The sequence below is a fragment of the Massilia sp. R2A-15 genome, from assembly GCF_030704305.1.
In the GTDB taxonomy this organism is placed as follows: Bacteria; Pseudomonadota; Gammaproteobacteria; order Burkholderiales; family Burkholderiaceae_D; genus JAFCUW01.
In genome coordinates this window covers 2,899,538-2,956,096 of sequence record NZ_CP131935.1, presented here as the reverse complement: position 1 = coordinate 2,956,096, position 56,559 = coordinate 2,899,538, and the positions used below count along the sequence as shown (strand labels likewise).

Sequence of the window (56,559 nt, the reverse complement as noted above, 5' to 3'; positions counted from 1 at the left end):
CTATACTAGACAACCTGATTCACTCAACAACGCAAGGAAACTGAACAATGAAAACTGTCGGCGATAAATTAGATGCATTCAGCGTCCCGGCTGCCAAGCCAGGCTTTAACCAGCACGAAGAAAACGGCGTGTCGGCGTTCGAACAGATCACCGAGTCCTCATTCCCGGGCAAGTGGAAAGTCATCTACTTCTACCCGAAGGACTTCACCTTCGTCTGCCCAACCGAAATCGTCGAATTCGGCAAGATCGCCAACGACCTGGCCGACCGCGACGCGGTGCTGATGGGCGGCTCGACCGATAACGAGTTCAGCAAGCTGGCATGGCGCCGCGAGCACAAGGACCTGGACAAGCTGAACCACTTCTCCTTCGGCGACTCGAAGGGCGCGCTGGTCGACATGCTCGGCGTGCGCGACAAGCAGGCCGGCGTTGCGCTGCGCGCGACTTTCATCGTCGATCCGGACAACACCATCCAGCACGTGTCGGTCAACAACCTGAACGTCGGCCGCAACCCGCAGGAAATCCTGCGCATCCTGGACGGCCTGCAGACGGACGAGCTGTGCCCATGCAACCGCGCCCTGGGCGGCAACACGCTGTAAGCAACGCACAACAAACCCGCTTCGGCGGGTTTTAAAAACCCGACTCGATAGGATTTAATTATGGAATTCCTGAATTCGATTAAAGAACTGATTCCCGACTACGCCAAGGATATCCGCCTGAACATCGACGGCACCATCGCGCGTTCGAGCCTGCAGGGCAACGACGCGGTCGGCGTGGCGCTGGCGGCGGCGTTCGCGTGCAAGAGCCGCAAGATTATCGACATCATCGTCGCCAGCGGCGCGCTGTCGGAAGAAGAGAAGAATGCGTGCCTGACGGCATCGGCCCTGATGGGCATGAACAATGTGTGGTATCCGTACGTCGAGATGACGGAGGACGCGGACCTGAAAAGCCAGCCGGCCCAGCTACGGATGAACGCCTATGCGACCAATGGCGGCATCGACAAGCGGCGCTTCGAGATGTTCGCGCTGTCGGCGTCCATCATCGGCAAGTGCCAGTTCTGCATCAAGTCGCACTTCGACTTGCTCAAACATGAAGGGATGTCCTCCCAGCAGTTGCGCGACGTCGGCCGGATTGCGGCGGTCGTGAACGCGGCTTCGCAGGTCATCGCGGCTTCGAGCTGAGCTTAGTGCAGGAAGATCGCGGCACCGCGCAGCAGGTCGGTGGTGCAGACCACGTAAGCCGAAGCGCCGGCGAGCGCCATTTGGATTCCGGTCCAGGTCATCGGGATTTTGCTCATCATGGCAGTGCTCCTCAAAAATTAGTTGCTGTGTTTGTATGACTCCATCTTATCGATGACCGTTCCGTAAAGCATCGGCAAAGGGACTGTCGTCTTGTAGGACATTGCCGTAAGACCTTGTATGACACGCAATGACAGTGCTGGGGCGCGCCTCCTACGGCGGGTGTAGGCTGCGTCCTATGGCGAGCGCCTATCGTGCGCCATACAGTTGTGCTCATGACCAAACACGACCCCCACCTGATGCATCAAGGCGCGCGCGCTGTCCGCCGCAACGCCATTGCCAAGCTGCTGCGCAGCGTCTTCGGTGTCGAGCGCCTGCGCGCCGGCCAGCAGGACGTCATCGACAGCGTTCTCGACCGTAAAGACACGCTGGCGATCATGCCCACCGGCAGCGGCAAATCGCTGTGCTACCAGATCCCCGCCAAAATCCTCAATGGCACCACCATCGTGGTCTCGCCGCTGATTTCGCTGATGAAGGACCAGCTGGAAAAGCTGCAGGAACTGGGCGTGCACGCCACCCAGGTCAACAGCAGCCTGTCGGCCGAGGAGGAGCGCGACGCGCTCGACGGCATCCGCGAGCGCCGCCACGAGATCGTGTTTTGCACGCCCGAGCGGCTGGCGCAGGCCGACTTCCTCGCGGTTCTGAAGGAGGTTGACATCGCGCTGGTGGTGATCGACGAGGCCCATTGCATCTCGCAGTGGGGCCACGACTTCCGGCCCGCCTACCTGGAAATGGCGGCGTCGATCGAGGCGCTGGGCCGCCCGCCCGTGCTGGCGCTGACCGCCACCGCCACCGACGACGTGATCGAAGACATCGGCAAGCAGCTGGGCCGGCGCATGAACATCGTCAATACCGGCATCTACCGCCCGAACCTGCATTACAGCGTGGTGCAGGTGGTGAACGCGCGCGAGAAGATCGGCGCCGCGCTGCGCATCGTGCGCGACTCGAACGGCTTCGGCATCATCTACGCCGCCACCGTCAAGGCGGCCGAGGAGATGCACGAGGCCCTGCTCGAAGTGGGCGAAAGCGCGACCATCTACCACGGCAAGCTGCCGGCGCGCGAGCGCAAGGAAAACCAGGACCTGTTCATGGAAGGCCAGCGCCGCATCATGGTCGCCACCAACGCCTTCGGCATGGGCATCGACAAGGCCGACACGCGCTTCGTGATCCACCTGCAGGTGCCGGCCAACCTCGAAGCCTACTACCAGGAGTCGGGCCGGGCAGGGCGCGACGGCCAGGACGCCTGGTGCACGCTGCTGTTCCTGCAGGACGACAAGCGCGTGCAGCAGTTCTTCCTGGTGAAGCACTATCCGACCGCGCCCGAGCTGATGGGCGTGCACCAGGCGGTGACCGAGCTGGCCGAAGCCGGGCCGGTGACCTTCGAGCGCATCGACGAAGCGATCGAGGAACTGGGCGCCGGCAAGCTGAAAATCTGCCTGAAGCTGCTCAAGGACGGCTGCCTGCTGCGCCAGAACCGCGCGTTGCAGTTCGTGCTGGGCAAGGCCGAGCCGACCCTGGCGCTGTTCGAGGAGCTGGCGCATTTCTACGCGCAGAAGCAGGAGCGCGACCGTGAGGCCCTCGAGCAGATGGTCGCGTACGCGGTCAGCGGTTTTTGCCGCTGGAAGGTGCTGCTCGATTACTTCGGCGACGAAGTGCCCGGCTTCGAAAAGTGCTGCCGCTGCGACAACTGCCTCAATCCGCCGGCGCCGATGGAAATCGACGAAATCCGCGACGACGAATTCGAACCCGTCGCCGAGGTGGATGCGCCGCTGTTCGAAGTGGGCGCCGCCGTCACTGTGGCAAAGTATGGCGAGGGCGTCGTGCAGGGCGTCGCCGGCGACCAGGTCACGATAGAATTTCCAGACAAGAGCAGCCGGACCTTCATGGCAGATTTCGTCGAGCCGGCGTAACCAGGCTGTCGTACCTGCGAAGGCAGGTACCCATACTGAGCGAGCACTCGCACTTCGCTTGATTCGGCATGGGTACCTGCCTCCGCAGGTACGACGCGTGCGTTGTATTCCAGGAGGGCATGAATGGCCGACATGGTAGTGGTGCGCAAGGAAGGCCTGTACTGCGTTCCGGGCAATTTCTACATCGATCCGTGGCGTCCCGTGGACCGGGCGGTGATCACGCACGCCCATGGCGACCATGCGCGCATGGGCCACGGCCACTACCTGTCGGCCGCCAGCGGCGTCGGCATCCTCAAGTCGCGCCTCGGCCAGGACATCCACATCGACGGCCTCGAATACGGCGCCCGCATCGAGCATAACGGCGTGACCATCTCACTGCACCCTGCCGGCCACGTGCTCGGTTCCGCGCAGGTGCGCATGGAGCACAAGGGCGAAGTGTGGGTGGCGTCGGGCGACTACAAGGTCGAGCCGGACCGCACCTGCGTGCCGTTCGAGCCGGTCAAATGCGACACCTTCATCACCGAATCGACCTTCGGCCTGCCGATCTACCGCTGGGACCCGGAGCAGTCGATTTTCGACGACATCAACGCCTGGTGGCGCAAGAACGCCGCCGAGGGCCGCTGCAGCGTGGTGTTCGCCTACTCGTTTGGCAAGGCGCAGCGCATCCTGTCGGGCCTCGATCCGTCGATCGGTCCCATCGTCTGTCACGGCGCGGCCGAACCGCTGAACCGCGTCTACCGCGAAGGCGGCGTCGCCTTGCCGCCCACCGTGATGGTCACCGACGTCGAAAAGGCCGCGCTGAAATCGGCCATCGTCATCGCGCCGCCGTCGGCCGCCGGCTCGCCGTGGATGAAGCGCTTCGGCGACTACAGCGATGCTTTCGCCAGCGGCTGGATGCAGCTGCGCGGCGCGCGCCGCCGGCGCGGCGTGGACCGCGGCTTCGTGCTGTCCGACCACGCCGACTGGCCGGGCCTGATGACCGCGATCCGCGCCACCGAGGCGCCGCGCGTGATTGTCACCCACGGTTCGATTCCCGTGATGGTGCGCTGGCTGCGCCAGGTCGGTCTCGACGCCTCCGGCTTCGACACCGAGTACGGCGACGACGAGGCGGAAGAGAAGGCGCCGGCGGAGGCCGCCAATGCGTGAATTCGCCCGCCTGTTCGCCGAGCTTGACGAAACCACCGCCACCAACCGCAAGCTCGAAGCGCTGCAAAACTACTTCGCCAGCGCCGCGCCGGAAAACGCCGCGTGGGCGGTCTACTTCCTCGCCGGCGGCAAGCCGCGCCAGGCGGTGCCGACCAAGCTGCTGCGCCAGTATGCGATCGAGTACGCCCAGCTCGACGACTGGCTGTTCGAGGAATGCTACCAGGCGGTTGGCGACCTTGCCGAGACCATCGCCCACATCCTGCCGCCGCCGGAGCGCCAGAGCGACATCGGCCTGGCCGAATGGATGCAGGAGCGCATCGGCCCCTTGCGCGGCGCCGACCCGGTCGCGATCCGCGAGGCGCTGTTCGGCTTCTGGAACGAGCTCGATACGCGCGAACGCTTCCTGCTCACCAAGCTGATTGGCGGCGGCTTTCGCGTCGGCGTCTCGAAACTGCTGGTCACGCGCGCGCTGGCGACTATCGCCGCGGTCGACAGCAAGCTCATTGCCCAGCGCCTGATGGGCTGGACCGACGGCAGCGTGCGGCCCACCGCGCAAGGCTTTCTGCAACTGATCGCCGAACAGTCGGACGACGAGCACAAGCTGCGCGGCGGCCAGCCTTACCCCTTCTTCCTGGCGCACCAGTTGCAGGGCGAGCCGGCGGCGCTGGGCGAGCTGGCCGACTGGCAGGTCGAGTGGAAGTACGACGGCATCCGCGCGCAGCTGGTGCGGCGCGGCGGCCAGAACTACCTGTGGTCGCGCGGCGAGGACCTGATCACCGAGCGCTTTCCCGAGCTGGCCGCGCTGCGCCTGCCGGAAGGCACGGTGATCGACGGCGAGGTGCTGATCTGGGATAACGGCCCGGCGCCGTTCGCCGACCTGCAAAAGCGCATCGGCCGCAAGACCCTGAGCGCCAAGCTGCTGGCCGAGCTGCCGGCCGTACTGGTCGCCTACGATTTGCTGGAAGAGGACGGCGTCGACCTGCGCACCGTGCCGCAGCACGAACGCCGCACCTTGCTCGAAGCGCTGGTGGAATCGAGCGCGCAGGAGCAGCTGAAGCTCTCGCCGCTGGTGCTGGCCGACAGCTGGGACCAGCTCGCCGAGATCCGCGCCGAGTCCCGCGCGCGCGGCGTCGAAGGCATGATGGTCAAGGCGAAGGACGCGGAATACGGCGTGGGCCGCACCAAGAACGTCGGCACCTGGTGGAAGTGGAAGATCGACCCGTACAGCATCGACGCGGTGCTGATCTACGCGCAGGCCGGCCACGGCCGCCGCGCTTCGCTCTACACCGACTACACCTTCGCGGTGTGGGACTCGGACGAGGACGGCGAGCGCAAGTTGGTGCCGTTCGCCAAAGCCTACTCGGGCCTGACCGACGCCGAGATCGCGGTGGTGGACAACGCCATCCGCAAAACCACGGTGGAGAAATTCGGCCCGGTGCGCAGCGTGCGCCCGACGATGGTGTTCGAGATCGGCTTCGAGGGCATCGCGCTGTCCACGCGCCACAAGGCCGGCATCGCGGTGCGCTTCCCGCGCATTTTGCGCAAGCGCGACGACAAGACCATCGACGACGCGGACTCGCTCGACACCCTGAAAGGCCTGCTGGCCACGGCGCAGGCATGAGCAAGAGCCAGGCGGCGCAGGCCGTGGACAGCTGGTTCGCCGCGCGCGGCTGGAAGGTATTCCCGTTCCAGCGCGCGGTGTGGCGCGCCGCCGTGGCCGGCCAATCGGGCCTGCTGCACGCGAACACCGGCTCCGGCAAGACCTACGCCGTGTGGTTCGCGGCGCTGCTGCGCGGGATGGCCGAGAAGGGCCGCAAGAAAAGCGGCCTGCGCGTGCTGTGGATCACGCCGATGCGCGCGCTGGCCGCCGACACCCAACGCGCCCTGGAGGAGTCCGCGGCGCAGCTTGCCCCCGGCTGGACCATCGGGTCGCGCACCGGCGACACCAGTTCGGCCGAGCGCGCGCGCCAGTCGCGCAAGCTGCCAACCGCCCTGATCACGACGCCCGAAAGCCTGTCGCTGCTGCTGTCCCACGCCGCGGCGAAGGAGCAGTTCGCCAACCTCGACATGATCATCATCGACGAGTGGCATGAGCTGATGGGCAGCAAGCGCGGGGTGCAGGTGCAGCTGGCGCTGGCCCGCCTGCGCCACTGGAACCAGGAGCTGGTGGTGTGGGCGCTGTCGGCAACGATGGGCAACCTGGACCAGGCGCGCGCCGTGCTGCTCGGCGAAGGGCAGGGCGTGCTGGTCGAGGGCGACCTGAAAAAGCAGATCGTCGTCGATGCGCTGGTGCCGGCCAACGTGTCTCGCTTTCCGTGGGGCGGCCACCTCGGCATCCAGATGCTGCAGCCGGTGATCGACGAGATCGAGCAGTTCAACGCGACGCTGGTGTTTACCAATACGCGTTCGCAGTCCGAGCTGTGGTACCAGAACATCCTCGAGGCGCGTCCCGACTGGGCCGGCCTGATCGCGCTGCATCACGGCTCGCTCGACCGCGAAGTGCGCGACTGGGTCGAGCTGGGCCTGAAGAAGGGCGAGCTGAAAGCGGTGATCTGCACCGCCAGCCTCGATCTGGGCGTCGATTTCCTGCCGGTCGAACGGGTGCTGCAGATCGGCAGCGCCAAGGGCATCGCGCGCCTGCTGCAGCGGGCCGGGCGCAGCGGGCACGCGCCCGGACGCGTCTCGCGCGTCACGCTGGTGCCGACCAACAGCCTGGAACTGCTGGAGGCGGCCGGCGCGAAGGAGGCGGTGGCCTCGCGCCGGATCGAGGCGCGGCTGGTGCCCAACAAGCCGTTCGACGTGCTGGTGCAGCACCTGGTGACGGTGGCGCTGGGCGGCGGCTTTCGCTCGGAGGACTTGCTGGCCGAAGTGCGCACCGCCTGGTCGTACCGCCACATCACGGACGAAGAGTGGCAGTGGGCGCTCGATTTCGTCGCGCGCGGCGGCCAGAGCCTGAGCGTGTATCCGGAATACCGGCGCGTGCTTCCGGACGAGGAGGGCATCTACCGCGTGCCCGATACGGCCATCGCGCGGCGCCACCGGATGGGCATCGGCACCATCATGTCCGATTCGAGCGTGCAGGTGAAGTACATGAGCGGCGGGCGCATCGGCAGCGTCGAGGAGTCCTTCGTCGGGCGCCTGAAGGCGGGCGACCATTTCCTGTTCGGCGGGAAGATCCTCGAATTCGTCCGTCTCCACGAGATGACCGCGTTCGTCAAGCGCGCCACCGGCAAGCGCGGCGCGGTGTCGCGCTGGATGGGCGCCAAGATGCCGCTGTCGTCCGAGCTGGCGCACGCCGCGCTCGAGCAGCTGCGCCTTGCCGCCGCGGGCCAGTTCATTGGCCCCGAGATGGAGGCGCTGCGCCCGCTGATCGAGATCCAGCAGCGCTGGTCGGCGCTGCCCACCATCGACACGCTGGTGATCGAAGCCATGAAGAGCCGCGAGGGCCATCATCTGTTCATGTATCCGTTCGCCGGGCGCTCGGTGCACATGGGACTGGCCTCGCTGCTGGCCTGGCGCGTCGGACGCATCCTGCCCATTACCTTCTCGATCGCGATCAACGACTACGGCTTCGAGCTGCTGTCGGCCGAGCCGGTCGACTGGAAAGGCCTGTTCGCCGGCGCCACCGGCGCGCAGGTCGGCCTGCTGTCGACCGAACGCCTGCTCGAAGACGTGCTGGAAAGCCTGAACGCGACCCAGCTGTCGCAGCAGCGCTTTCGCGAAGTGGCGCGCATCGCCGGGTTGGTGTTCCAGGGTTATCCGGGCCAGCCGAAAAGCGCGCGCCAGCTGCAGGCGTCGTCGTCGCTGTTCTTCGAGGTGTTTCGCAAGCACGACGCCGGCAACCTGCTGCTGACGCAGGCGCAGCGCGAGGTGATGGAGCAGGAGCTGGAGCTGACCCGCCTGCGCGACACCCTGGACGAACTGCATGCGCGCGCCATCGCCTACCGCGAGGTCAAACGCGGCACGCCGTTCGGCTTTGCGCTGATGGTCGAACGCTTTCGCGAAAAGGTCACCACCGAAAAGCTGTCGGACCGGGTCGCGCGCATGGTGCGCGAGCTGGAAAAGGCGGCGCAGCCATGAGCGCGCGCGAAGTCATCGTCGCCGGCGAGACGCTGCTCCTGCTGGCGCAGAAGGCGCTGTACTGGCCGCGCGAGAAGATGCTGGTGATCGCCGATATCCACTTCGGCAAGGCGGCTTCGTTCCGCGCGCAGGGTGTGCCGGTGCCGCGCGGGACCACGACCCAAAACCTGGCGGAACTCGACGCGCTGATGATCGAGCACGAGGTCGCCCACATCATGTTCCTCGGCGACTTCCTGCACGCGCGCGCGGCGCACGCTGTCGCCACCGTAGCCGCGATGCTGGCCTGGCGCCTGCGCCATCCCGCACTGAAGCTCACGCTCGTGCGCGGCAACCACGACCGCCACGCCGGCGACCCGGCCGCCTCGCTGGCCATCGAGATGGTCGACGAGCCGCACGTGATCGGGCCGTTCGCGTTCTGCCATCACCCGGACATCGAAACGGGCGGCTATGCGCTGGCCGGCCACATCCACCCGAGCTACCTGCTGGCCACGCGCTTCGACGCGCTGCGCCTGCCGTGCTTCGTGGTGGGGCCATCGCGCATGATCCTGCCCTCGTTCGGCGCCTTCACGGGCGGCTTCCTGATTACACCGGCGCCCGGCGACGCCATTTACGTCAGTTCGGGTGAAGCCGTGCACTTTGTACGGTAGCGCACGGACGGGCAGGCGGGCTGGAGAGTACCTTACCCTTACTCGCTGTAAATACTTAAGCGCCGCAGTCCAACATCCAAGGAGAATATTATCAAAACGTCAAAAAAACTCATCGCCGGACTGGTGTCAGTGCTGCCACTGTTTTCCATGACCCTCGCCGCAGCGCCTGCCCAGGCCCAGCAATACAACACCTCCGAGCGGGCCTACGTGCCCGTGATCCGGGGCTTTAATGTCGACGAAGTGCGCCGCATTACGCCTGGCGTAGAACTGAACTTCGACGTCTACGGCACGCCAGGCGGCCGCGTCTACCTGCAGATCGCCGGCGCCCGCCGCGGCCTGCAGTTGACCGAAACCGCGCCGGGCCAGTATGAAGGCACCTACACGGTCGGCACCCGCGACCGCATCGCCGCCAACAGCGCGGTGACGGCCAACCTGCGCGTCGGCAATCAGGTGACCACCGGCGTGCTGAGCGAATCGCTGGTGCGTGGTTATGGCCGCCATGACGTTCCGGGTCGCGGCGACCTGGCCGACATGCCGCGCGTCGAGCGTTTCGACGTGGCGCCGGAATCGGACCTGCGTCCGGGCAACGAGCTGAACTTCCATCTGCACGGCACGCCGGGCGCCAAGGTCGAGATGGCGATCTCGGGCACACGCGGCGTGTTCTTCATGCCGGAAGTGCGTCCGGGCGACTATGAAGGTTCCTACGTCATTCGCCGCGGCGACCACCTGATGCCGACCACCCCGGTCACCGCCACCATGCGCCTGAACGGCCGCGTGGCGACCGCAACGCTGAACAAGCCGCTGCTGATGGCCGGCGCGGCGCCGCTGACGTCGGACGCCCGCGTCGTGCGCTACTGCACCAACTGCGCAACGGTCGAGGCGATCAACGTGATCGAAGTGAACGGCGAAGGCAACTACATCGGCACGCTGGGCGGCGCAGTGGTCGGCGGCCTGCTGGGCAGCCAGGTGGGCGGCGGCAGCGGCCGTACGGCGGCCGAAGTGGCCGGTGCACTGGGTGGCGCCTATGCCGGCCGCAACATCGAGCGCAACAATGCGCGCCAGACCCGTCACTTCGAAGTGGTGATCCGCTTCGCCAACGGCGGCACCCAGACCGTGCAGTACGCTAACGATCCTGGCCTGCGTGTCGGCGAAAAGGTGAAAGTCAACGACGGCGTGCTCACGCGCGACAACTGATCCTCGTCAGTGATCGCCCGAAGCCGGTCCCGCAAGGGCCGGCTTTTTTCATTAGAATGAGGATCGCTCACCGTTCGAGGGATCCATGCGCAGCCTTTCATTCAAGCAGGTGGACGTTTTCACCAACGTCCGATTCATGGGCAATCCGGTTGCCGTGGTGCTCGAAGGCGAGGGCCTCTCCGGCATCCAGATGCAGCGGATCGCCAACTGGACCAACCTGTCCGAGACCACCTTCGTGCTGCCCGCCACCGAGGCCGGCGCCGACTACCGGCTGCGCATCTTCACCCCGAACGCCGAACTGCCGTTCGCCGGCCATCCGACCATCGGCACCGCGCATGCGCTGATCGAGTCCGGCGCCGTGCAGCCGAAAGACGGCGTGCTGGTGCAGCAGTGCGCGGCCGGCTTGGTCAGGCTTGAAGTGTCGGCCGAGGCGGGCGGCGAGCGCTGGATTGCCTTCGACCTGCCGGCCGCCAGGTTCACGTCCCTGTCGGCCGACCATGTCGGGGAGCTCGAGATGATCCTCGGCGCCTCGCTGGAACGGGAGCCGCCGCCGAAGATCGTCGATGTCGGTCCGCGCTGGCTGACCGTGCAGCTCGAGTCGGCCGAAGCGGTGCTGGCGCTGCAGCCCGATATGGCGCGCATGAAGGCGCACGATCTGCGGATCGGCATCACCGGCATCGTGGTGTTCGGTGAATACCCGGCCGGCCACTGCGCCCGCATCGAAGTGCGCGCCTTCGTGCCGGCGCACGGCATCGATGAAGATCCCGTGTGCGGCAGCGGCAATGGCGCGGTCGGCGCCTTCATCCGTGACAGCGGCCAGGTGCACCATTTCGGCAGCGACTTCATCGCCGCCGAGGGCGTGGTGGTGGGCCGGGCCGGCGTGGTGCGGCTGTCGGTATCGCCCGGCCGCATCCGGGTCGCCGGCAAGGCGGTCACCTGCATCGAGGGGAGCCTTCGGGTCTGACGGCAGAAACAAAAAACCCGCCATGCGGCGGGTGAAAAGGGGTTCGGGGGACGGTCAGGCCGTCGTGGCGAGGACCTGGTCGTCGCCCGGCGTGTCGGCTTCGACCTTCTGCTTGGCGGCGGTGGCCTGCTTGGTGCGCGAACGCGAAGGCGGCAGCCGGCGCAGCGTCTTGAGCGCCTCGGCGTCCTTGATGCCGATGGTGCGCTGGTCCACCGTGATCAGGCCGATTTCGTTGAACGCCGACAGCGTGCGGCTGACCGTTTCGAGCGTCAGGCCCAGGTAGCTGCCGATCTCGTGGCGCGTCATGCGCAGGTTGAACAGTTTGCTCGAGTAGCCCATCGCGGCGAAGCGGTCGGCCAGCGACACCAGGAAGCGCGCCACCCGCGCTTCGGCCGACAGGGCGCCGAGCATGCCGATCATGGCCTGCTCGCGCACCAGTTCCCGGCTCATCACGCCGTACATCACGTTTTCCAGTTCCTGGTGCACGCGCCCGAGCGCGGTCAGCTTCTTGAACGGCAGCAGGATCAGGTCGCAGTCCGACAGCGCCACCGCTTCCGAGGCGTAGTGGCGGGTGTGGATGCCGTCCACGCCCAGCATGTCGCCCTTCATCGGGAAGGAGAGCACCTGCTCGTTGCCGAATTCGTCGATCAGCACCGTCTTGAGGAAGCCGGAGTTGACGATGTACAAGGTGTCGAAGGCCTGGCCGATGGTGTGCACGCGCTGGCCGGTCTTGAACTGGACGTGCTGGAACAGCAATTCTTCGGTGTTGACCGACACCGCGGCGGTGATGTGAAGCAAGTCGCAGACTTCTTTCAGGTTTGACCACAGCCGTCCTTGTCGCTGGCGGCCAGCTTCCATCGGAGACGAGTGCATGTTCGGCGAGGAAGTGGAACGTGGTTCTGACGTTTGCGTGGACATTATTCTCATCTCCATGTGAAGGAACTTTTAGTTTCAGGCTGCAGGCGATCACAAGTGGGAACATCGATCGAGTAACCGCCGGGACCGGTGCTTCAACAGTGATGGAACAGTGCGCTGGGCCAAACTCACGTAAATGAAAATTACCGCGAGCAAGTCGGATCGCTGAATTCAGTATGCCAACACGAGTTCGGCATGGATATCAGCGAACACTGAATCTGACGGTAGGAAGGGGCGCGAGAGTGTAGGAGAACTCTTACGTCGGCAACGAATCGCCAGAGTGAAAACAGCTGGATGGGCGGAATTGCCAATCGGGGTAATAGGAAACTGCTAGGTACCAACTACGCGACACGAATGGCACGAAATCTCCAGGCCATGGTCTAAATCTTTTGGCCGTTTCAGGTTTTGAAAGGCGACAAGAGGCGGTGCGCGACTGCGTACTGCACCATTTCGGACAGCGACGTCATTCCCATCTTCTGCATGATACGCGTCTTGTGGGTACTTACGGTTTTCACCGACAGGTGCAGGCTGTTGGCAATTTCGGTGATCGACTTGCCGCCCACCAGCAGCGAAAACACTTCGAATTCCCGGTCCGACAGTTGCTTGTGCAGCAATTGCTCGTTCGGCGTCATGATATTCAACGCCAGTTGTTCGGCCACTTCGGTGCTGATGTAGGGCCGGCCCGACGCCACCTTGCGGATCGCGCCGACCAGCTGGGTGCCCGCGCTTTCCTTGGTCAGGTAGCCCTGGGCGCCGGCGCGGATCGCCCGCACCGCATACTGCTCTTCCTCGTGCATGGTCAGGATCAGCATTGCCAGCTTCGGCGATTCGCTCTTGATCTGGCGGATCAGGTCGACGCCGCTGCGCCCCGGCATCGACAGGTCGAGCAGCAGCAGGTCGAAGCCGCCCTGGCGCACGTGCGCGAGCACTTCGAAACCATTGATGGCCTCGCCGACGATATCGATGTCGGCGGCGCCGTCGAGGATGCGCTTGAGTCCTTCGCGCATGATCGTGTGGTCGTCAGCAATGACAATACGGATCATAAGGTCGCCATATAGATAAGAGGGTTGCCGCAGCTTCGGGCCTGGCGTACATCCAAGCGTACGTCCATCCTGCGTCCGGGCGCAATACCGTAAATGATAGGTTGACGAAACGGCGATCGTGCACTACGCGCCCGGTTCCTTGATAAGACGGTGCACCAGCACCGGCTTCTGGGTATGCGACAGCACCTTGTTGGTGACGCTTCCGAGCAACAGTTGACCCCAGCCGCTGCGTCCGTGCGAGCCCATGAAGATCAGGTCGCAGCCGCGTTCCTCGGCCACCTCGACGATCTTCAGCGCCGCCGAGTCGGCGAACGCGGTCATCGCGTTGTGCACCAGGCCGCACTTGGCCGCTTCGGCCTCGATCGGCGCGGTGTGCTCGGCGCCGGTGCGCTCCATGGTCTCGACGTATTCTTCCTCGATCGGGTAGGAGGGCGGGATGATTTCCACGTACACCGGATACTGGTACTCGGGCGCCACGAACAGCACCAGCACCTCGGCGCCCATCTGCTGGGCGAATTTGACCCCGGCGCAGGCGGTGTGCTTCGATACCGCCGAACCATCAGTCGTGATCAGAATTTTCCGGTACATGCTGTGCTCCTCCGACAAGAGATGTCATTTTGTATTGTAGTTGGGGTTTGGCCTATTGTAAGAACGCACACGATTGATCTTGCTCAACAGTGAACTCTCGGCGCTTCCTGCCGGCCCCGTGCGTACCGCCGGCGCGACGAAATACAACACTTCTTCGCTCAAAAGTGTTGCTATCACGCGATTTGGTTGGCATCGCGATAAGTTCCCCCATTGAAATCAATCAAGCCTTGCGCCGGGAGATTTACCAACGGCAACTACGCTGCTAAACTCGTGGCAACGCGGATCGAGCTCCGCTTCCGCTTTGCCCGGACCCCGCACAGCCCCACCCCGACACCGCAATAGATCATTGCAAATTAGCAAATTATGGAGAAGCAGGTATGACCAACGCCGCTGATGATTTCGACGCACTATTCGACGAGGTGTCCGCGCAGCGCGACGCCGCGCCGGTAGCGCCGGCTGCCGCCGCGCCAGTCCCGGCAGCGGCCGCGGAAGACGACCTGGAGGCACTGTTCGATCAGGTCGCCGCCGCGCGTCCGCCCGAGCCCGCCGCCGCCGCGCCTGTCGCTGGCGAGGCCGATGCCGCGCCGGCCGACGCCGCCGGCGCCAACAATCCGATGTTCGAGCGCCTCGGCGGCATCGTGCGCCTGCTGCACGACTCGCTGCGCGAGCTGGGCTACGACAAGGCCCTGACCGAAGCGTCGTCGCAGATCGTCGACGCCCAGGACCGCCTGGAATACGTCGCCACCCTGACCGAGCAGGCCGCCAACAAGGTGCTCAACACCCTCGACGACGGCATGCCGGCGCAGGACGTGCTGGCGAAGCAGGCCAAGGAAATGGAAACGCGCTGGGCCGAGCTGTTCGACGGCAAGCTGTCGATCGACCAGTTCAAGGCGCTGGCCGGCGACTCGCGCCAGTTCGCCCAGGCCGTGACCGCCGCGACCGACGCCGAAAAGGCCCGCCTGCTCGACATCATGATGGCCCAGGACTTCCAGGACATCACCGGCCAGCTGATCAAGAAAGTGGTCGCGATCACCAAGACCGTCGAGCACGACCTCGCCCAGCTGCTGCGCGACAACGCGCCGCCGGCGGTGCGCGAAAAGCTCGCCGCCGCCAAGCCGGCGCTGATGTCCGGCCCGTCCGTGCCGTCGATGGCGCTGGACCAGGATAATGTCGACGACCTTCTTGCCGATCTGGGGTTCTGATGGACGATATGCTCAAGGATTTCGTCGTCGAGGCGATGGATCTGGCGGTCAACGTGGAAGAGCACCTGCTGCGGCTCGAGCGCGATCCCGACAACAAGGAAACGCTCAACGCGGTGTTCCGCTCCTTTCACACGATCAAAGGCGGCGCCGGCTTCATGAACCTGACGGCGATGGTGGCCGCCTGCCACCTCACCGAAAACCTGTTCGACGCGCTGCGCAACGGCGCCGCGCCGGTCACCCCGCTGGCCATCGAGGCCGCGCTGCAGGCGTCGGGCTTTGTCGCCGACCAGCTCACCGACCTGAATAACGGCGCCGCGCCCGAGCAGCTGGCGTCGATGCCGGACTCGCTCGAACGCATCCTGGTCGACGCCATCGAAGGCAAGGAAAACGTGCCGGCCAAGGCTGCGCCTGCGCCAGTCGCGGCGCCGGCCCCAGTCGCCGCCGCTGTCGTCACCGCTCCGGGCCCGGATGGCCTGGACTGGGAGGCGATGTACATGGCGGTGGTGCCGGCAGGGACTTACACCCCGGCGGTCAGCAAGCGCGATGAGGCGGTCGCCGCCGCGCGCGCCGCCGCGGTGGAAGCGGCGCCGCTGTCGGCCGCCGCCGCCGCGGCCAAGCAGGCCTGGGACGGCACCGAGCGCCGCGAAGAAAAAGTGCAGGAGTTCCGCGCCGCCTCAGCGCCGGCCAAGGAAGACTCGATTCGCGTCGACGCCGTCAAGCTCGACGCGCTGCTCGAAGTGGCCGGCGAATCGGTGCAGGCCGCGAACCAGGCGGCAGTGCTGCTCGAGCGCCTGTCGCAATTCAAATTCGACGGTCCCGCCGCCAGCCTGATGGCGACCCTGACCGAAACGCTGGAACGCGCCTCGCGCTACTCCGCCGAACTGCAGCGCGCCACCCTGGCGACCCGCATGCAGCCGGTCGGCCGCCTGTTCCAGAAATTCCCGCGCCTGGTGCGCGAGCTGGCGAAAGACCTCGGCAAGGACGTCGAGCTGACCATCGAAGGCGCCGAGACCGAAGTGGACCGCGTCGTCGTCGACAGCCTGTACGACCCGCTGGTGCACATGCTGCGCAATGCGCTCGATCACGGCGTCGAGTCGCCCGAGCAGCGCGTCGCCACCGGCAAGCCGGCCAAGGCCTACATCTCGCTCAAGGCATGGCAGGAAGCGAACAGCGTCATGATCGTGCTGCAGGACGACGGCAAGGGCATGGACCCGGCCGCGCTGCGCAAGAAGGCCTTCGAAAAAGGCCTGATCAACGAGAACGGCGCCCCGAGCGACGAAGAAGCCTACCAGCTGGTGTTCCTGCCGGGCTTCTCGACCAAGGAGCAGGCCACCTCTGTGTCGGGCCGCGGCGTCGGCATGGACGTGGTGAAGACCGCGGTGGAAAAGAACCGCGGTGCGATCCATATCGAATCCTCGCTCGGCCACGGCACCAAGTTCGCGATCCGCCTGCCGATCGAACTGTCGATCGTGCCGACCATGCTGGTGTCGACTTCCGGCGCCGCGCTGGCCCTGCCGATGGCGGTGGTCCAGCGCGTGGTCGAACTGCCCGACACCTTCATGAACGTCGGCGGCGCCCCGGTGCTGAAGGACCAGGGCCGTCCGCTGCCGGTGCGCTCGCTGGCCGGCGCGCTCGGCTACGAGGCGTGCTCGGAGAAGGTCGGCATCGTCGTCGCCGCGCCGCAGCCGTACATCCTCGCGGTCGCCGCGGTGGACGGCACCGCCGACCTGGTGATCAAGCCGATGACCGCCATTTCGGTCGAAGGCATCACCGGCACCGCGCGTTCGGCCGAAGGCGAACTGGTACTGGTGGTGGGCCTGTCGTTCCTGATGGACGGCTGCCGGGGGACGGTGAAGCTCGCCGCGTAAATTAGACGCACAAATCCGCTGCGCGGGCGAAAGATCCGCGCACCGGCGAAACACACGAAAATGCCCGCTGGCACCCAGCGGGCATTTTTTATTTGCAATTTAAGTTTTCATTGCACGGAAAATTTGCATAAATTGCAGATCATGCAAACAATGTTCAAAATGACCACCGCTACTGACGCAGTGCACAAATATGGCATAATCAATTGAGCTACCTGATCCACGCAGTCGTTTCATCTTGGGTTTCACCTTAAAGACATGAATAGAACGCTCTACGACAAACTCTGGGAATCGCATGTGGTGCGTGCCGACGACGACGGCACGACGGTCCTCTACATCGACCGCCACCTGGTGCACGAAGTGACCAGCCCGCAAGCGTTCGACGGGCTGCGCGCGGCGCACCGCCCGCTGTGGCGCACCTCCGCCAACCTGGCCGTGGCCGACCACAACGTGCCCACCACCGACCGCCGCGACGGCATCGCCGATCCCACCTCGCGCCTGCAGGTCGAAACGCTCGACGCCAACGCGAAGAGCTATGGCCTCACGTACTTCAACATGAACGACAAGCGCCAGGGCATCGTGCACGTGATCGGACCGGAGCAGGGCGCCACCTTGCCCGGCATGACGGTCGTCTGCGGCGACTCGCACACCTCGACCCACGGCGCCTTCGGCTGCCTCGCGCACGGTATCGGCACCTCCGAAGTGGAGCACGTGCTGGCGACCCAGACCCTGCTGGCAAAAAAATCGAAATCGATGCTGGTGCAGGTGGACGGCGCGCTGCCGCACGGCGTCACCGCCAAGGATCTCGTGCTGGCCGTGATCGGCAAGATCGGCACCGCCGGCGGCACCGGCTACGCCATCGAATTCGGCGGCTCGACGATCCGCTCGCTGTCGATGGAGGGCCGCATGACGGTCTGTAACATGGCGATCGAAGCGGGCGCGCGCGCCGGCATGATCGGCGTGGACGACACCACCATCGACTACGTCAAGGGCCGCCCGTTTTCCCCGGCCGGCCCGCACTGGGAGCGCGCGGTCGCCTACTGGCGCACCCTGCACTCCGACCCCGGCGCGAAGTTCGACATGGTCGTCACGCTCGACGCCGCGGAAATCAAGCCGCAGGTCACCTGGGGCACCTCGCCCGAGATGGTCACCGCGATCGACGGCCGCGTGCCGGACCCCGACAAGGAGCACGACGCGGTCAAGCGCGATGCGATGGAAAAGGCGCTGGTCTACATGGACCTCAAGCCCAACACACCGATCGAAGACATCCGCATCGACAAGGTCTTCATCGGCTCCTGCACCAACTCGCGCATCGAGGATTTGCGCGCCGCCGCGGCGGTCGTGCGCGGCAAGCAGCGCGCCTCGAACGTGCGCCTGGCGCTGGTGGTGCCGGGTTCGGGGCTGGTGAAAGACCAGGCCGAGCGCGAAGGCCTCGACAAGATCTTCAAGGACGCCGGCTTCGAATGGCGCGAGCCAGGCTGCTCGATGTGCCTTGCAATGAACGCCGACCGGCTCGAGCCGGGCGAGCGCTGCGCCTCGACCTCGAACCGCAACTTCGAAGGTCGCCAGGGGCAGGGCGGGCGCACCCACCTGGTGTCGCCCGCAATGGCGGCGGCGGCCGGCATCACCGGCCATTTCGTCGATGTACGCGCACTGCGCTGAAACCAAAACTACAAAAAAGAGTCCAACAACTATGAAAAACGTATTCGCACTGGCAGCCATCACCCTGATCCTCACCGGCTGCAACACCATCGCCGGCATGGGCAAGGATGTGCAAAAGGTCGGCCAGGTCGTCGAAGGCGCCGGCCGCAAATAACCGCTTCGTCAAGGGGTCTGGTCCTGCGGACCTGACCCCATTTTTAGAGCTGTCATGGAAAAATTCACGCTATATGAAGGCCTGGTGGCTCCCCTGGACCGAGCCAACGTCGACACCGACGCCATCATCCCGAAGCAGTTTTTAAAGTCGATCCGCCGCACCGGCTTCGGCCCCAACCTGTTCGACGAATGGCGCTACCTCGATCACGGCGAGCCGGGCCAGGACAACAGCCGCCGTCCGCTCAATCCCGACTTCGTGCTGAACCAGCCGCGCTACCACGGCGCCTCCATCCTGCTGGCGCGTAAAAACTTCGGCTGCGGCTCCTCGCGCGAGCACGCGCCCTGGGCGCTCGACCAGTACGGCTTCCGCGCCATCATCGCGCCTAGCTTCGCCGACATCTTCTTCAACAACTGCTACAAGAGCGGCCTGCTGCCGATCGTGCTGCCCGAGTCGCAGGTCGACCACCTGTTCAACGAAGTCAAGGCCTTCCCGGGATTCCGCCTGGTGGTGGACCTCGAGCAGCAGCGCGTGTCCACGGCCGACGGCGGCATCAGCTACCAGTTCGAGATCGATCCGTTTCGTAAATACTGCCTGATGAACGGCCTCGACGACATCGGCCTCACGCTGCGCCACGCCGACGAAATCCGCGCCTTCGAAGAGCGCCACCTGGCCAGCCAGCCGTGGCTCGCCAACGTCATCTAACAATCATCCGGAAACCAAGAACATGAAGATCGCAATCCTGCCCGGCGACGGCATCGGCCCCGAAATCATGGCGCAAGCGGTGAAGGTGCTCAATGTCCTGGGCGAGAAGTTCGAGATGGAGACCGCCGACGTCGGCGGCGCCGGCTACGCCGCCCACGGCCATCCACTGCCGGAGGGCACGCTGGCGCTGGCCAAGTCCGCGGACGCCGTGCTGTTCGGCGCCGTCGGCGACTTCAAGTACGATGCGCTCGAGCGCTCGCTGCGTCCCGAGCAGGCGATCCTCGGCTTGCGCCGCGAGCTTGGACTGTTCGCCAACCTGCGTCCTGCGATCCTGTATCCCGAACTGGCCGGCGCCTCCACGCTCAAGCCCGAAGTCGTCTCCGGCCTCGACATGCTGATCATCCGCGAACTGACCGGCGACATCTACTTCGGCAAGCCGCGCGGCGTGCGCGAGTGTCCCGACGGCCCGTTCAAGGGCGAGCGCGAAGGCTTCGACACGATGCGCTACGCCGAGTCCGAAATTCGCCGCATCGCCCACGTCGCCTTCCAGGCCGCGCGCAAGCGCGAGCGCCGCGTCACCAGCGTGGACAAGGCCAACGTGCTTGAGACCTTCCAGTTCTGGCGCGACATCGTCACCGATGTACACAAGCAGTACCCGGACGTCGAGCTCGATCACATGTACGTCGACAACGCCGCGATGCAGCTGGTGCGCGCGCCGAAAAAATTCGACGTTCTCGTCACCGGCAACATGTTCGGCGATATCCTGTCCGACTGCGCCGCCATGCTGACCGGCTCGATCGGCATGCTGCCGTCGGCGTCGCTGGACGCCAATAACAAAGGGCTGTACGAGCCGTCGCACGGCTCGGCGCCCGACATCGCCGGCAAGGGCATCGCCAATCCGCTGGCGACCATCCTGTCGGCGGCGATGATGCTGCGCTATTCGCTGGGCCGCGAAGAGCAGGCCTCGCGCATCGAGAACGCGGTCAAGAAGGTGCTCGCTCACGGCCTGCGCACGGCCGACATCTACGAAGAAGGCACCACCAAGGTCGGCACCGAAGAAATGGGCAACGCAGTGGTGAAGGCGCTGGCCAACTGAAACATGGGGGCAGGTCCGCCGGACCTGACCCCGCCTTTGCACGCGCACGTCGATAAGCGCACGAATTAATTTTTGGATTGAAGAGAGAAGATGATGAAATTAGTAGGCTTGGTAGGTTGGCGCGGCATGGTCGGTTCGGTCCTGATGCAGCGCATGCGCGACGAGGGCGATTTCGAGCATATCGAACCGGTGTTCTTCACCACCTCGAACCCGGGCGGCAAGGCGCCGGCGATGGCGAAGAACGAAACCACGCTGAAAAGCGCGAGCGACATCGCCGAGCTGTCGAAATGCGAGATCATCATTTCCTGCCAGGGCGGCGACTACACCAGCGAGGTGTTCCCGAAGCTGCGCGCCTCCGGCTGGAACGGCTACTGGATCGACGCCGCCTCGACCCTGCGCATGAACGACGACGCCGTCATCGTGCTCGACCCGGTCAACCTCGACGTCATCAAGAACGCGATGACGCGCGGCGTGAAGAACTACATCGGCGGCAACTGCACGGTGTCGTGCATGCTGATGGGCCTGGGCGGCCTGTTCGAGCACAAGCTGGTCAACTGGATGTCGTCGATGACCTACCAGGCCGCATCGGGCGGCGGCGCCCAGCACATGCGCGAACTGCTCACGCAATTCGGCACCATCAACGGCGCCGTGCGCGGCCTGCTCGACGATCCCGCATCGGCCATCCTCGAAATCGACCGCACCGTGCTGGCGACCCAGCATGGCTTGTCCAGCGACGAGACCAAGCAGTTCGGCGTGCCGCTGGCCGGCAACCTGATCCCGTGGATCGACAAGGACCTGGGCAACGGCCAGTCGAAGGAAGAATGGAAGGCCGGCGCCGAGACCAACAAGATCCTCGGCCTGGGCGAGGCGTTCGGCACGGCGGCGATTCCCGTGGACGGCCTGTGCGTGCGCATCGGCGCGATGCGCTGCCACTCGCAGGCATTGACCATCAAGCTGAAGCGCGACGTGCCGCTCGACGAGATCAACGACATCATCGCCTCCAACAACCAGTGGGTGAAGGTGGTGCCGAACAACCGCGAAGCGTCGATGCGCGACCTGTCGCCGGCGGCCGTCACGGGCAGTCTGACCATTCCGGTGGGGCGCCTGCGCAAGATGTCGATGGGCGGCGAATACCTGTCCGCGTTCACGGTCGGCGACCAGTTGCTGTGGGGCGCGGCCGAGCCGCTGCGCCGCATGCTGCGGATCGTGCTCGACAAATAAGCTTCTGTTAACGGTCGTTATTCGGGTTGCATGAAACCCGGCCGGAGTTCTTCGGCCCGGTCCGGTTTACAGCGCTGTTTTCATTCTGTAGCATGGTCGAAAAAACAGCGTGGGATGTGCAAAAAAGTCGCGTTAAATGAGCATCCTGCTCACATACTTTGCGTTGTAGCTGGGGAAACTCCCCTAAAGCTTGCATGCTCCAGAGCATGATGATATGTTGGGACCTCCCGGGACATGCCTTGCCCCTCGACAACTCTTAAGACGCTGCCCATTATGCATTTGAAAACTCGCCCACGGATTCTGTCGTTAGCGCTGAAAACCCTTTACGGCGCAGTCGCCGGCGCGGTGTTTTTTTCCTCCGCTGCGTCCGCGGCAGGACTCGGCAAGCTGACCGTTCTTTCCGCGCTCGGCCAGCCTTTGCGCGCCGAAATCGAGTTGACGGCGGTGTCGGCCGAGGAGGCCAACGGCCTGGTCGCCAAGCTGGCGCCGGCCGATGCGTTCCGGGCCGCGAACATCGAGTTCAATCCGGCGCTGATGTCGCTGCGCTTCGCCGTCGAGCAGCGCAACGGCCGCCAGTTCATCCGGATCAGTTCGTCGCAGCCGGTCAATGAACCGTTCGTCGACATGCTGCTGGAGCTGAGCTGGAACAGCGGCCGCCTGGTGCGCGAATACACCTTCCTGCTCGACCCGGCCGAACTGCGCGCTACCCAGCCGGCGCAGGTCGCAGCCGCGCCGGTGGCGGTCCCGCAAAGCACGCGCGCCGCCGCGCCGGCACGCCAGCCGGTCCAGGAGTCCGCGCCGTCGCCGCAGCCTTCGCAGCCTGCCCCGCAGGCGGCGCAGCCGGTCCGTCCGAAGGTCGAGCGCGCGGAGTCGCCGCGCGCGGCGAACGTCGACACCACCGAATACAGGGTCAGGTCCGGCGACACGCTGGGCCGCATCGCCGGGCGCCTCAAGCCGGCCGACATCTCGCTCGACATGATGCTCGTCGCGCTGTACCGCGCCAATCCGGACGCCTTCATCGGCAACAACATGAACCGCCTGAAGTCCGGCCAGATCCTGACGGTGCCCGATTCCGACGCGATCCGCGGCGCGTCCGAAGGCGAGGCGCGCGGCGTCGTGGTGGCCCACGCGGCCGACTTCAACGCCTACCGCAACAAGCTGGCTGGCCAGGTCGCCAGCGCGGCGCCGTCCAGGACCCCGGAGGCCACGCAAAGCGCGGCCGGCAAGATCACCGCCAAGGTCGAGGAACGCCCGACCGCCGCCAACGAATCGAAGGACCAGCTCAAGCTGTCGAAGGCCGGCGCGGGAGGCGGGGCAAGCGGCAAGAGCGCGGCGCTGGAAGCCGAAGACAAGATCGCCAAGGAGCGCGCGCTGGCCGACGCCACCGCCCGCGTGAAGGAACTCGAAAAGAACGTCAACGACCTCGAGAAGCTGATGGTCGTCAAGAGCAAGTCGGGCACCGAAGCGTCCAAGACCGCGATGGCGGAAACGGCGCCGGCGGCGACCGCACCCGCGCCGGCCGCCCAGGCGCCCGCGCCCGCGGTGTCGGCCCCGGTCAAGCCGAAGCGCGTGCTCACCACGCCGCCGCCAGCGCCGGAGCCGACCCTGGCCGACACGCTGATGGACAACATCACCTACATCGGCGCCGGACTGGCCGTGCTGCTGCTGGCCGCGTTCGGGCTCTCGCGCCGCAAGAAGAAGGACGAGGTTCTGCCGGCCGAGCCATCGATCCTTGGCGTGCCGACCGATCACGCGCAGTCGATGTTTGCCGAAACCGGCGGCCAGAGCGTCGACACCAGCAACAGCGTATTCAACTCCAGCTTCGCGCCGTCGGCCAGCCAGCTCGATACCAATGAGGTCGACCCGGTCGCCGAAGCCGACGTGTACATCGCCTACGGCCGCGACGCCCAGGCCGAGGAGATTCTCAAGGAAGCGCTGCGCACCCATCCGGAGCGCATGCCGGTCCGCCTCAAGCTGCTCGAGATTTACGCCGCCCGCAAGGATCAGCGCTCGTTCGAAACCCAGGCCGGCGAGATGTACGGCCTGACCAAAGGGCAGGGCGAGGACTGGGCGCAGGCCGCCGCGCTGGGCATGACGATCGATCCGGCCAATCCGCTGTACGCAAGCGCAGCCGGCGCCGCGGCGGCAGCTCCCGCCACCCCGGAAGCGATCGCCGAGCAGGCCATCCTCAACCAGATGCACGAAGAAGGCGTGTCGGCCGAGCCGGACCTGATGGACCTGACCTTTGCCGACAGCGAGCCGACCGCCTTGCCCGAGCCGGAGCAGGTGCAGGCCGCCGCCGCGCCGGCGGACGACAACACGCTCGATTTCGACCTGGGGGGCCTGAGCTTCGAGCCGGTCACCAATACGGAGCCTGCGCCTTCGGCCGCGGCGGCGCAAGCCAATCCGCACGAGATGGAGTTCACGGCCGAGCCGATCGTCGCGCCGGCGCCGCCTGCCGAGCCGGAGCAGTCATTCGACATGGCCTTCGACATGGACTTCGATGCGCCGCCTGCCGCGGCGACCCAGGCGGTCGAGGAAAAGGCGCTGGACGACATCCGCCTGGACTTCTCCAGCCACGCCGAACTGCCGGCCGACATCCACATGGCCGACCCGGTGCACAGCTTCGACCTGCCGACGCTCCCTGAAGAGGCGCCAGCCGCCGCAGCCCATCCGCTGGCCGACCTCGACGCGATGAACTTCGACCTGCCGGCCACGCCCGCCGCGGCGCCGGCTCCCGCGGAAGACCCGTTCGCGCTGCCGGAGCTGCCGGAACTGCCGCAAGCCGCGCCAAGTTTCGCCGCGTCGCCGACCTTCACGGCCGCGCCGCAATTCGACATGTCCGGCATCGACCTGGACCTGCCGACGGACAGCCTGCCCGTGCTGGCGGCCGAAGAAGTGGCGCCGGTGGGCCAGGCCGACCTGTCAGCCTCGCACATGGAAATGGAAACCAAGCTTGACCTGGCGATCGCCTACCAGGAGATCGGCGACAAGGAAGGCGCACGCGAACTGCTCGACGAAGTCATCAAGGGCGGCAGCGCGGACCAGGTCAGCAAGGCCAACGACATGCGCGCCAAGCTGGCATAAGACACAACAAGTAATGGATATGATTTGAAACGGATAGCACTCGGCGTCCAGTATGACGGGTCGCCCTGGAGCGGCTACCAGAAACAGCTAGATAAAAACACCGTGCAGGACCGGCTCGAAATCGCGTTGCGCGAATTCGGCCGGACCGACTTCGCCACCACCTGCGCCGGCCGCACCGACACCGGTGTCCACGCGCTCGAACAGGTGGTTCACTTCGACACCGACCTCACGCGCGACATGCAGTCGTGGGTGCGCGGCGTGAACGCCTTCCTGCCCGACTCGATCGCGGTGCGCTGGGCCAGCGAAATCCCCCACGATCCGGAGCACGAATTCCACGCGCGCTTCTCGGCGCGGGCGCGCACCTATCACTACGTCCTCTACAACAACCCGGTACGCTCGCCGCTGCTGGTGGGCCGCGCCGGCTGGACCTTCCGCCCGCTCGACCTCGAGCGCATGCGCGAGGCGGCCCAGCACCTGGTCGGCATCCACGACTTCTCGGCGTTCCGCTCCTCGCAGTGCCAGGCCAAGTCGCCCATCAAGCAGATGCACGAGGTGTCGGTGGAGCGGCGCGGCGAGGCGCTGGTGTTTACGCTGCGCGCCAACGCCTTCCTGCATCACATGGTGCGCAACCTGATCGGGTCCCTGATCTACGTCGGCAACGGGCGCCATTCGCCGTCCTGGCTGGCCGACGTGCTGGCGGGGCGCGACCGCAACGACGCCGCGCCCACATTCATGCCCGACGGCCTGTACCTGGCCAAAATAGATTACGATCCGAAGTGGGGACTGCCGCAGGAAGCGGTCAGCCCCTTGCCCTGGTTCTGATCGTTGGGGTCTGGTCCTGCGGACCTGACCCCATTCTAATTTCACCGGAGAGTTTCAACATGGGGTCAGGTCCGCAGGACCAGACCCCGAAGCTGCAGGCCGCTACCATGCACCGTACCCGTATCAAAATCTGCGGGATCACCCGCGAAGAAGATGTCCGCGCCGCCGTCCAGGCGGGCGCCGACGCGCTCGGCTTCGTGTTCTACGCGCCCAGCCCACGCTACGTCACCGCGCAGCAGGCTGGCGCGCTGATCGCGGCGCTGCCGCCGTTCGTCACGCCGGTGGCCCTGTTCGTCAACGCGACTCTCGACGAGGTGGTGGAAGTGGCGCGTCACGCGCCGTTCGCGCTGCTGCAGTTCCACGGCGACGAGACGCCCGAACAGTGCGCCGCCATCGCCGCCGCTGTCGGGCGCCCCTTCATGCGCGTGTTCCGGATGAAGCCCGACACGTCTGCAGCCGATTTGCTAGAATATGAGCATCAATACCGCGCCGCCAGTCCCTTGTTCTCGAGCCTGTTGCTCGACACCTTTGTGGACGCCTACGGTGGGGCAGGAAAGGTTTTTGATTGGTCTCTCATCCCAAAAGAGCTCGCGCCTCGGGCCGTTTTAAGTGGTGGCTTGAGCGTAAACAACGCGACTGACGCGGTCGTACGTGTTCGTCCCTTCGCCGTCGACATCAGCAGTGGTGTCGAAGCGCAGAAGGGCATCAAGGACGCCCGCAAGATAGCCGCCTTCATCGATGCGGTGCGGGCGGCAGACGCCACCTACGAAAGCGACAATCCTCATGAAAGCAGCTCCTGAACGCGGCCCGGCCGCGCCATTGTTCCAGACCACCGACTACCAGCTTCCCGACGCCCGCGGCCACTTCGGCCCCTACGGCGGCTCCTTCGTCGCCGAGACGCTCAGCCACGCGCTGGCCGAGCTGAGCGAAGCGTACGCCAAGTACAGCCACGACCCCGAATTTCTCGACGAGTTTCGCTATGAGCTCAAGCACTTCGTCGGACGTCCTTCGCCGATCTACCACGCCAGGCGCTGGTCCGAGCAGATCGGCGGCGCGCAGATCTACTTCAAGCGCGAAGACCTGAACCACACGGGCGCCCACAAGATCAACAACGTGATCGGCCAGGCGCTGCTGGCCAAACGCATGGGCAAGCCGCGCATCATCGCCGAAACCGGCGCCGGCCAGCACGGCGTGGCCACCGCCACCATCTGCGCTCGCTTCGGCCTCGAATGCGTGATCTACATGGGCAGCGAGGACGTCAGGCGCCAGGCGCAGAACGTGTACCGCATGAAGCTCCTGGGCGCCACCGTGGTGCCGGTCGAATCGGGCTCGAAGACGCTCAAGGACGCCCTCAACGAAGCGATGCGCGACTGGGTCACCAACATCGAAAACACCTTCTACATCATCGGCACCGTAGCCGGCCCGCACCCGTATCCGATGATGGTGCGCGACTTCCAGTCGGTGATCGGCGAGGAGTGCCTGGAGCAGATGCCCGAGATGACGGGGCGCCAGCCCGACTACGTGCTGGCCTGTATCGGCGGCGGCTCCAACGCGATGGGGATTTTTTATCCCTACATCGACCAGAAGGACGTCAAGCTGATCGGCGTCGAAGCGGCCGGCGAGGGGATCGAATCGGGCAAGCACGCCGCCTCGCTGTCCGCCGGCATCGCGGGTGTTTTGCACGGCAACCGCACCTATCTGCTGCAGGACGCGAACGGCCAGATCATCGAGACGCATTCGGTGTCGGCCGGCCTCGATTATCCCGGCGTGGGTCCGGAGCATGCGTGGCTGAAGGACCTGGGGCGCGCGCAATACGTGTCGATCACCGACGACGAGGCGCTGGCCGCGTTCCACGACTGCTGCCACATCGAGGGCATCATCCCGGCGCTCGAATCGTCGCACGCGATCGCTTACGCGACCAAGCTGGCGGCCACGCTGCCGAAGGACCAGATCATCCTGGTGAATTTATCCGGCCGCGGCGACAAGGACATGCACACCGTGGCAGAGAGGATGGGGCTCGATTTCAGCTGACCGAACGCTGAAACGCCCGTTCCCATCCACTCACACGAAAGCACAACAATGTCCAGAATCGAAGCTACCTTTTCCGCGCTCAAGGCGCACAACAAGACCGGCCTGGTGACCTTCATCACGGCCGGCGATCCCGGTCCCGAGCTGACGGTGCCGCTGATGCACGCGCTGGTCGCGGGCGGCGCCGACGTGCTCGAACTGGGCGTGCCGTTTTCCGATCCGATGGCCGAAGGGCCGGTGATCCAGCGCGCCTGCGAGCGCGCGCTCAAGTTCGGCATCGGCCTGACCGACGTCTTCAACTTCGTGCGCGAATTCCGCAAGACCAACCAGCACACGCCGGTGGTGCTGATGGGGTACGCCAACCCGATCGAGCGGATCGGGCCCGACGCCTTCATCGCCGCCTCGAAAGAAGCGGGCGCAGACGGCGCCATCGTCGTCGACTATCCGCCGGAAGAGTGCGAGGAGTTCGCCGCGGCGATGCGCGCGGCCGATCTCGACCTGATCTTCCTGCTGGCGCCGACGTCGACGCCGGAACGCATCGCCCAGGTTGCGCGAGTGGGCAGCGGCTTCAGTTATTACGTGTCGCTCAAGGGGGTGACGGGCGCCGGCACCATCGACACGGCCGACGTTGCGCGCCGGGTGGCGGCGATCCGCGAGCACGTGAAGCTGCCGATCGGCGTCGGCTTCGGCATCCGCGACGGCGCGACCGCGAAAGCGGTGGCCAGCGTTGCCGACGCGGTGGTGATCGGCAGCCGGATCATCCAGGAGCTGGAGAACACGCCGAAGGAGGGCGCGGTGGCGGCGGTGCAGGCGTTCGTGACGGGCATCCGTCACGCGCTCGATAGCGAGTAACTCCGCTTTACTTGCCAAGCGAAGATGGTATGGGTTCCTGCCTGCGCAGGAAGTCGGGCCTGCCAATGGCAGGAACGACGGTCTTATGGCTGACAAATCGAGAACCGTCATTCCCGCGCAGGCGGGAATCCATGCTGAGCGTGCGTTTGCCGTATCAGGAGCAATCTATGTGCCGAAACATCAAGACCCTGTTCAATTTCGAGCCGCCGGCGACGGAAGACGAAATTCGCGCCGCCTCGGTGCAGTTCGTCCGCAAGCTGAGCGGCTTCACCAAACCATCGCAGGCAAATCAGGCAGCCTTCGACAAGGCGATCGAGGACGTGGCGGCCGCGGCGAGCGTGCTGATCGCCTCGCTCGTTACCAATGCCGAACCGCGCGACCGCGAGATCGAAGCGTTGCGTGCAAAGGCGCGCAACGCGGTCCGCTTCCAGCGGCGCGTTTAGCCTGTGTGGGTGGGCGACGCTAATTTCTTTGAGTCGGAGCGTACGCATCTCTGGTGCGCAAATGCTGCAGATAGTAGAGATCGCCCGCGCCGGCGGCGTGCGAGGCTCCCCTCATATTCCTCAAGGGATAGCGGTGCGCGAACGATTTTCGGATGCGGTGCTCTTCGTCGATCGAATAGAAGCGAGGAAATTCCAAATCATCGCTCGGGTGGAATATAGTTGACGCAAGGTGATCGGTCCTCACTTGCAGCAGGTACGCCGGTGCGTTCACTCCAGGATTCATTCGGATCGGGGTCAGGCATTCAAATCCGAAGACCGACTCGTAAAATCGACGGTGCCGGGGATTGACTTCGATGAATATGTGGCTGCGCTGCCGCACATGGAACGCCAATATGTACAGGTAATGAAACACTGCCGCGAGCACGGTTTCGGAGCGGATTCCACGCGCCAACGCAAATTGGGTGATCTCGCACACCGCAGCACCCTCATTCCGGTAGATATCCACGTGGTCACGGAAAACAGCATCTGCGTTGATACCCAGGGGCGAATCGACCTGTAATGTGGCCGTGCCGACTATCGCGCAGCCCGCAAGCACGCCGATGGTGGTCTGGTGGGGGCCTCCCGGGCGCCGAGCCGATACGCGATAGCCGCGTCTCGCGTATCTGTCGCAGACCAGTTGGTGCGTCGCGGTCAGGCTTGCGTCTGAATCGGCAATTTGGACGACATAATCGTCCTTGTGGAATGAAGCAGCTCGCGGCCAGGGGGCTCCCGCCAGCGCCTCCAGATTGCCGTTGCAACCGCGCCGGCGCGCTCCGGTCACGGAGCCGGTCGCCTCATTCCCGCGCAAGTTTGGGTGCATTGGAATCTCCCGCTGTTGGCTCCTTACCTACCGACACTGCATGTGCTGAGCGTTCCGACCCGGCAAACTCCCTGATCGCCATTTCGACGCGCTCTGTCATGTCCTTCCCCAACACCAGGCGAACATCCACCGCCGTGGCGAGGTCGTCGTCGCGGAACAATCGAGGCCGAGTCGGGATTCTCAGGCTGAGCAGTCGGGCCGCCTCGCGGAAGCCAGGACGATACTGAATGGCCGTATCGCGTTGCGTGAATGTTTTCATGTTCGTCAGGCGTGGCGTTGGCGCGCCATCCGGGCGCAGCGTGTCGCGCAAACTCTGCGCCAAGCCAGGAACGCCATTGCCGTTGCTGATTTCAAGCCTGTAGGAACGCGCATTTTCCGAGGGTATGGCGACGGCAATACCCGCCAGCACGGGAGGGGGCTCAGAAGTGGCGAGACCGGTTATCATTTCCGCCCCGCGACGCAGGTAGGCGCGGGCGGTATCCAGTAGTGTTTCGCCGGCGCCGTCCGCCGGGTGATTGGCCAGGCTTGTGGCGGGGCAAGGGGCGAGCTCGATTAGCCGGGATTCGCCGTTCGCCAGTACGACCCGATGCCGCTGAGAGACAACTCCCATTCTTTCGCAGCTTGCCAGCAGATTGTTCGACGCCAGCGAATAGTGGGCATCGAGTGCCAAGGCGCGCCGAAACTCGGTGACCGCACCTGAGTAGTCCGCTTTCAGGTGATATACGTAACCGAGATTGTTGTGAAATTTCGCCACCTTTGGCGCCACCCGCGCGGCGTTGACAAGACTGGCGATCGCCTCGACATAACGCCCCTCACCGGCATGCAACATGCCGAGGGCGTTGTGTGCGTCGGCGAGGTCGGGGTCGATCTCGATGGCTTGGCGGTATGCCTCTGCGGCCTGCTCGTTTCTTTTTTGTCCCGCGTAGTAGGTGCCCAGGAGATAGTACCCATAGGCGCTTCCCGGAGAGTTCGACACGCGGTAAAACGGCTTGATTTCCGAGGAAGGTTGCGTGTGTTGCAAATGCGCGCAGCTGCACAGCATGAACATTGCGCCGTACTTCAGCTGCCGCAGATAAGCGGTGTAGTTTTTCACGACGAGCTCCTGGCTTTGAACGGGGGCGGCCTATTTCGTGATGCGCAAAATTGCCGAGGCAAGTTTGTCGAAACAAGGTTTCAACTCGTTTTCGTCTGCGGCGTGGCAATAGGTTCCGACCGGCTGGGCCGCGCGCAGGCAACGGGCCGGCGCATCGGCCACGTTGGCCATGCATTTGAGGATGTCTTCCCCCTTTTCGCTGTCGGGGCCCGTCGGCAAGGTCAACGCGTTGCCGAGTCCCAGGGTGAACACATAGATCCCTTCGTTGCGTGATTTCTCGGCCATTGCTTCGAGCAGGTTGCGGGCGGCGCGATTGACGTTGCGCCAGGCGCTATCGCGGGTGCTGGTGTCGCTGGTGACAATCCGCGGCGTGTTCGTGACCACCGGGAACTCACGCAGCGCCGGCAAATCGGTGGGATTGTGGGCGTTGTACCAGTCCGGAAGCTTGTTGATGTGGGTCGTGGCCGCCGGATTGGCGATGGAAGTATTTTGCCAGCACGGCGAGGGCGAGTTGGCGCTGATGGCGTCCTGCGCCCTGAGACCGGCTGGCCAATTGGACGTTGTGTCATCGCCGGTGGAAATGGTGCCGGCAGCGGTGCAGGTACCCGCTCCGGTATTGAAAGCGAAAGAGGATGCGAACGAATTGGGCGCTCCATCGGAGAAAAATACGATCACGCGCATGCTCGAGCGGCTGGCCGCCTGGATCACATTGTTCAGCTGGTCGCGCGCGTGCCATACGCCTTCTGAGGAGTTGGTCGATCCGGCGAAGGTGAACGCATCGATATGCGAATTCATGCTGGCGATATCGAAGCCGCGCTGCACCGGCCGGAATCCATCGCGCGTCACTGCGCCGTACGCATACTGGATCAGTGCGACGCGGTCCATGGTCTGGTTGAACTTGGTTAGAAATAATTTTGTGTTGCTGCGCACCTGGCCGGGAACGCTGCCGGTGTTCATGGAGCCGGTAGTGTCGATCACCACCGCCATGTCGAGGTCCTTTCTCACCACCTGTGCATTCGCGCCGACGTTAAATGAGCCGACGTCGAGTACGCGCATGAATCTGGTCGGAACGGTCGCCGTGGCGGCCGCGCTGAGAACTACCTTGCCGCCGTCGAAAACGATGTCGGGGTCGCTGAATTGGGCGGTCGATCCCATGTATCCCGAAGGGTAGTTTGCGTCGAAGAATTCGCGCGCCGCGGTGATCGCATTGGCCCGTTGCACGTCTTGCGTGCTGCCCTGCGATACGGTGCGGGCCGCAGCGATCACGGCCGAGTCGACCGCGGCGTTGAGCTTGGCCTTGATAAGATAGCCGACCGCCGAATCGATTGCCAGGCCGACAGTACCGATCAGCACTACCAGTGAAAACAATACCAGGAGCACCACCTGCCCGCTTTCCCTGCCGCAGCGACGCATGCGCATGAATTACTCCCCAAAAGGATGACTCAGAAAATTGTCTTGGCGTACATGACCGGGCCGATTTGTTCCATCGGCCCGAAGCCCACATTCCAATTACTGAAAAGCATGTCGAAATTGTAGAAAGTCTCGACGGCGTAGATCACTTCACCGTCGGCCAGCAAACCGGGCATTGCGGAAGCGGTGGCGGCGTTATCGGGATTGGGTGGAATCTCACTGCATTGGTTATTGCTCCAGGCGCCGCAGTTCCAGACGGTGCTGGGCGGCGCGAAGGACGAATTGCCCTCCCAGCGGTACTGCTCGAGAATGACGTTACGCACGGCGCCGTTTTGCATGTGACCCATGATCTTGCTGATATAGATCATTCCTCGCGTCTGCATGCGCAGCGGCGGCGTCGTTGAAGCGAGCGCGTTCATCAGCGCCTGGCTGCTGGCGCTGTTCAACTGATTGCCGCGCGAGGCCACGTTGGCACCTTCCCGGCTGAGATTGATCAGCACCAGGTTCACCTGGATCGCGCGGCCGATATCGACCAAGGCGAGCGCCAACAGCAGCAAGAGCGGCAAGAGGATCGCGAACTCGACCGCGGCCGAACCTCGGCATTTGGGTGGCGCGAAGTTCATGGGAACGCCTCATTGCGCATCGTCGCGGCGACATTGAAGGTGTATTTCCCATCCTTGAACAACGGTGCCAGCACAGTCAGCCTGGTCCACGCGCAATTGTTCAGTTGCAGCACGACGATATCGCCCGGGCCGCCGAAGATCGCCGGCGACGGTGCGGCCGGATCGTAGTTCACGGTGCGTGCATTGCTGCCGTCATTGCCATAATTGGTCACGGTAATCTGCGGATTGAGCTGGTCGTACATGCCCATTGAGCTTCGCCTGATTTTTTCGATGACGGCAAGGTAGCGTTGCTGGGCGGATGCGGCCGGATCCAGGTCGCTTTGCCCGGTCACCGAATAACGGGCGCCTTCGCGCACCGCGTACTGCATCGTGAGGTCGACCCAAAACATCAACGCCAGATCGATGATGCCGAACAGCAGCAGGAACAGGATGGGCGCGACGAGTGCAAACCCAACGGCCACCGCGCCACGCATTCGACGGCGTTGCCTGGCAAAGGGGGAGATTGGAAGGAACATGCTTTTGTCCTCGATAGTGGCGCGGCTAGCCTGGAAGGGCCGGCAGAAACGCGCGGTAGATCTGGATCATCGCCGGCCCCAGCAAGACCAGCAACAGAGCAGGGAAGATGCAGAAAATCAGTGGGAACAGCAGCTTCAAAGCGACCTTCGCAGCCGTTTCTTCGGCCAGCTGGCGCCGCTTGGTGCGCAGTTCGTCGGCATAGGCGCGCAGAGATTCGGCGGTGCTGGTGCCGAATCGTTCGGCCTGGATCAGCATAGCCACCAGCGTGTCGATGCCGTCCACGCCGGTGCGGGTGGCAAGGTTGCGCAGGGCCTTTTCGCGCGAGCTGCCAGCCCGCAGTTCGAGCGTTACCAGATGCAATTCGTCGCTCACTTCGGGCGCGCTGGATGCCAGTTCCCGTGCCACGCGTCCGATCGCCGCGTCCAGCGCCAGGCCCGCTTCAAGGCACACGATCAGCAGGTCCAGCGAATCCGGGAACTGTTCGAAAATCTTGCGCTGGTACGCCTTCCCCGCGCGGGCAAGGGCGATGTTGGGCAAATAGAATCCGGCAGCGGCCGCACCGAGCAAACAGAAAATTGCGGCGCTGCCGCGCATCTCGGGCGCCGCTTTCAACAGGATCAGCCACAGCAAGGAGGGCGCCACAATGGCCAGCATGGTCTTTGCCGCAAAGTACATCGCCGGTGCATGCGGATTGCGCAGTCCTGCATTCAGGAATTGCTTCGGCAACGCCGTCTTTTCCCAGCCCTGGTCCGGTATCGACAGGCGTACGAGCGGCCGGGCCAGTTTCGCCAAGGCAGCGAGCCGGCCGGCGCGACGTTGCGCGGGCGCTGCGCGTCCTTCGGCGAAGCGTCCCAGCCGCTGCCTCGCACCGCCGGCGGCAACCGCGCGCAGCACCAGCATCGAGCAGGCGAAAATCGCCAAGAATACGATGGCCAGATAGCTCATTAAGTAAATCGTCGTCATGCTTCACTCCCAGTCGATGTGTTACACCTTGATGCGGACGATCTTGCGAATCCAGAACACACCTGCTGCCATTAGCACTACCATGCCCTTGAGCATCTGCTCGCCGACCGGATCGACCCAGAGCAGCGTCATGAAGCCAGGATTGACCAGGTTAAGGACGGCGGCGAGGCCGAACGGCAGCACGCCGAGGATCCAGGCGGACAAGCGTCCCTCGGCCGACAGTACTTTGACCTGTCCGAACAGGCGCAGTCGATCGCGCACGATCGTGGCGATGTTCTGCAGGATCACGGTCAGGTTGCCGCCCGATTCGCGCTGGATCAGCACGGCGACCACGAAAAAGCCGAGATCGGTGCTGGGAACGCGCTGCGACAGGTTCTTCAGCGCCTCGGACATCGAGATGCCATAGCTGACTTCGTCAAAGACGATCCGAAATTCGTGCGACAACGGCGGCGCCAGTTCGTTGGCCACCATTTCGATTGCCGGCGGCAAGGCGTGTCCGGCGCGCAGCGCGCGGCTGATCAGATCGAGCGCGCCAGGCAATTGCTGCTCGATGAGCGCCATGCGCTTGCTGTGGCGCGCCAGTGCTCTCCACAGAGGAAAGCCGAGCCCTGCCAACGCGCACAGCAGCGCACCCCAGACCGGCAGTCTCAGCCACAGGGCGAGCGCTCCCGCCGTCAATCCGGCGACCATCGACGCGCCAATAAATTGCGCGGCGTTCAGCGGCGTGGCCGATTGCGCAAGCAGACGGTCCAGACGCGCGATGTGCGGGACGCGCGTCATCAGGAGTTCCAACCAGGCCATTTTGCTCAGGCGCCGCTGCTGCAGGGTGACCTGCTGCTTCGCCCCGCCCACGTCGGCAATCGCACCGATGCGCTGGCGCAGACTCACGCGGCCCGGTCCCTTAGCATTCACCCAAAGGAGCCAAAGTGCCCTGGTCAGCAGCACTACTGCGACGAACACTGCCGCGATAATCAAGAAATACAGGATATCCACGATAGCTCCTCGGTTGCACGCGCGTAGCGCTCACGCTTCGGCGTCATGGCGTTGCAGCGGGTCGAACAAGTTCGTTGGCAGTTCAATGCCATGTACGCGCAGGCGTTCGACCAGTTGCGGCCGCACCCCCGTGGCGCAAAACTGGCCTTGGACGATGCCGGCGCTGTTGACGCCGGTCTGGCGAAAGGCGAAGATTTCCTGGCGGGCGATGACATCGCCCTCCATCCCGGTAATTTCCTGCACGCTGACGACCTTGCGCTGGCCGTCGGCCAGCCGCGTCACCTGGATGATGACGCTGATGGCCGCGCTGATTTGGTGGCGCGCCACGCCTGTGTTCATATGCATGCCGCCCAGCGCAACCATGTTTTCCAGACGCGTCAGTGCGTCGTTGGGCGTGTTCGCGTGGATCGTCGCCAGCGACCCTTCATGGCCGGTATTCATCGCCTGCAGCATGTCGATCGCCTCGGCGCCGCGCACTTCGCCCAGGATGATGCGATCCGGCCGCATACGCAGGGCGTTGCGCACCAACGCGCGCTGCGATACTTCACCATTGCCCTCAATGTTGGGCGGGCGCGATTCGAGCCGGACCACGTGCGGCTGCTGCAACTGCAGTTCGGCGGCGTCTTCGATCGTGACGACCCGTTCGCGTACGCCTATGTAGCTCGACAGCACATTCAGCAAGGTCGTCTTGCCGCTGCCGGTCCCGCCCGAAATGATCATGTTCACTTTGGCGCGCACCAGTCCTTCCAGGAACTGGGCGATAGGCGGCACCACACTGCGATGGCGGATCAGGTCCGTCATCCGCAGCGGCTTGCCGGCGAAGCGCCGGATCGACATCACCGGCCCGTCGATCGCAAGCGGCGGAATGATGACGTTGACCCGCGATCCATCCGGCAGACGCGCATCGACCATCGGGCTCGACTCGTCGATGCGCCGCCCCACCTGAGACACGATCTTGTCGATGATCGTCATCAGGTGGGCGTCGTTGCGAAAACACACATCGGTCGCTTCCAGCTTGCCAAAGCGCTCGACATACACCTTGCTGCTGGTATTGACGAGGATGTCCGACACGGTGGTATCGGCCATCAGCAGTTCGAGCGGCCCAAGGCCGCGCATCTCATGCTCGATATCGCGTACCAGGTTTCTGCGCTCCTGATCGTTGATAACGATGTCTTCGGTACTCAGAAGTTCGTCGATCAGGCGTTTGAGTTCGGCCCTGAACTGCGGCTGCTCCAACGCTGCCATCGCTTTCAGGTCGATGCGCTCGAGCAACGCGCTGTGAATCCGGCCCTTCAGCGCGCCGAACGCGAGCTCCTCGTCGTCCTGGTCGTGCGCTGTCGACGCGCCAAAAATGCGCGGTGCGATTTCGATGCTGCGTACCTGGTCCCGTAATGACATCACCGTTCTCCGATTCGTTTTCACTGAGCCGTGTGGCGTGGCTCGCCCAAGGCGTCACTCAAGCGCTTTTGAACAAGCGCGGAATCCAGCCCGACGCTGCTGGTTTCGGTGCGCCGGCAAGATCGTTTGCCCACGCCACTATCGCCTTGGTCACCGGACCGCCTGGCGCAACCCGTGCGACCGGCGTGCCATGGTTGATCGAGGCGGCAACCGAGGCTTCGTGGTTGGGAATGGTGAACGCTACCTTGGCGCCCAGGGTCATTTCGATGGTCGCCAGCTCGATCTCCCCGCCCTTGACATGCCGGTTGACCACGAGCTCCGTCTTGCTGGCGGCGTAGCCAAGCGCGCCGAAGGCCGCGAGCAGGCGCTGGCCGTCGCGTAAATACGGCAAGGTCTCCTGCAGCACGACAAAAATGGTGTCGGCCTGATCGAGCGCCCGGATGGTATGGGCATCGAGGTTGCTGCCCACGTCCAGCAGCACGAAGTCGTATTGCTGACGCGCCATCTTGATCAAGGCGTCGATGTGCTCGAGCCTGATATCGTTGCCCTGCGCCGGATCTTCCGGTGCGGCCAGCACGTTCAGGTTTGGCTCGACCCGGACCATGCTTGATGCGAGCAGGGCAGGGTCCAGCCGGTGGATGTTGCGCGCCACGTCGGCCAGGGTCGTCGTTGGGTTATGGCTCGACAGGAACAGTAATGCGTCGCCGAACTGCAGGTTCAAATCCAGCAGCGCGACTTTGCGGTCGCCGCCGGCAGCGACCGCTTGCGCCAGATTGGCGACCAGGAAAGTAGCTCCGCTGCCGCCCTTGCACGAAACGACCGCGCAGACCTTGCCCTTGCGGGTAGGCGCCAAGCCCATGGTATGACGAATCCGCTCGAGCGACGCCTCCAGCAATGCGGGATCGACAGGTGCGCTCAGCACTTCGCGAACGCCGGCACGCATGGCGTGCAGCAGGAAGGCGGGAGACTGGTGCTCGCAGATGAGGATAAAGGCCAGGTTCGGGTAGACACGGCCGATCCGCTCGATCGGTTCCAGATCGCCGGCGCCGTCGCACTCGCAGTCGACCAGAAGTACGTCCGGCAGGCGCGATTCGTCGAAATGCTTGAACTCCGTGATCGGGCAATGGATCTGCTCGATCATCTTGCTGTCCATAAAGGCCTGCAACGTCATGAAGATTTTTCCTGCCTGGGCTGGCTGTGTAGAAATGATGGTGACACGCAGGGAATCCGCGGCGGCCGGGCTGGCCAGCGTCGGGGCGATAGAAGAGGCGGGCGAATTTTTCATGATGTGATTTACGACGTGAGTTGCGATGGTGCATGCCGGCCGGCCTCGCCAGCCGGGCGTTGTAAGTCAGGAGCCTTTGCCAACTGCGTTGATGGTGAACGCACCCGGCGGCGGAGTGGGCGCCTTGTACGATTTGTAATACCGGTTGACCGCTTCGTGGGCCGTTTCACCGTCGACGCTGACCGGCGTGGCGCGAGCCGGCGCCGCCGGATCGATCACTTGCTGTGCCTTGAGCAGATTGACGTTGCTGCCAAACTGTCGGTCGAGGTTCGGTGTCATCGTGGTGCAGCCGGTTGCCAGGATGCCGGCGACGGCGGCGCAGATGGACCATGCAAGGTGGGGGCGGGTGAGCATGTCCTTCTCCTTATTTGGTATCGAAACCGGTGCTTGGACTGGATGCCGCGAGCGGTTTGGCCGGCTCGCGCGGCGCACGGGCGCGCGGTGCGCCTTCCATCTTTCCTTCAATGAAAAATTCGCCCCGCGAGGGCTCGATGAAATTGTCGGTCGGCAGCGAGTAGTTCGGTGCGAGCGGTTTGACCAGGCGTGGCGTGATCACGAACACGAGTTCAGATTTATCGGTCTGAAAATTGCTGCTGCGGAAAAGCGCACCGAGGACGGGGAGCTCGCCAAGGATCGGGAAGGCCTTGATGTTCTGGGTCACGTTGTTCTTGATGAGTCCAGCGATGGCAAAGCTCTGGCCGTCGGCGAGCTGAACGGTAGTGGCGACACGGCGCGTCGTCACGAAGGGCAGCACGGCATTTCCGCCCAACCCGGCACCCGGGGTAGTCACGCCGACCCCTTCGCGGGACAGCTCGGAAACCTCCGGTGCAACCTTCAGGTTGATCCGGCCACCGTCCAGCACGGTTGGCGTGAAGCGCAGGCCAATGCCGAACTCCTTCTCTTCCAGGGTAATCGTGGCCGTCCCGCCAATGCTATTCTGCGCAACGGGAATGAAAATCTTGCCGCCGGCGAGGAAGCTGCCCTCCTGGCCGCTGATGGCCATAATGTTGGGTTCGGCCAGGATCTTGACGAGCGCGTCGCGGCGTTCCGCATCGACGATGAGTTTGCCGGAGTTCTGCTTCGTCAGGCTGAATGTGCCGGCGCTATTCGAGAGAAAACTCGTCACCAGGCTGGCGGCCCAGTCACCGCGATTCAGCACGCCCGAGAAATTCACGCCGAGCTGATCGACCAGTGTCTTTGAAATTTCCGCAACTTTGACCTCCAGCATGACTTGTTGTGGCGCGCTGACCGACAGCAGGTTGACGACGTGCTCGCCGCCGCCCGCTGCAGTTGCACCGGCCTTGCGCATGTAGACGTTGGCAATTGCGAGCGCCCGTTCCACCGCGAGCGCGTCCTTGACCGTGCCGCTCAACACCAGCGTTTCCGCCGCCGCGCCAACCTGGATGTCCTTCTCGCCGGGCATGAGCTGCGCCAGCTTGGCCTGCAACGGTGCGCTGTCGATCGCAACGGACACGTCGACCGCGGCGCAACGACCTTCCTTGTTCTGGAACATCAGGTTGGTCGTGCCAATTTGTTTTCCAAACAGGAAAAATGCATGCTGCGGCGTCGGCGAGGCCATCGGGTCGACCTTGATGACTTCCGGGTCGCCGACGGCGCGCAGCCAGGCAGGTGCCGGAAGGTGCAGCGCGTCGAGATCGATCCGCATGGATTTACCCATGGGGACCGCCACACTCTGTCCGACCGCCAGCGTACCGGTACAACCTGGCATGGACACGGTGCGCCCCGCCGCGCCAGGCTTTGCCGACGCGCTGATCCGTGCCGGCGTCACGCTGGCGGGCTCAGTATTCTCCGCCGCCTGCGCACTCATGGCCAGCAGCAGCGCTGTCGCTGCGCTGCCTGCGACGATGGTTCGGTCCAGCCGAATCGCCGCAATCGCTTTCAGTGTTTCGTTCTTCATGGAATACTCCGTGAGTCGAGCAGTTCAGGGATGGCCGTGAATTCATCGGTCAAAAACATTGGGTAACGGTGCCGGCGCCTGTCATGACTTGCTGGCAGTCCTGGACGATGCGCGGCGTGATGAGCGCCGCCTTGTGGCTCAGCTTGACGCGCTGGATTACCGGTTTTACGGGGGCCGCTGGCGCTGCCGGAAGCTGGGCGTAAAGCAGGCTCTGCTTTGTCGCACCGGCAGTCTGCGCGGGCTTCAGGTCGATCTGGTTGCGCAAGACGAGCGAGAGCTGCCCGACGCTGCGGGCAAGGTCGAGCTGTTCGGCTTGCTCGGGGGTAACTTCCAGCGTGACGGCGCTGACCACCTTCGGTTTGGTCTCGTTCTGGCTGGCCTCCTGTGCCACCGCCAGAACAAGGATGCGTTCGAGCACGAGCTTGGAGATGTTCAGGTCTTTGTCCGAGGTGCCGCTTTTTTCTCCTTGAGTACTGACCAGGATATCGACAAAATTTCCGGGCAGGGCGAAGCCGGCAACGCCGATGACGTCGTTGACCCGCACCGTCATCGCCCGCTTGCCTTCGGCGACAACGGCGGACAGGCCGCCGCTGGCGCCTGGTTGGGCCAGCTTGGCGTCCACCAATGGCTCGCCGCGCAGCAGGCTGACGCGGGTTACCCGCGTATCGAGTGCTTTCGCATCAGAGAAACTTCCCTTCGGCACGCTACCCGACGGCCAATCCACGCTGCGGATCAATTCCGGGCTAATGCGGGTACCGAGGTTGATGTCGACCGCGGCAACCATGACCTTGCTGGTACTGATATTGCCTTGCTGCGAGATCCAGCGTGACGCCAGGACCACGGCGAGCAGTGCCAGCGTGACCGAGATGCCGATCATCAGGAATGCCTTGTGGTTTTTCATGATGGTGCTCCTGCGGGTTGGTTAGACAAAGAGTGCTTCGCCAAGCGGGGTACTGAGTAAATAAAGAAACAGGCCGCCCGCAATCACTAGCGCGTACGGCATTCTTCCGGCCGACTGGCGCGGCTGCTGCACACGGGAAGTGCCGGCCATCGGGATATAGATAATCATTCCAAGCAGCATTTCGTAAATATTCGTGACCATCAGGCGCAGCTTTCCATTCCTCGCCGCGATGACGATCGATAATGTGCCGCCGAGGATAAAAGACAAGAGGATGATCGTCAGCGTTGCACTTGGGCCGAGGAATGCGCCTATCATCGACATCAGTTTTACGTCGCCCGCTCCCATCGAGCAGGTCAGGTACAAAGGAAATAGCAGTCCTAATCCCACTCCCGCACCGCCCAGCGCCTGCCATATTCCCAAGGCGCCTGGACTCACGCCGAAAAACCCGTCGCCCGCTGGTAGTGCCATATTCAAGACCAGTCCACTCGCCAGGCCCCATCCCACGAGCCGGTTCGGAATTCGGAAGGTATTGCAGTCTATCCATGCCGCAGCGATCACCAGCAGACAAAGAACTATGGGACCGATGGCCGAAATAGCGGAAGGGATTAAAGGGTTCATTGTCAGCGCCGCGATAATGAGTTAAGTTATGTTTCAAAGGTTGCAACAATCCCCAATGCGCACGCGCATTGACGTTTTTCTGAAAGGGAAGGGCCTGCCCCCGTTGCGCTATGTAGCGCCGCCAGGGGCGGGCAAGGTTCTTTCGTTACTTAAGCGCCGTCTGAACGGTCGTGAACGCAGTTTTAATCTCCGTTCCCAAAAGTGCAACGACACCGACAATCACTGCCGCGATCAGTGCTACGAGCATGCCATATTCAACAGCTGCTGCGCCCGAGTCATCCTGTGCAAACTCTTTCAAGCGATTCATGATAGCTTCCTTTATCGGTTGGTATTGGTATGGACGGTTATGTGGAACGATAAAAATCCGAATTTGCGGCGACGAATTGCCGGATAAAATCTTTGCCTCATTAATTCGTTTTTTCTTTCCACTGATATAATGTTGTCATGCAAATCTATTTTGAATTTGACGTAGCGCAACCCGACAAGAAAAAGTGAAATTGGTTCCCAAGTTGAAAAAAATACTGTCGCTTTTCGATAAAATTTATCGCTTGAAGTTATTTTTCTCTATTCACTGACACGGTTTGTGAGAAACCACTGACATTTTGTATCCATAATGTATTTCCTATTTTTTTGAGGGAATACTTTTTATCCATCGTTGTTAACATCGGGGTGGTAAAGAGCTGGCATCGGCGATACTACGCGTCCACCCCTTATACCCGCGCTCGGCGTTAATGAAGAGTATTTATTCGGAACATTGCGGGGCCGCCGTGGGGGGCCGGGCAGCGATGCGGTGCATGGTGTGCCGACAGGCAAACGACCGCCGTATCGCGCAGGTAAGTGCTAGTATCGATAGTTCCCGCGGGACGGCCCGATCGGGAAAATTTCCAAAAAGCTAAGTCTGACCGCAATGTTCGACAAGGCGGCCTCCAGCGGCTAAACTACCGCCAACTGAAGAATTGCCGCAGAAGGAGAATGTATGAGTTGGTTGGAAAAACTGCTGCCCCCCCGGATCCAGCGCTCGGACGCCGCTTCCCGCAAGACCATGCCGGAAGGGCTGTGGGTCAAATGCCCATCGTGCGAAGCCGTGCTGTACCGCACCGACCTGGAATCGAACCTGCACGTTTGCCCTAAATGCAGCCACCACATGCGCATCCGCGCCCGCCAGCGCCTCGACAGCCTGCTCGACGAAGGCGGCCGCTACGATATCGGCCAGGAAACCCTGCCGGTCGATACGCTCAAATTCAAGGATTCCAAGAAGTATCCTGACCGCCTGAAGGCGGCCATGGAAGCGACCGGCGAGACCGATGCGCTGGTCGTCATGGGCGGCGCCATCATGAGCCTGCCGGTCGTCGTGGCCTGCTTCGAGTTCGAATTCATGGGCGGCTCGATGGGCTCGGTCGTCGGCGAGCGCTTCGTGCGCGGCGCCCAGATCGCCCTCGAGCAAAAAGTGCCGTTCATCTGCATCACGGCCACCGGCGGCGCGCGCATGCAGGAAGGCCTGCTGTCGCTGATGCAAATGGCCAAGACCACCGCGATGCTGACCAAGCTGTCGGAGAAAAAGCTGCCGTTCATCAGCGTGCTGACCGACCCGACCATGGGCGGCGTGTCCGCGTCGTTCGCCTTCATGGGCGACGTCGTGATCGCCGAGCCGAAGGCGCTGATCGGCTTCGCCGGCCCGCGCGTGATCGAAAACACGGTCCGCGAAAAGCTGCCGGAAGGCTTCCAGCGCGCCGAGTTCCTGGTCACCAAGGGCGCCGTCGACATGATCGTCGACCGCCGCAAGATGCGCGAAGAAATCGCGCGCCTGCTGGCGCTGCTGCAGGACCAGGCCGCCGAAGTCATCGCGTAACACCCGCCGTTCCCGGTGCGCACGCAACGCAAGCTTGCGTGCGCCCATTCCAACTGAAGTCGATCCCATGCACACCCTTCCGACCACCTTGCCCGACTGGCTGGCCCTGCTCGAGTCGCGCCACGCCGAAGTCCACATCAACATGGGCCTGGACCGCGTTCGCGCCGTGAAGGAGGCGATGGGCCTGAAGTTCGACTGCCCCGTCATCATGGTCGCCGGCACCAACGGCAAGGGTTCGACCTGCGCGATGCTCGAGTCGATCCTGCTGCGCGCCGGCTACAAGGTCGGCCTGTACATCAAGCCGCACTTCCTCGACTTCAACGAGCGCGCGCGCATTGGTGGCGACCTGGCGACCGACGGGCAGCTGATCGACGCGTTCAACGCCGTCGAAGCGAAGCGCGGCGCGATCGACCTGACATACTTCGAATTCACCACGCTGGCCATCATGCACCTGCTGGCCGCCAGCAAGCTCGACGTGGCCATCCTCGAAGTGGGCCTGGGCGGGCGCCTGGACGCGGTCAACGTGGTGGACGCCGACGTGGCGATCGTCACCAGCGTCGACATCGACCACACCGACTTCCTCGGCACCACGCGCGAGGAAATCGGCTTCGAGAAGGCCGGCATCTTCCGGCCCGGCAAAGCGGCGATCTGCAGCGACCCGGTGCCGCCCGCATCGCTGGTGGCGCACGCCGAAGCGATCGGCGCCGACCTGTGGCTGCTGGGCCGCGACTTCAACTACGCCGGCGACAAGCAGCAGTGGAATTATGGCGGCCGCAGCCAGCGCCGCAACTCGCTGGCCTATCCGAGCCTGCGCGGCGCCAACCAGCTGCTCAACGCCTCGGCGGCGCTGGCCGCGCTCGAAGTACTGAAGCTCGAGCTGCCGGTCGGCGCCCAGGAAGTGCGCACCGGCCTGGTGGTGGTCGAACTGCCGGGCCGCTTCCAGGTGCTGCCGGGCCGCCCGACCGTCATCCTCGACGTCGCGCACAATCCGCACGCCGCCTCGGCGCTGGCCCAGAACCTCGGCAACATGGGCTTTCACCCGTACACCTATGCCGTGTTCGGCGTCATGCAGGACAAGGACATCGCCGGCGTGATCGCGCCGATGGCGCAGTACGTGGACCACTGGTGCATCGCCGAACTGCCGTCGCCGCGCTCGGCGCACACGGACGAGCTCACGGCGATCATCGACGGCTTGATGCCGGAAGACGGCAAACCGGGCGAGCGCTCGGTGACGGCCTTCGCCGATCCCGCAAAAGCTTTTGCGAATGCAATGAGCCGCGCGGGGGAGAATGATAGAATTGTGGTCTTTGGCTCGTTCTACACGGTTGCAGGCGTGATGGCTGCCCGGAAATCATCCTCTCACTGAAAAATATAACGCATGGGCTTGTTCTCGTTCCTCAATAAAAACAAGCAAGACACCGCTGGCGAAGACAGCGGCTATTTTTCCCGCGACTCCGACCCGGTAGCCGTCAAGGCCCGTTCCAAGCGCGCCTCCAGCGCCGGCGAAGCGGCCGCTCCGCGCAGCCGCAGCAAGACCCGGGCCGAAGACGACCCGATCCTCCCCGAAAAGAAACGCGCGCGCCGCCGTCTGGTTGGCGCCATCGCGCTGGCGCTGGCCGTCGCCGTCGGCCTGCCGATGCTGCTCGACTCCGAGCCCAAGCCGCTGGCCAGCGACATCGCGATCCAGATTCCGGCGCGCGACAAGGCGCCGCCGCTGCCGATGCCGGCCGCGCCGCCGGTCGCTCCCGCCGAATCGCTCGACAAGCGCGAACAGTTCGTCGAGCCGTCCAAGCCGGAAGTGGCCGACGTCAAGACCGTCGCGCTGGGCGGCCGCGCCGAGGAAGCGAAGACCGAACCGAAACCCGAACCGAAACCCGAACCCAAGCCGCCCGCGCCGAAAAAAGAAGAGCCGAAGCCGGTGGTCAAGGCCGAGGTCAAACCGGCCGAGCCCAAGCCGGTGGTGAAGCCGAAGGCCGAGGAAAAAATCGAGAAGGTCGCCGCCAAGCCGGCGCAGTCGCCGGAAGACGCCGCGCGCGCGCTGGCGATCCTGGAAGGCAAGGCCGCCGACAAGCCGAAGGCGCCTGAAAAATTCGTGGTGCAGGTTGCCGCGCTGGGCTCGGCCGACAAGGTCGCGGAATTGCAGGAAAAGCTGAAGGAAGCGGGCATCCGCTCCTTCACCCACAAGGTGCCGACGCCATCGGGCGAGCGCATCCAGGTTAAGGTCGGCCCGTTCTCGCGCGAGGAGGCCGACCGGATGCGCGCAAAGCTCGACAAGGTCGGCCTGGCGGGCAGCATGGTCAAGCCTGACGGCAAATAGCGAGGCAGGGCGACCCCGGCGTGACGATTTTCGATTATTTGGTATTGTTCGTGCTGTTGGCCTCGGTGGTGATCAGCACCATGCGCGGCCTGGTCAAGGAGATCCTGTCGCTGCTCAGCTGGGTGGTGGCCTTCGTCGTCGCCAATATGTACGGCGCCACGCTGGCGCCCATGCTGCCGGCGATGATACCCGGCGACGCGGTGCGCCTGATGGTGGCCTTCGTGGCCCTGTTCCTCGGCGTGCGCGTGCTGATGGGGCTGCTTAGCCTGGCGCTCGAGGCGCTGATCAAGGCAAGCGGCCTGTCCCTGGCAGACCGCGGCCTGGGCGGGCTGTTCGGCCTGGCGCGCGGCATTGTAATCGTCCTGTTTGCCGTCATATTGTGCGGCATGACGACGATCCCGCAACAGGAATTCTGGAAGAATGCGCTGCTCTCGCCGATGGCGGAAACCGGAGCGCGCACCGTCAAACCTTTCCTGCCGGCTGCGCTGACGCAGCACGTGCATTTTTGAACGATTTCAATAATTTGCTGTCCAGTTTTTAGGAGTGCACCATGTGTGGCATCGTCGGCGTCGTCTCCCATCAACCCGTCAACCAGGTCCTGTATGACGCCTTGCTGCTGTTGCAGCACCGCGGCCAGGATGCGGCGGGCATCGCAACCAACCACAGCAGCATGTTCTCGATGCACAAGGCCAACGGCCTGGTGCGCGACGTATTCCGCACCCGCAACATGCGTTCGCTGCAAGGCAATTCGGGCATCGGCCACTGCCGCTATCCGACCGCCGGCTCGTCGAGCGAGGAAGAGGCGCAGCCGTTCTACGTCAACGCGCCGTTCGGCATCACGCTGGCGCACAACGGCAACCTGACCAACCAGGAAGAACTGAAGCAGGCGCTGTTCAAGAACGACCGCCGCCACATCAACACCGATTCCGATTCGGAAGTGCTGCTCAACGTGCTGGCCCACGAGATCCAGGAAGCGGCGACCGGCTACACGCTCGATCCCGATGCCGTGTTTAAGGCGGTGGCGATGGTGCACCGCCGGGTGCGCGGCGCCTACGCCGTGGTGGCCCAGATCGCCGGCCACGGGCTGCTGGCCTTCCGCGATCCCTTCGGCATCCGTCCGCTGTGCATCGGCGTCAACGAGACCGATGACGGCGTCGAATACATGGTCGCCAGCGAATCGGTGGCGTTGGAGGGCATCGGCTTTCGCTTCATGCGCGACATCGCGCCGGGCGAGGCGGTGTTCATCGACAGCGACGGCGCGCTGCACCAGCGCCAGTGCGCCGACAATCCGTCGCTCAATCCCTGCGCCTTCGAATACGTCTACCTCGCGCGTCCCGACTCGATCCTCGACGGCGCCTCGGTGTACGCCACGCGCCTGAAGATGGGCGAGTATCTGGCTGAGAAGATCCGCAAGGAGTTTTCGAGCGGCGAGATCGATGTCGTCATGCCGATTCCCGACTCGTCGCGCCCGGCCGCGATCCAGCTGGCGCTGAAACTGGGCATCGAATACCGCGAAGGTTTCATCAAGAACCGCTACATTGGCCGCACCTTCCTGATGCCGGGCCAGGCGATCCGCAGCAAATCGGTGCGCCAGAAGCTCAACGCGATCGCCGACGAATTCAAGGGCAAGAACGTGCTGCTGGTGGACGACTCGATCGTGCGCGGCACCACCAGCCGCGAGATCGTCCAGATGGCGCGCGAGGCGGGCGCGAAGAACGTCATCTTCGCCTCGGCCGCGCCGCCGGTGCTGTTCCCCAACGTGTACGGCATCGACATGCCGACCCGCGGCGAACTGATCGCCTACGGCCGCAGCAACGAGGAGATCTGCCGCGAGATCACGGCCGACAAGCTGGTCTACCAGGATATCGACGCGCTCAAGCGCTCGATCTCGGACGTGAATCCGGCGCTGACGAACTTCGAGGCCTCGTGCTTTGACGGCATCTACGTCACGGGCGACATCTCGCAGGCTTACCTGGACCGGCTCGAATTCGCGCGCCACAATCCGAAGAACGCGCCGCCGGAAGACGCGGTCACGACCCAGCTGCATCTCAAGCCGGTGACGGCGGAATAAGGACGGGCCGGGCCATGAGCGACCAGCGCCACTTCGGCTTCACCACGACCATCCTGCACAACGACCGCCGAAAGCCGATCGAGCAGGGCTCGCTGCACAAGCCGGTGCACACCTCGGTCGCCTTCGGCTACACCGACGCGCGCCAGCTCGCTTCCGTCTTCCAGGGCAAGGAGCCGGGCTTCCGTTACGGCCGCCAGGGCAACCCGACGGTCGCCGCGCTGGAAGACAAGGTCACGCGCATGGAAGACGGCGTGGCGACCCTGTGCTTCGCCACCGGCATGGGCGCGATCGGCGCCATCTTCCAGGGCTTGCTGCGCGCCGGCGACCATGTGGTGTCGTCGTCCTTCCTGTTCGGTAACACCAACAGCCTGTGGCAGACCGTGGCCGGGCAGGGCGTCGGTGTCGATTTCGTCGACGCGACCGACGTCGCCAACGTCGAGGCGGCGCTGAAGGACAACACGCGCCTGGTGTTCGCCGAGACCATCGCCAACCCCCGCACCCAGGTCGCCGACCTGGCCCGCATCGGCGCGCTGTGCCGCGCGCGCGGCATCCTGTTCGTGGTCGACAACACCATGACCACTCCTTACCTGTTCCGCGCCAAATCGGTCGGCGCTGGCCTGGTGGTCAACTCGCTGACCAAGTCGATCGGCGGCCACGGCATCGCGCTGGGCGGCAGCCTGACCGATACCGGCGAATACGACTGGAACGATTACCCGCACATTGCCGAGAACTACAAGCGCAATCCGCCCAAGCAGTGGGGCATGGCGCAACTGCGCGCCAAGGGCCTGCGCGACTTTGGCGCCTCGCTGGGGCCGGAAGCGGCGCACCACATCGCCGTCGGCGCCGAAACGCTGGCGCTGCGCATGGAGCGCAGCTGCGCCAACGCGCTGGCGCTGGCGCGCATGCTGGAGGCCGACCCGCGCGTGGCGGCGGTGCATTATCCCGGCCTGGCGTCGCATCCGCAGCACGAGCTGGCCGGCGCCTTGTTCCGTTCCTACGGCTCGCTGTTCAGTTTCGAGCTGAAGGACGGCATCGACTGCTTCGATTACCTGAACCGGCTGCAGGTCGGCATCCCGGCCAGCAACCTGGGCGACACCCGCACCTTGGTGATCCCGGTGGCGCACACCATCTTTTTCGAGATGGGGGCCGAGCGCCGCGCCAGCATGGGCATCGCCGAATCGCTGATCCGCGTGTCGGTCGGCATCGAGGACACGGCCGACTTGCTGGCCGATTTCAAGGGCGCGCTGGACGCCTGACACTTTCCGAGGACTGGGACCAATGAAGAAACTTGTACTCTGCCTGAGCCTGGCGCTGGCCGCGCTGGCCGCCAACGCCGACGAACTGGCCACCGCCGACGCGCTGTTCCAGAAGAAGGCGTATCCGCAGGCGCTGCAGCTGTACACGAAGCTGGCCAACGCCGGCAACGTCGATGCGCAGCGCCATCTGGCCGAGATGTACTGGTACGGTGAAGCCGGTTCGGTCGACGACGCCAAAGCCGAGCTGTGGTTCAGGAAGGCCGCGGCCAAGGGCGACAAGACCGCCGTGGCCGCACTCGAGGTGATGAAGCAGCGCGTTGCGCGGCGCGCCGAGATCGACTACTGGGTCAACAAGTACGACGGCGCCGACCTGAAGTCGGGCAAGTTCCGCTGCGTCGCGCCGCGCATTCCCGCGATCTCCAAGGTGAACGACGACATCACCCGGATCGGCAACAACGTCCAGGCCTGGCAGGATTGCTACAACGATTTCGTGGCCAACATGAACGCCCACGAGACGCTGGCGTCGGTGGTGCCGGAAGACCTGCTCAAGCTGTTCAACGAGCAGGAAACCGCAGCGGCAACGGCCCGGCTGGCGCAGGCGCGCGAAGGCATCGCCGCGGAGAGTTCGGCCGGCGCCAAGCTGACGCTGGCCGACTTCGCCGCGTGGCGCAGCGCCACCGAGGCCTGGGTCAAGGACCACAACGACCTGGTCAAATCCTCCACCGCGAGCGATCGCAGCAATGAACTCGACGCGCGCAGGAACAACTACGTGCCTAACCGCAAATAGTGCCTCACGAACGCAGGTATCGATTCCTGTTGTCAACCGGCGTAAATGGTGGGAATATTAATGTTCCATTAATTCCGGAGGCGCAGCATGAAACGTTCGATTTTGTGTGCAGTGTTGATTCTGGCCTTCGGCGCCGCCGGTGCGGATGAACTGTCTGACGCTGCCGCTGCGCTGAACGCCAAGAACTATCCCCAGGCCCTGGCCTTGTATTCCCGCCTGGCCGGTGCCGGCAACCCCGAGGCGATGCTGCGCCTGGGCGAGATGTACTGGTACGGCGAAGGCGCGCCGCTCGACCGCGCCAAGGGCGATGCCCTGTTCGCCCAGGCCGCCGCCGCAGGCAACCAGGCTGCCGTCGCGGCCACCAGCCTCAGTCGCGACCGCCAGCAGCGGCTGGCCGACATCGCCTACTGGACCACCGGCTACGATGGCGCGGACCTGGTCGCCGGCAAGTTCAACTGCGTGGCGCCGGAGTTTCCTGAGTTCTCCCAGACCAAACGGGCGGTGACGGCGACCAGCGAGGCCGCCGACGCTTACACAGCCTGCTATAACGGCTTCATCGACCATCTCCAAAGCGTCATGCCGCCCGGAAAGGCCATCCCGGAAGCCGTGACGCTGCTGATGAGCGAGCAGGAACTACGCCAGGCCACCGAGCATCTGGGCAAGGTCTATGCGGCGGTTGCGGCCCGCGCCAAGCTGACGGCCGACCAGACACTCGAGAAGCGCGACAAATGGATGGCGAAAACCACCGATTACCTGACGACCCAGAAACTGCGCGAAAAACAGTACCTGGACGACATGGAAAGGCAGCGCGTGTCGAACAACGGGGCGATCGACATCGCGACCCGCGCGCAGCCCAGGAAGTAGGGGCGGCCTGTCGGCGACCGTTTGCCTCGAGCCAGCTTGAAATGCACCAAAAAAAGCGAAACTTTTAATCACCCTCAGGCATGGAGAACAGCATGAAACGATTCATTGCGGGCGTGTTCCTTATCGCGGGCGCGGCTACTGCTTGCGCAGCCGATCTCTCCGACGCGGCGAAAGCCTTGAACGGCAAGGATTATCGACAGGCGCTGGCGCTGTACACGCAGCTGGCGAACGCCGGCAATCCCGAGGCCGAGTTGCGCCTTGGTGAAATGTACTGGTACGGGGAGGGCGCGCCGCTCGATCGCGAGAAGGGCGACGCCCTGTTCGCCAAGGCTGCGGCGGCCGGTCATCCGGGTGCTGTCGCGGCGACCCGCCTGACCGGGCAACGCCAGCAGCGTCTGGCCGACATTTCGTACTGGACCACCGGTTACGACGGCGCCGACCTGGTTGCCGGCGAATTCAACTGTGTACAGCCAAAGGCTCCCGACGTGTCGCGGACCAAGAGCGAGATTGGCAAAGTGAGCGCTGCGTTCGAGGCCTACCGGGCCTGCTACAACGGCTTCATCAGCAATCTCGAAAGCGTCTTGCCGCCGGCTAAGCGCATCCCCGAGGATATTGCGCTGCTGATGAGCGAGCAGGAACTCGGCCAGGCGAGGGAGCACCTCGGCAAGGTGTATGCCGCAGTGGCGGAGCATGGCAAGCAAACCGCCGCGCAGGTGATGGCGTCGCGCGAAGCGTGGATGTTGCAGACCACCGCGTACCTGACCACCGAGAGCAATCGCTGGGAACAGCGCATGGCGGACATGGACCGGTACAGGCGCGACCACGCCATCTGGCGCGACTGGACGATCCGCAATGCGCCAGCTGTCACGATCCCAAAATAGCCATCAGCGATTTCAAGCGGCCCCGTAGCGAACGAAAATGTTCCGGGCGCTGCCGGCGCGGCGGATCGAGCCCGGTCTCGCTGAACTCGTGCCCACCGCCAGGATCAGTGCCAGGTGCGCATCAGGCCGACGGCGAGGCCCTCGAGGGCGAAGTCGTCCACCGAGGGATCGACCTTGATCACCTTGAAGTCCGGGTTCTCCGGCAACAACTCAATCAGCGATCCGGTCTTGCGGTAGCGCTTGACGGTGACGTCGTCGCCGATGCGCGCGACCACGATCTGGCCGTTCTTCGCGCTGTCGATTTTCTTCACCGCCAGCAGGTCGCCATCCATGATGCCGGCGTCGCGCATCGACAGGCCGCGCACCTTCAGCAGGAAGTCCGGCTTGGAGGAGAACATCGACGGATCGACGCTGTAAGTGGCTTCGACATGCTCGAGCGCGAGGATCGGCGAGCCGGCGGCAACGCGGCCGACCAGCGGCAGCGACATCATCAGCGTGGGCGGCGGCATGGGCATCGGCTCGGGATTGGCGGCGCCGACCAGGCGGATGCCGCGCGAGGTGCCCGGCGCGATTTCGATGGCGCCTTTGCGCGCCAAGGCTTGCAAATGCTCCTCGGCGGCGTTGGCCGATTTGAAGCCCAGTTCGTTGGCGATCTCGGCGCGGGTCGGAGGAAAGCCGGTGTTCTCGATTGCATCCCGAATCAGGTTAAGGATCTGTTCTTGCCGTGCGGTGAGCTTGATCATTGGGGTGCGGGTGCTGGTTATATGAACAGACTGTATTTTTGTACAGTATTTCGGCGAATGCAAGGGAAATTCACAAAAAACCGCATGAAGACCGGATTTTGTTCGATTTGAGGTGGGCGCCCATCACGCCGGCGCGGGCTTTTGGTGCTATCTTGGGAGCAGGAGGTCGTTATGCTTGAACTCAAATCGGATCGATCCCAGCGCGCAGATTATGATCAAGATCTGATGCTGTGGTACGAACAACAGCACGCCTTGCTGCGCCAGCGCCGCCTTGCCGAGTTGGACGTGGATCACCTGATTGAGGAACTGGATGACGCCATGGGTAGTCTTCGCAAGGAGCTCGCTAGCCGCTTGGAAGTGTTGATCATTCATTTACTCAAATGCGAATACCAGCCCGAACGCAAGTCACGCAGCTGGCTGGGTACGATCCATGAACAGCGCTCCGCGCTGGCTTTGCTGCTGGAAGAAAGTCCTAGCTTGGCGCCACTAGCGATGCAGGCGGCCGAAAAGAGCTATCCGCGGGCTGTTCGTGGCGCTTCCGTGCAAACCGGACTGGACCGAAAGATTTTCCCCGCGGCGATTCCCTATTCGCGCGACCAGTTGTTCGATGACGATTTCGTGCCTGCTCCGTCCAATTTCCCCGCGCCGCGCGCACCCTGACGCCACAAACCCGTTGCCACGGGCGCCACTCCCGCGCTATAATTGCCGGCTTTCCCTTCCCACACTCGTCTTGACGCCGAGGTGGGCTTTTGTTTTAAACGTCCCTAAGGAGTTATGCATGCGTCATTATGAAATCGTTTTTATCGTCCATCCGGACCAAAGCGAGCAAGTCCCGGCGATGATCGAACGTTACAAGGCCAGCGTCACCGCGCGCGGCGGTAACATCCATCGCGTCGAAGACTGGGGCCGTCGTCAGATGGCTTACTCGATCCAGAAGCTGCCTAAGGCACACTACATCTGCATGAACATCGAGTGCGACAACGAGACCCTGGTGGAACTCGAAACCGCATTCAAATTCAATGATGCCGTGCTGCGTCACCTCACCGTTAAGATGAAGAAGGCTGAAACCGCGCCGTCGCCGATGATGAAGTCGGTACAACGTGAAGACGCAGCCAAGAGCCACCGCTCGGAAGCTCCGGCCGCCGCAGTAGCACCTGCAGCCGCTGCCTGATTTTCGGCTGGAACCTTAAGCTGGTGAAGTGAATCAACTTCAGTTTGTAGCATCGATTTCGGAGCGCGACGTATTGCGCTACACCCCGGCCGGCGTGCCGATCGTGTCCGCCACCCTGACGCATAGTTCGCAGCAGGTGGAAGCAGGGGTGCCAAGGTTGACCGAGTTTGAAATTGCCGCGCTTGCCGCGGGCGAAATTTCAGGGCGGTTTGCACGGGCCGAGTTGGGCGCAGCGCACCAGTTCACGGGATTTCTGGCCAAAAAGAATCGCAACAGCAAAGCGCTGGTGTTTCACATCATTGATTTCAGTGCCGCCGCCTAAGCGGGGTACTTTTTAGATACAGGAGCCTAAAATGGCATTCGGTAAAAAATTCGACAAGAACAAGCTCAAGCTTAAAGAAAAGCGCAAACAACAGAACCCACTGTTCAAGCGTAAGAAATTCTGCCGCTTCACCGCAGCCAACGTGGAGCAGGTCGACTACAAAGACGTCGACACCCTGAAGGACTTCGTCCAGGAAAACGGCAAGATCATGCCAGCACGCCTGACCGGCACCAAGGCGCACTACCAGCGCCAGGTTGACACCGCCATCAAGCGCGCACGCTACCTCGCGCTGCTGCCATACACCGACCTGCACCACGCTTAATCGCTGCAGAGAACCTGGAGAAAAATATGCAAATCATCCTGTTAGAAAAAGTCGTTAACGTCGGCAACCTCGGCGACGTCGTCAAAGTCAAAGACGGTTACGCACGTAACTTCCTGATCCCGCAAAAGATGGCCCGCCGCGCCACCGCATCGGCTGTCGCCGAATTCGAAGTCAAGCGCGCCGAACTGGAAAAGGCCGCCGCCGCCAAGCTGGCAGCGTCGCAAGCCCAGGGCGAGAAACTGTCCGGCATGACCATCGCCATCGCTCAAAAAGCGGGCGTCGATGGCCGTCTGTTCGGTTCCGTTACCAACTTCGACATCGCCGAAGCGCTGACGAAGCAAGGTTTCGCTGTCGAGAAAGCACAAGTGCGCATGCCAACCGGCCCGCTCAAGACCGCCGGCGACCATCCAGTTGCCGTCGCTCTGCACACCGACGTCGTGGTGGAAATCACCGTGGCCGTCGTGGGCGAAGCAGCCTAAGCAGCACCCTCGCATCGCGGGCCATGCGCCCGCGAGATGAGACCATAAAGCCGGGTTATCCCGGCTTTTTTGCGTCTGATGCTGTCAGTTTTTTCTCACCAATTATTGCTGTCTGCCGACCCGGAACGGGTATAATTCGCGCCATGAATGCCCCCTCCGATCCGCAACTCGACGCCCTCCGCATCCCCCCGCACTCCATCGAGGCGGAGCAGTCCGTCATCGGCGGCCTGCTGCGCGACAACGCCGCGTGGGACCGCATTGCCGACTTCATGCACGCGGAAGACTTCTACCGCTACGATCACCGCATTATCTTTGAGCAGCTGGTCAAGCTGATCAACGCGGCCAAGCCGGCCGACGTCATCACCGTGTTCGAAGCGCTCAACAACCTGGGCAAGGCCGAGGAAGTGGGGGGCTTGCAATACCTGAACGCGATGGCGCAGAACACGCCGTCGGCGGCCAACATCCGCCGCTACGCCGAGATCGTGCGCGACCGCGGCGTGCTGCGCAAGCTGATCACCGTGGCCGATGAAATCTCCGGCAACGCGTTCAACCCGCAGGGCAAGGAAGTCAAGCAGATGCTCGACGAGGCCGAGTCGAAGATTTTCGCCATTGCCGAAGCCGGCTCGCGCGGCGCCCAGGGCTGGGTCGCGGTGCAGCCGCTGCTGACCCAGGTGGTCGAGCGCATCGACGAGCTGTACTCGCGCGACAACCAGAGCGAGATCACCGGAGTGCCGACCGGCTTCATCGACCTCGACCGCATGACCTCGGGCCTGCAGCCGGGCGACCTGATCATCGTCGCCGGCCGTCCGTCGATGGGCAAGACCGCGTTCTCGGTCAACATTGGCGAGAACGTCGCGATCGACGCCGGCCTGCCGGTGGCCGTGTTCTCGATGGAGATGGGCGGCGCCCAGCTGGCCATGCGTATGCTCGGCTCGGTCGGCCAGCTCGACCAGCACCGCCTGCGTACCGGCCGCCTGCTCGACGAGGACTGGCCGCGCCTGACCCACGCGATCCAGAAAATGAACGACGCCCAGCTCTACATCGACGAGACGCCGGCGCTGAACTCGATCGAACTGCGCGCGCGCTCGCGCCGCCTGTCGCGCCAGTGCGGCAAGCTGGGCCTGATCATCGTCGACTACCTGCAGCTGATGACGGGTAACCAGCCGGGCGACAACCGCGCTTCCGAGATCTCCGAAATCTCGCGCGGCCTGAAGGGCCTGGCCAAGGAATTGCATTGCCCGGTGATCGCGCTGTCCCAGCTGAACCGCTCGCTGGAGCAGCGCCCCAACAAGCGTCCGATCATGTCGGACTTGCGCGAATCGGGCGCTATCGAGCAGGACGCCGACGTCATCATCTTCCTGTACCGCGACGAGGTCTACAACCCGGATTCGCCCGACAAGGGCACCGCGGAGATCATCATCGGCAAGCAGCGTAACGGTCCGATCGGCGCGGTGCGCCTGACCTGGATCGGCCAGTACACCAAATTCGGCAATTACAGCGGCGGCCTGGCACTGTACCAGGGCGACTAACAACCCGAAGGCGCCGTGCCGCGCGCGCGCCTTCAGCACTTGCAGCACCCCCTAACGGAGAACAATATGTTTGGACGCTTGATGCCCACCGAGGGCAAATTCTTTGACCTGTTTAACCAGCATGCGGCGCTCTGCGTCAAAGGCGCGCACGAGATGGTCGGCCTGATGACCAACTTCGACGACCTGGAAAACCGCTGCCACGCGATCGAGGGCATCGAGAAGCAGGCCGACAAGATCACCTACGCCACGGTGGACATGCTGCACAAGACCTTCATCACGCCGATCGACCGCGACGACATCCACCAGCTGATCACGCGCATGGACGACATCCTCGACCTGATGGAAGACGCGGCCCAGACCGTGTCGCTGTACGACCTGAAGGCGGTCACGCCGGAAGCGAAGCGCCTGGCCGAACTGTCGCTGGCGTGCTGCGAAAAAGTGCAGGCGGCTGTGGGCCTCTTGCACAACATGGACA

The 56,559-nt window shown here is 63.8% G+C and carries 56 protein-coding genes (1 of these 56 running past the window's edge); 38 read left to right on the top strand and 18 right to left on the bottom strand.

Annotated elements, in window-relative coordinates; genetic code table 11:
* The first annotated feature begins 47 nt into the window (after window positions 1–47).
* From Q4S45_RS13650 to Q4S45_RS13610, 9 genes are all read left to right on the top strand, one after another.
* Window positions 48–596 carry a peroxiredoxin gene (locus Q4S45_RS13650; protein ID WP_305505035.1) on the top strand — a complete coding sequence of 183 codons (549 nt, stop codon included), beginning with the start codon at window positions 48–50 and terminating at the stop codon, window positions 594–596.
* 60 nt (window positions 597–656) lie between these two features.
* Window positions 657–1,178, top strand: coding sequence for a carboxymuconolactone decarboxylase family protein (locus Q4S45_RS13645; RefSeq protein ID WP_305505033.1), 522 nt, complete (start codon window positions 657–659; stop codon window positions 1,176–1,178).
* Between the two features lie 332 nt (window positions 1,179–1,510).
* Window positions 1,511–3,205 (top strand): ATP-dependent DNA helicase RecQ, encoded by a 1,695-nt coding sequence (locus Q4S45_RS13640; protein WP_305505031.1) that lies wholly within the window; start codon window positions 1,511–1,513, stop codon window positions 3,203–3,205.
* 123 nt (window positions 3,206–3,328) lie between these two features.
* A complete protein-coding gene (locus tag Q4S45_RS13635; RefSeq protein ID WP_305505030.1) occupies window positions 3,329–4,351 on the top strand; it encodes a ligase-associated DNA damage response exonuclease in 1,023 nt (340 codons plus the stop codon).
* Entirely contained in the window at window positions 4,344–5,972 is a 1,629-nt protein-coding gene (locus Q4S45_RS13630) for an ATP-dependent DNA ligase (protein ID WP_305505028.1), read from the top strand. Before Q4S45_RS13635 ends, Q4S45_RS13630 begins: the two co-directional genes overlap by 8 nt.
* Window positions 5,969–8,431: a ligase-associated DNA damage response DEXH box helicase gene (locus tag Q4S45_RS13625; protein WP_305505026.1), complete on the top strand. Its 2,463-nt coding sequence runs from the start codon at window positions 5,969–5,971 to the stop codon at window positions 8,429–8,431. Before Q4S45_RS13630 ends, Q4S45_RS13625 begins: the two co-directional genes overlap by 4 nt.
* Window positions 8,428–9,078 (top strand): ligase-associated DNA damage response endonuclease PdeM, encoded by a 651-nt coding sequence (gene pdeM, locus Q4S45_RS13620; RefSeq protein ID WP_305505024.1) that lies wholly within the window; start codon window positions 8,428–8,430, stop codon window positions 9,076–9,078. The genes Q4S45_RS13625 and pdeM overlap by 4 nt, the downstream gene beginning before the upstream one ends.
* A gap of 147 nt (window positions 9,079–9,225) precedes the next feature.
* Window positions 9,226–10,272, top strand: coding sequence for a glycine zipper 2TM domain-containing protein (locus Q4S45_RS13615; protein WP_305505022.1), 1,047 nt, complete (start codon window positions 9,226–9,228; stop codon window positions 10,270–10,272).
* A gap of 85 nt (window positions 10,273–10,357) precedes the next feature.
* Window positions 10,358–11,236, top strand: coding sequence for a PhzF family phenazine biosynthesis protein (locus tag Q4S45_RS13610; RefSeq protein ID WP_305505020.1), 879 nt, complete (start codon window positions 10,358–10,360; stop codon window positions 11,234–11,236).
* A gap of 54 nt (window positions 11,237–11,290) precedes the next feature.
* Here the strand turns inward: Q4S45_RS13610 and Q4S45_RS13605 are convergent, their stop codons facing one another.
* The 3 genes from Q4S45_RS13605 to Q4S45_RS13595 form a co-directional block, all read right to left on the bottom strand.
* Complete coding sequence (locus Q4S45_RS13605; protein ID WP_305512108.1) at window positions 11,291–12,094, bottom strand: Crp/Fnr family transcriptional regulator; 804 nt, start codon at window positions 12,092–12,094, stop codon at window positions 11,291–11,293.
* 455 nt (window positions 12,095–12,549) lie between these two features.
* On the bottom strand, window positions 12,550–13,194 hold the full coding sequence (locus Q4S45_RS13600) for a response regulator transcription factor (RefSeq protein WP_305505018.1): 645 nt from the start codon (window positions 13,192–13,194) through the stop codon (window positions 12,550–12,552).
* 123 nt (window positions 13,195–13,317) lie between these two features.
* On the bottom strand, window positions 13,318–13,782 hold the full coding sequence (locus Q4S45_RS13595) for a universal stress protein (RefSeq protein ID WP_305505016.1): 465 nt from the start codon (window positions 13,780–13,782) through the stop codon (window positions 13,318–13,320).
* A 377-nt stretch (window positions 13,783–14,159) separates the two neighbouring features.
* On the opposite strand from Q4S45_RS13595, the gene Q4S45_RS13590 reads away from it, so the two are divergent.
* The 13 genes from Q4S45_RS13590 to Q4S45_RS13530 all read left to right on the top strand — a co-directional run bounded on the left by Q4S45_RS13590 (window position 14,160) and on the right by Q4S45_RS13530 (window position 28,916).
* The gene (locus Q4S45_RS13590) at window positions 14,160–14,984 is read left to right on the top strand and encodes a protein phosphatase CheZ (protein ID WP_305505014.1); all 825 of its coding nucleotides are present in this window, start codon (window positions 14,160–14,162) and stop codon (window positions 14,982–14,984) included.
* On the top strand, window positions 14,984–16,852 hold the full coding sequence (locus tag Q4S45_RS13585; protein ID WP_305505012.1) for a chemotaxis protein CheA: 1,869 nt from the start codon (window positions 14,984–14,986) through the stop codon (window positions 16,850–16,852). Before Q4S45_RS13590 ends, Q4S45_RS13585 begins: the two co-directional genes overlap by 1 nt.
* Before the next feature lie 255 nt (window positions 16,853–17,107).
* The gene (gene leuC / locus Q4S45_RS13580; protein ID WP_305505010.1) at window positions 17,108–18,511 is read left to right on the top strand and encodes a 3-isopropylmalate dehydratase large subunit; all 1,404 of its coding nucleotides are present in this window, start codon (window positions 17,108–17,110) and stop codon (window positions 18,509–18,511) included.
* 31 nt (window positions 18,512–18,542) lie between these two features.
* Complete coding sequence (locus Q4S45_RS13575; RefSeq protein ID WP_305505008.1) at window positions 18,543–18,665, top strand: entericidin A/B family lipoprotein; 123 nt, start codon at window positions 18,543–18,545, stop codon at window positions 18,663–18,665.
* Window positions 18,666–18,719: 54 nt separating this feature from the next.
* Window positions 18,720–19,367: a 3-isopropylmalate dehydratase small subunit gene (leuD, locus tag Q4S45_RS13570; protein ID WP_305505006.1), complete on the top strand. Its 648-nt coding sequence runs from the start codon at window positions 18,720–18,722 to the stop codon at window positions 19,365–19,367.
* A 22-nt stretch (window positions 19,368–19,389) separates the two neighbouring features.
* Window positions 19,390–20,463, top strand: a complete 1,074-nt coding sequence (gene leuB, locus Q4S45_RS13565; RefSeq protein WP_305505004.1) for a 3-isopropylmalate dehydrogenase — start codon at window positions 19,390–19,392, stop codon at window positions 20,461–20,463.
* Between the two features lie 93 nt (window positions 20,464–20,556).
* Complete coding sequence (asd, locus tag Q4S45_RS13560) at window positions 20,557–21,684, top strand: aspartate-semialdehyde dehydrogenase (RefSeq protein ID WP_305512107.1); 1,128 nt, start codon at window positions 20,557–20,559, stop codon at window positions 21,682–21,684.
* 345 nt (window positions 21,685–22,029) lie between these two features.
* A complete protein-coding gene (locus Q4S45_RS13555) occupies window positions 22,030–24,771 on the top strand; it encodes a FimV/HubP family polar landmark protein (protein ID WP_305505002.1) in 2,742 nt (913 codons plus the stop codon).
* 24 nt (window positions 24,772–24,795) lie between these two features.
* The gene (gene truA, locus Q4S45_RS13550) at window positions 24,796–25,593 is read left to right on the top strand and encodes a tRNA pseudouridine(38-40) synthase TruA (protein WP_305505000.1); all 798 of its coding nucleotides are present in this window, start codon (window positions 24,796–24,798) and stop codon (window positions 25,591–25,593) included.
* A gap of 107 nt (window positions 25,594–25,700) precedes the next feature.
* A complete protein-coding gene (locus Q4S45_RS13545) occupies window positions 25,701–26,393 on the top strand; it encodes a phosphoribosylanthranilate isomerase (RefSeq protein WP_305504998.1) in 693 nt (230 codons plus the stop codon).
* A complete protein-coding gene (gene trpB / locus Q4S45_RS13540; protein WP_305504996.1) occupies window positions 26,377–27,624 on the top strand; it encodes a tryptophan synthase subunit beta in 1,248 nt (415 codons plus the stop codon). The genes Q4S45_RS13545 and trpB overlap by 17 nt, the downstream gene beginning before the upstream one ends.
* Before the next feature lie 48 nt (window positions 27,625–27,672).
* The gene (trpA, locus tag Q4S45_RS13535; protein WP_305504994.1) at window positions 27,673–28,473 is read left to right on the top strand and encodes a tryptophan synthase subunit alpha; all 801 of its coding nucleotides are present in this window, start codon (window positions 27,673–27,675) and stop codon (window positions 28,471–28,473) included.
* A 167-nt stretch (window positions 28,474–28,640) separates the two neighbouring features.
* Entirely contained in the window at window positions 28,641–28,916 is a 276-nt protein-coding gene (locus Q4S45_RS13530; protein ID WP_305512106.1) for a DUF2277 domain-containing protein, read from the top strand.
* Window positions 28,917–28,935: 19 nt separating this feature from the next.
* On the opposite strand, the gene Q4S45_RS13525 is transcribed toward Q4S45_RS13530, so the two are convergent.
* From Q4S45_RS13525 to Q4S45_RS13460, 14 genes are all read right to left on the bottom strand, one after another.
* Window positions 28,936–29,775 carry a hypothetical protein gene (locus Q4S45_RS13525; protein ID WP_305504992.1) on the bottom strand — a complete coding sequence of 280 codons (840 nt, stop codon included), beginning with the start codon at window positions 29,773–29,775 and terminating at the stop codon, window positions 28,936–28,938.
* Window positions 29,750–30,868, bottom strand: a complete 1,119-nt coding sequence (locus Q4S45_RS13520; RefSeq protein WP_305504990.1) for a LytR C-terminal domain-containing protein — start codon at window positions 30,866–30,868, stop codon at window positions 29,750–29,752. Before Q4S45_RS13520 ends, Q4S45_RS13525 begins: the two co-directional genes overlap by 26 nt.
* A gap of 30 nt (window positions 30,869–30,898) precedes the next feature.
* Entirely contained in the window at window positions 30,899–32,287 is a 1,389-nt protein-coding gene (locus Q4S45_RS13515; RefSeq protein WP_305504988.1) for a vWA domain-containing protein, read from the bottom strand.
* 23 nt (window positions 32,288–32,310) lie between these two features.
* Window positions 32,311–32,901, bottom strand: a complete 591-nt coding sequence (locus tag Q4S45_RS13510; protein ID WP_305504986.1) for a TadE/TadG family type IV pilus assembly protein — start codon at window positions 32,899–32,901, stop codon at window positions 32,311–32,313.
* Complete coding sequence (locus Q4S45_RS13505; RefSeq protein ID WP_305504984.1) at window positions 32,898–33,416, bottom strand: TadE/TadG family type IV pilus assembly protein; 519 nt, start codon at window positions 33,414–33,416, stop codon at window positions 32,898–32,900. The genes Q4S45_RS13510 and Q4S45_RS13505 overlap by 4 nt, the downstream gene beginning before the upstream one ends.
* Before the next feature lie 25 nt (window positions 33,417–33,441).
* Window positions 33,442–34,338 carry a type II secretion system F family protein gene (locus Q4S45_RS13500; protein ID WP_305504982.1) on the bottom strand — a complete coding sequence of 299 codons (897 nt, stop codon included), beginning with the start codon at window positions 34,336–34,338 and terminating at the stop codon, window positions 33,442–33,444.
* A 63-nt stretch (window positions 34,339–34,401) separates the two neighbouring features.
* Window positions 34,402–35,373 (bottom strand): type II secretion system F family protein, encoded by a 972-nt coding sequence (locus tag Q4S45_RS13495; RefSeq protein ID WP_305504980.1) that lies wholly within the window; start codon window positions 35,371–35,373, stop codon window positions 34,402–34,404.
* 30 nt (window positions 35,374–35,403) lie between these two features.
* A complete protein-coding gene (locus Q4S45_RS13490; protein WP_305504978.1) occupies window positions 35,404–36,771 on the bottom strand; it encodes a CpaF family protein in 1,368 nt (455 codons plus the stop codon).
* A 58-nt stretch (window positions 36,772–36,829) separates the two neighbouring features.
* Window positions 36,830–38,056, bottom strand: a complete 1,227-nt coding sequence (locus Q4S45_RS13485; protein ID WP_305504976.1) for an AAA family ATPase — start codon at window positions 38,054–38,056, stop codon at window positions 36,830–36,832.
* A gap of 66 nt (window positions 38,057–38,122) precedes the next feature.
* Complete coding sequence (locus Q4S45_RS13480; protein WP_305504974.1) at window positions 38,123–38,410, bottom strand: pilus assembly protein; 288 nt, start codon at window positions 38,408–38,410, stop codon at window positions 38,123–38,125.
* A gap of 10 nt (window positions 38,411–38,420) precedes the next feature.
* A complete protein-coding gene (locus Q4S45_RS13475) occupies window positions 38,421–39,974 on the bottom strand; it encodes a type II and III secretion system protein family protein (protein WP_305504973.1) in 1,554 nt (517 codons plus the stop codon).
* A gap of 49 nt (window positions 39,975–40,023) precedes the next feature.
* On the bottom strand, window positions 40,024–40,875 hold the full coding sequence (gene cpaB, locus Q4S45_RS13470; RefSeq protein WP_305504972.1) for a Flp pilus assembly protein CpaB: 852 nt from the start codon (window positions 40,873–40,875) through the stop codon (window positions 40,024–40,026).
* Between the two features lie 21 nt (window positions 40,876–40,896).
* The gene (locus tag Q4S45_RS13465) at window positions 40,897–41,493 is read right to left on the bottom strand and encodes a prepilin peptidase (protein ID WP_305504970.1); all 597 of its coding nucleotides are present in this window, start codon (window positions 41,491–41,493) and stop codon (window positions 40,897–40,899) included.
* A gap of 145 nt (window positions 41,494–41,638) precedes the next feature.
* On the bottom strand, window positions 41,639–41,800 hold the full coding sequence (locus tag Q4S45_RS13460) for a Flp family type IVb pilin (RefSeq protein WP_305504968.1): 162 nt from the start codon (window positions 41,798–41,800) through the stop codon (window positions 41,639–41,641).
* Between the two features lie 669 nt (window positions 41,801–42,469).
* Here Q4S45_RS13460 and accD point away from each other — a divergent pair.
* The 9 genes from accD to Q4S45_RS13415 all read left to right on the top strand — a co-directional run bounded on the left by accD (window position 42,470) and on the right by Q4S45_RS13415 (window position 51,518).
* Entirely contained in the window at window positions 42,470–43,342 is an 873-nt protein-coding gene (accD, locus tag Q4S45_RS13455; protein WP_305504966.1) for an acetyl-CoA carboxylase, carboxyltransferase subunit beta, read from the top strand.
* Between the two features lie 67 nt (window positions 43,343–43,409).
* Window positions 43,410–44,708 carry a bifunctional tetrahydrofolate synthase/dihydrofolate synthase gene (gene folC / locus Q4S45_RS13450; protein WP_305504964.1) on the top strand — a complete coding sequence of 433 codons (1,299 nt, stop codon included), beginning with the start codon at window positions 43,410–43,412 and terminating at the stop codon, window positions 44,706–44,708.
* 12 nt (window positions 44,709–44,720) lie between these two features.
* The gene (locus Q4S45_RS13445) at window positions 44,721–45,659 is read left to right on the top strand and encodes an SPOR domain-containing protein (protein WP_305504962.1); all 939 of its coding nucleotides are present in this window, start codon (window positions 44,721–44,723) and stop codon (window positions 45,657–45,659) included.
* Between the two features lie 20 nt (window positions 45,660–45,679).
* Entirely contained in the window at window positions 45,680–46,168 is a 489-nt protein-coding gene (locus tag Q4S45_RS13440; RefSeq protein ID WP_305504960.1) for a CvpA family protein, read from the top strand.
* A 41-nt stretch (window positions 46,169–46,209) separates the two neighbouring features.
* Entirely contained in the window at window positions 46,210–47,730 is a 1,521-nt protein-coding gene (purF, locus tag Q4S45_RS13435; protein ID WP_305504958.1) for an amidophosphoribosyltransferase, read from the top strand.
* A 14-nt stretch (window positions 47,731–47,744) separates the two neighbouring features.
* Window positions 47,745–48,986 carry a cystathionine gamma-synthase family protein gene (locus tag Q4S45_RS13430; RefSeq protein WP_305504956.1) on the top strand — a complete coding sequence of 414 codons (1,242 nt, stop codon included), beginning with the start codon at window positions 47,745–47,747 and terminating at the stop codon, window positions 48,984–48,986.
* Between the two features lie 22 nt (window positions 48,987–49,008).
* A complete protein-coding gene (locus Q4S45_RS13425; RefSeq protein WP_305504954.1) occupies window positions 49,009–49,773 on the top strand; it encodes a tetratricopeptide repeat protein in 765 nt (254 codons plus the stop codon).
* An 87-nt stretch (window positions 49,774–49,860) separates the two neighbouring features.
* Window positions 49,861–50,637: a sel1 repeat family protein gene (locus Q4S45_RS13420; protein WP_305504952.1), complete on the top strand. Its 777-nt coding sequence runs from the start codon at window positions 49,861–49,863 to the stop codon at window positions 50,635–50,637.
* Window positions 50,638–50,729: 92 nt separating this feature from the next.
* The gene (locus Q4S45_RS13415; RefSeq protein WP_305504950.1) at window positions 50,730–51,518 is read left to right on the top strand and encodes a sel1 repeat family protein; all 789 of its coding nucleotides are present in this window, start codon (window positions 50,730–50,732) and stop codon (window positions 51,516–51,518) included.
* 104 nt (window positions 51,519–51,622) lie between these two features.
* Here the strand turns inward: Q4S45_RS13415 and lexA are convergent, their stop codons facing one another.
* Complete coding sequence (gene lexA / locus Q4S45_RS13410) at window positions 51,623–52,261, bottom strand: transcriptional repressor LexA (protein WP_305504948.1); 639 nt, start codon at window positions 52,259–52,261, stop codon at window positions 51,623–51,625.
* Between the two features lie 171 nt (window positions 52,262–52,432).
* On the opposite strand from lexA, the gene Q4S45_RS13405 reads away from it, so the two are divergent.
* The 7 genes from Q4S45_RS13405 to Q4S45_RS13375 form a co-directional block, all read left to right on the top strand.
* A complete protein-coding gene (locus Q4S45_RS13405) occupies window positions 52,433–52,921 on the top strand; it encodes a DUF29 domain-containing protein (RefSeq protein WP_305504946.1) in 489 nt (162 codons plus the stop codon).
* Between the two features lie 118 nt (window positions 52,922–53,039).
* A complete protein-coding gene (gene rpsF / locus Q4S45_RS13400) occupies window positions 53,040–53,432 on the top strand; it encodes a 30S ribosomal protein S6 (protein ID WP_305504944.1) in 393 nt (130 codons plus the stop codon).
* Window positions 53,433–53,460: 28 nt separating this feature from the next.
* The gene (gene priB, locus Q4S45_RS13395; RefSeq protein WP_305504942.1) at window positions 53,461–53,754 is read left to right on the top strand and encodes a primosomal replication protein N; all 294 of its coding nucleotides are present in this window, start codon (window positions 53,461–53,463) and stop codon (window positions 53,752–53,754) included.
* A gap of 31 nt (window positions 53,755–53,785) precedes the next feature.
* Window positions 53,786–54,076, top strand: coding sequence for a 30S ribosomal protein S18 (gene rpsR, locus Q4S45_RS13390; RefSeq protein ID WP_008450941.1), 291 nt, complete (start codon window positions 53,786–53,788; stop codon window positions 54,074–54,076).
* 26 nt (window positions 54,077–54,102) lie between these two features.
* Window positions 54,103–54,555 (top strand): 50S ribosomal protein L9, encoded by a 453-nt coding sequence (gene rplI, locus Q4S45_RS13385; RefSeq protein WP_305504925.1) that lies wholly within the window; start codon window positions 54,103–54,105, stop codon window positions 54,553–54,555.
* Window positions 54,556–54,698: 143 nt separating this feature from the next.
* Entirely contained in the window at window positions 54,699–56,084 is a 1,386-nt protein-coding gene (locus Q4S45_RS13380) for a replicative DNA helicase (RefSeq protein ID WP_305504923.1), read from the top strand.
* A gap of 66 nt (window positions 56,085–56,150) precedes the next feature.
* Window positions 56,151–56,559, top strand: partial view of a DUF47 domain-containing protein gene (locus Q4S45_RS13375; RefSeq protein ID WP_305504922.1) — the 5' portion only. 218 nt of this gene lie beyond the right edge of the window; 409 of the gene's 627 nt are visible here — the first part of the coding sequence; it begins with the start codon at window positions 56,151–56,153; the stop codon falls past the right edge of the window.

Bases quoted from the DNA above. Each gene is read 5' to 3' on its own strand.
- Q4S45_RS13650 (WP_305505035.1), top strand. From the start codon at position 48: ATGAAAACTGTCGGCGATAAATTAGATGCATTCAGCGTCCCGGCTGCC.
- Q4S45_RS13645 (WP_305505033.1), top strand. From the start codon at position 657: ATGGAATTCCTGAATTCGATTAAAGAACTGATTCCCGACTACGCCAAG.
- Q4S45_RS13640 (WP_305505031.1), top strand. From the start codon at position 1,511: ATGACCAAACACGACCCCCACCTGATGCATCAAGGCGCGCGCGCTGTC.
- Q4S45_RS13635 (WP_305505030.1), top strand. From the start codon at position 3,329: ATGGCCGACATGGTAGTGGTGCGCAAGGAAGGCCTGTACTGCGTTCCG.
- Q4S45_RS13630 (WP_305505028.1), top strand. From the start codon at position 4,344: ATGCGTGAATTCGCCCGCCTGTTCGCCGAGCTTGACGAAACCACCGCC.
- Q4S45_RS13625 (WP_305505026.1), top strand. From the start codon at position 5,969: ATGAGCAAGAGCCAGGCGGCGCAGGCCGTGGACAGCTGGTTCGCCGCG.
- pdeM (WP_305505024.1), top strand. From the start codon at position 8,428: ATGAGCGCGCGCGAAGTCATCGTCGCCGGCGAGACGCTGCTCCTGCTG.
- Q4S45_RS13615 (WP_305505022.1), top strand. From the start codon at position 9,226: ATGACCCTCGCCGCAGCGCCTGCCCAGGCCCAGCAATACAACACCTCC.
- Q4S45_RS13610 (WP_305505020.1), top strand. From the start codon at position 10,358: ATGCGCAGCCTTTCATTCAAGCAGGTGGACGTTTTCACCAACGTCCGA.
- Q4S45_RS13605 (WP_305512108.1), bottom strand. From the start codon at position 12,094: ATGGAAGCTGGCCGCCAGCGACAAGGACGGCTGTGGTCAAACCTGAAA.
- Q4S45_RS13600 (WP_305505018.1), bottom strand. From the start codon at position 13,194: ATGATCCGTATTGTCATTGCTGACGACCACACGATCATGCGCGAAGGA.
- Q4S45_RS13595 (WP_305505016.1), bottom strand. From the start codon at position 13,782: ATGTACCGGAAAATTCTGATCACGACTGATGGTTCGGCGGTATCGAAG.
- Q4S45_RS13590 (WP_305505014.1), top strand. From the start codon at position 14,160: ATGACCAACGCCGCTGATGATTTCGACGCACTATTCGACGAGGTGTCC.
- Q4S45_RS13585 (WP_305505012.1), top strand. From the start codon at position 14,984: ATGGACGATATGCTCAAGGATTTCGTCGTCGAGGCGATGGATCTGGCG.
- leuC (WP_305505010.1), top strand. From the start codon at position 17,108: ATGAATAGAACGCTCTACGACAAACTCTGGGAATCGCATGTGGTGCGT.
- Q4S45_RS13575 (WP_305505008.1), top strand. From the start codon at position 18,543: ATGAAAAACGTATTCGCACTGGCAGCCATCACCCTGATCCTCACCGGC.
- leuD (WP_305505006.1), top strand. From the start codon at position 18,720: ATGGAAAAATTCACGCTATATGAAGGCCTGGTGGCTCCCCTGGACCGA.
- leuB (WP_305505004.1), top strand. From the start codon at position 19,390: ATGAAGATCGCAATCCTGCCCGGCGACGGCATCGGCCCCGAAATCATG.
- asd (WP_305512107.1), top strand. From the start codon at position 20,557: ATGAAATTAGTAGGCTTGGTAGGTTGGCGCGGCATGGTCGGTTCGGTC.
- Q4S45_RS13545 (WP_305504998.1), top strand. From the start codon at position 25,701: ATGCACCGTACCCGTATCAAAATCTGCGGGATCACCCGCGAAGAAGAT.
- trpB (WP_305504996.1), top strand. From the start codon at position 26,377: ATGAAAGCAGCTCCTGAACGCGGCCCGGCCGCGCCATTGTTCCAGACC.
- trpA (WP_305504994.1), top strand. From the start codon at position 27,673: ATGTCCAGAATCGAAGCTACCTTTTCCGCGCTCAAGGCGCACAACAAG.
- Q4S45_RS13530 (WP_305512106.1), top strand. From the start codon at position 28,641: ATGTGCCGAAACATCAAGACCCTGTTCAATTTCGAGCCGCCGGCGACG.
- Q4S45_RS13525 (WP_305504992.1), bottom strand. From the start codon at position 29,775: ATGCACCCAAACTTGCGCGGGAATGAGGCGACCGGCTCCGTGACCGGA.
- Q4S45_RS13515 (WP_305504988.1), bottom strand. From the start codon at position 32,287: ATGCGCATGCGTCGCTGCGGCAGGGAAAGCGGGCAGGTGGTGCTCCTG.
- Q4S45_RS13510 (WP_305504986.1), bottom strand. From the start codon at position 32,901: ATGAACTTCGCGCCACCCAAATGCCGAGGTTCGGCCGCGGTCGAGTTC.
- Q4S45_RS13505 (WP_305504984.1), bottom strand. From the start codon at position 33,416: ATGTTCCTTCCAATCTCCCCCTTTGCCAGGCAACGCCGTCGAATGCGT.
- Q4S45_RS13490 (WP_305504978.1), bottom strand. From the start codon at position 36,771: ATGTCATTACGGGACCAGGTACGCAGCATCGAAATCGCACCGCGCATT.
- Q4S45_RS13485 (WP_305504976.1), bottom strand. From the start codon at position 38,056: ATGAAAAATTCGCCCGCCTCTTCTATCGCCCCGACGCTGGCCAGCCCG.
- Q4S45_RS13480 (WP_305504974.1), bottom strand. From the start codon at position 38,410: ATGCTCACCCGCCCCCACCTTGCATGGTCCATCTGCGCCGCCGTCGCC.
- Q4S45_RS13475 (WP_305504973.1), bottom strand. From the start codon at position 39,974: ATGAAGAACGAAACACTGAAAGCGATTGCGGCGATTCGGCTGGACCGA.
- cpaB (WP_305504972.1), bottom strand. From the start codon at position 40,875: ATGAAAAACCACAAGGCATTCCTGATGATCGGCATCTCGGTCACGCTG.
- Q4S45_RS13465 (WP_305504970.1), bottom strand. From the start codon at position 41,493: ATGAACCCTTTAATCCCTTCCGCTATTTCGGCCATCGGTCCCATAGTT.
- Q4S45_RS13460 (WP_305504968.1), bottom strand. From the start codon at position 41,800: ATGAATCGCTTGAAAGAGTTTGCACAGGATGACTCGGGCGCAGCAGCT.
- accD (WP_305504966.1), top strand. From the start codon at position 42,470: ATGAGTTGGTTGGAAAAACTGCTGCCCCCCCGGATCCAGCGCTCGGAC.
- folC (WP_305504964.1), top strand. From the start codon at position 43,410: ATGCACACCCTTCCGACCACCTTGCCCGACTGGCTGGCCCTGCTCGAG.
- Q4S45_RS13445 (WP_305504962.1), top strand. From the start codon at position 44,721: ATGGGCTTGTTCTCGTTCCTCAATAAAAACAAGCAAGACACCGCTGGC.
- purF (WP_305504958.1), top strand. From the start codon at position 46,210: ATGTGTGGCATCGTCGGCGTCGTCTCCCATCAACCCGTCAACCAGGTC.
- Q4S45_RS13430 (WP_305504956.1), top strand. From the start codon at position 47,745: ATGAGCGACCAGCGCCACTTCGGCTTCACCACGACCATCCTGCACAAC.
- Q4S45_RS13425 (WP_305504954.1), top strand. From the start codon at position 49,009: ATGAAGAAACTTGTACTCTGCCTGAGCCTGGCGCTGGCCGCGCTGGCC.
- Q4S45_RS13420 (WP_305504952.1), top strand. From the start codon at position 49,861: ATGAAACGTTCGATTTTGTGTGCAGTGTTGATTCTGGCCTTCGGCGCC.
- Q4S45_RS13415 (WP_305504950.1), top strand. From the start codon at position 50,730: ATGAAACGATTCATTGCGGGCGTGTTCCTTATCGCGGGCGCGGCTACT.
- lexA (WP_305504948.1), bottom strand. From the start codon at position 52,261: ATGATCAAGCTCACCGCACGGCAAGAACAGATCCTTAACCTGATTCGG.
- Q4S45_RS13405 (WP_305504946.1), top strand. From the start codon at position 52,433: ATGCTTGAACTCAAATCGGATCGATCCCAGCGCGCAGATTATGATCAA.
- rpsF (WP_305504944.1), top strand. From the start codon at position 53,040: ATGCGTCATTATGAAATCGTTTTTATCGTCCATCCGGACCAAAGCGAG.
- rpsR (WP_008450941.1), top strand. From the start codon at position 53,786: ATGGCATTCGGTAAAAAATTCGACAAGAACAAGCTCAAGCTTAAAGAA.
- rplI (WP_305504925.1), top strand. From the start codon at position 54,103: ATGCAAATCATCCTGTTAGAAAAAGTCGTTAACGTCGGCAACCTCGGC.
- Q4S45_RS13380 (WP_305504923.1), top strand. From the start codon at position 54,699: ATGAATGCCCCCTCCGATCCGCAACTCGACGCCCTCCGCATCCCCCCG.